This is a genomic window from Megamonas hypermegale, from assembly GCF_900187035.1.
GTDB classification, from domain to species: Bacteria; Bacillota; Negativicutes; order Selenomonadales; family Selenomonadaceae; genus Megamonas; species Megamonas hypermegale.
Genome location: NZ_LT906446.1, coordinates 807,399 through 865,069, shown reverse-complemented (window position 1 = coordinate 865,069; position 57,671 = coordinate 807,399). Strand labels below are relative to the sequence as shown.

Sequence of the window (57,671 nt, the reverse complement as noted above, 5' to 3'; positions counted from 1 at the left end):
GTATTAGAAATTCGCAAACCATCTGCGCCGATTGCTTTAGAGTTTGGTTCTGTTTCAGTGGAAATTGTGCGCGGTTGGCATGAAGCGTATATAGCATTTGGTTCTAATTTGGGAGATAGGGAAAAATATATAGATGATGCACTAGAAGCTATAGGCAATTTACCGCAAATTGAAATAGAAGCGATATCGGATAAAATCGCAACTAAACCTTATGGCGGAGTTGAGCAAGATGATTTTCTAAATGGTGTAATAAAAGTGAAGACGTTGTTACCACCAGAAGAATTGCTGCAGATTTTGCAGCAGATTGAATTGCATGCAGGCAGAACGAGAGAAATTCATTGGGGACCGAGAACGCTTGATTTGGATATTTTATTTTACGATGATGAAATCATAGAGAGTGAGAATTTAATAGTTCCGCATCCTGATATGAAAAATCGCAATTTTGTATTAAAACCATTGATGCAGATTGCACCGTATAAAGTACACCCTGTTTATCATAAGACAATAAAAGATATGTATGAAGAATTACAGTCAAAATAAAAATAAAACGGCATAGTATTTAGCTATGTCGTTTTATTTTGGAATGGGATATTATTTTATAAATTGTTTTATGGTTTCTTCAACTAATTTTAAGTCTACAGTCGTATTATAACATGGGCCATTTGGTCGGATGTTTAAAACACCAGCAGCGGGTAGAGGGTATACATCTTGAATACCGCTGGTTAAATCGCGTTCGCAAGCGATGGCAAGAACCATTTTAGGACGAAGTTCTTTCGCTATTTTGCGAGCAAGCGTGCCACCAGTAGCTACACGAAAATGAAAACCGAGGCGTTCAGACATCGTGATTAAAGGCCCGATAGTACATTGATTACAGCGTTTACAATTGTTTATGTTATGTGTGATTTTATGTGGGCAAGATGCTAATTGCAAACAGTGCGGAGAAATAACAAGCAAATCACTTGCGTTAACTTTTATTTTGCGATGAGTTAAGATATAGTTATTTAGCGCAATAAAAGAACGCTCTATTTCGCGACGGGATATATTGAATATTTTTCCCCAGAGGATAATCAAAGGAAATATAGTATTTATGAAGTTAAATATATATTTATCTAGAAATGAAAATATCGTGATATTTGCCAAGTTAAATAACATATTCATGATGAATAGAAAACTCATCAAAAACAATAGTGTAGCAATAGCTATTAAAACATCTGTTACAATTAGTAGGTTTAATGCAATAAGACGAGGATAACAGAGCCAGATAATAAAGGAAATTAAGATTATTATACTGGCAGTGCTTAAAGCAGATAATTTTATGAAAAGGCTTTTTTTTGTAGTTTTTAAAATATCTGTGTTCATTAGAATACCTCTATATAAATAAAGCGAAAACAGTTTAACCATTTTCGCTAAATAAATTTAAATGAAAGAAACATCAGAAGAGAGTTCTTGACGATGACCGTTTATATAAGAACTTGCTGGCATTTTGGCTTTATTTGGTGGTTGAATTTGTAAAAGTTCAATTGCACCATTACCAGTAGCTACAATTATGCCTTTTTTAGTTAAATCAATAATTTGTCCAGGTGTTTTACCTGTAGTATCAGTATCGATTATTTTTGTCTGCCAGATTTTAAATTTCTTGCCGTTTAAAGTCGTGTAAGCGATTGGCCAAGAATTTAAACCGCGAACAAGGTCATGAATTTCTTGCGCGGATTTTGTCCAATCAATACGGCAGTTATCATTATTGAGCATTTTAGCATAGCAAGATAGGCTATCATCTTGTTTTTCACGAGAAACTGTACCATTTTCAATAGACTGGATTGTTTCAATCAATAAATCTGCACCTTGCATCATCAATGCATCATGTAATTGAGCAGTAGTCATTTCAGGTGTAATGACTGTCTTTGCTTTTAAAATCATGTCGCCTGTGTCGAGTCCAGCGTCCATATACATAGTAGTAACACCAGTTTCTGTATCTCCACCGATGATTGACCAGTGAATAGGTGCGGCACCGCGCCAACGTGGCAATAATGAAGCATGAACATTAATACAGCCAAATTTTGGAATATCAAGTATTTCTTGTGATAATATTTGACCGAAAGCAACAACGATGATTAAATCTGGTTGCATTTGGCGAAGTTTTTCTGTAAATTCAGCTGTTTTTATCTTTTCTGGTTGATAAACAGGCAGATTATGTTCTTCAGCGTAGACTTTTACTGGGGATTTGGCAAGGTGTTGACCGCGTCCTTTTGGTCTATCAGGCTGAGTGATTACAGCTGTTACATTATAGTTTTGATGTAATTTATCAAGGCAAGGTACAGCAAAATCTGGTGTACCCATGAAAATTATATTGTTAATTTGCATAAAGTTTATACCTCACAATATTGTTAAACGAGTTTGTAATTTAAATCAATTAAACTAAAGATATTATTTAGTAACTTTACGTAAGTTTGTAGCAATATCAATAAAAAGACGACCGTGTAAATGGTCAATTTCGTGTTGCAAGCAACGAGCAAGTAAACCTGTTGCTGTAATGCGATGACGTTTGCCTTGGCGGTTTAAATATTTTACGCTCACTTTAGCGGCACGTTTTACATCACCATAGATTTGTGGAACACTGAGGCAACCTTCAGCGTCTGTTTCTTCGCCTTCCATACGAATAATTTCTGGATTTACGAGTTCTAATAACCCTTCGCCAACATCGATTACTACTACTTGAATTGATTCACCAACTTGAGGAGCAGCAAGTCCTACGCCGTCTGCTTTATACATGGTTTCTGCCATATCATCAAGCAATGTACGGATTTTTTTATCAATTCTTTCTACTGGCGCAGCTTCTTGTTTTAATACAACATCGCCAGCTTTTTTTATATCTAAAATAGCCATTAAAAATTACCTCCATTAATTCAATAAATAAATTTTAGCATAATTATTAGTAAAATCAAAGATTTTGTTAAGATGATGTTTTAATGATAATTATTTTGTTGATTTTTTTGTCTATAGATTATTTATAGTTATGAATTTTGATGAATATAGCTAAAATAATATGGTATAATTTTAGTTAAAGATAAAAAGTGAACTGGGGTAGTGGATATATTATGAGAAGCAGAACTTATTTGACACCAAATAGACATGAAAAATACATGATTGTTGATGGTTATAATGTTATAAATGCTTGGGATTTTTTGCAAAAAATAAGTAATGAAGATTTAGAATTTGCTAGAGATAAATTAATTCATTTATTAGTTGAATTTGGACAATATGAAAAATATGATATGACAATAGTGTTTGATGCACAATATACAAATGCGGAAGAAAATGTGGATGAAATAACACCACATTGTAAAGTAGTTTATACAAAGGAAAAAGAAACGGCTGATAGTTATATTGAGCGTAGTGCATATGAAGCTACACGATATTATGGTAAAGAAGTATATGTAGTTACTTCTGATGGTGCAGAGCAGAGTTTAATTTTAGGAGCAGGTGCTTATCGCATCACGGCAAAAGAATTGTTGCGAAGTGTGAAGCATAGTAAAAAGAATATACGTGACGAATATACGGGTAAACATGCATTGCCATTAAAGCGTAGAGAACTTGGTTCACGTATTGATGATGATGTGATAGCTAAGCTTGAACAACTGCGAAAGAAGAAATAATACTTTGATTGTTGCATTGGCAATTTTTATGTGTTATACTGATTTAAGAAATTAATTTGATTATTCCTCAAAGAGTGGGTATCTACCCACTCTTTGCTTTATATTGGGAATATATTAGGAGGTGTTTCAATGGCAAATCGTGTAGAAGAGGCAGTTGAAAAAATTGCTGAAGAAATTTTAGCTGGTACTGATTATGAACTTGTCGATGTTGAATATGTAAAAGAAAGAGATTGGTTTTTACGTATCTACATAGACAAAAAGGGTGGAGTAGGCCTTGATGATTGTCAGGAAGTAAGCGGCCTTTTAGATGAACAAATTGAAAAACTCGGCATTTTAAATGACCGTTTTATTCTTGAAGTTTCTTCACCTGGTCTTGATAGAGCATTGAAGAAAGAAAAAGATTTTAAACGGGAAATGGGTAAAAAAGTAGATATTACTTTATATAAACCTATAAATGGTGAAAAAAATATTACAGGTGTTTTAACAGGTTATGCTGAAAACAGCATAACAATTGATGATACTAGAGAATTTCCTTTAAAGGATGTTGCTTTAGTTCGATTGCATATTGATTTTTAAAAAGATTAAGGAGTAACAAAAATTGGCAACCAAAGATAAAGGTTTTTTAGAAGCTTTGAAAGAAGTTGGGAAGGAAAAAGGCATTGCACCAGAGGTTTTATTTGATGCGGTAGAAGCAGCACTTGTTTCTGCATATAAACGTAATTTTAATACAGCTTCTAATGTGCGTGTTTATTTGGAACGAGCTACAGGTGATTTTCATGTTTATGCTCAGAAAAAAGTAGTAGAAAAAGTAGAAAATAAAGTTATGGAAATTTCATTAGACCAAGCAAAGAAAATTAATGATAATTATGAGCTTGATGATGTTATTGAACTTGAAGTTACACCTGCCAACTTTGGCCGTATTGCTGCACAGACAGCAAAACAGGTTGTAGTACAACGTATTAGAGAAGCAGAACGTGGTATTATTTATGAAGAATATTCCAATCGTTCTAGTGATATTTTAACAGGTATAGTACAACGCATGGAAGGTCATAATGTATTTATCGACCTTGGTAAAACAGAAGCAGTTCTTACTCCTTCTGAACAGATTAGCACAGAAAAATATAAACATAACGATAGAATTAAAGTTTATGTAGTAGAAGTAAAAAGAACTTCTAAAGGTCCACAGATTTTAGTTTCACGTACTCATCCAGGACTTTTAAAACGTTTATTTGAATTAGAAGTTCCAGAAATTCAAGATGGCACAGTAGAAATAAAATCTGTTGCACGTGAACCAGGTATGCGTTCCAAAATTGCAGTATATTCCGCCGATGAAAATATTGATCCAGTAGGTTCTTGTGTAGGTCAAAAAGGTTTACGCGTACAGGCTGTAGTTGATGAACTTCGCGGTGAAAAAATCGATATTGTAAAATGGAATGAAGACCCAGCAAAATATATTGCAAATTCTTTGAGCCCTGCAAAAGTTGTTTCTGTGGCAATCAACGAAGAAAAGAAAATGTCTCGTGTTATTGTTCCAGATTATCAATTATCTTTAGCTATTGGTAAAGAAGGTCAAAATGCACGCCTTGCTGCTAAACTTACTGGTTGGAAGATTGATATTAAGAGTGAATCTCAGGCAAAAGAAGAAGGCGCAGATGCTGATGAATTAAATATGAACATGGTTGATGTAGTCTGTGATGATTCTTTTTCTGTTGATTAATAATGGGAGGTAATTTATGAAAAAACTTCCTGTGCGTTTGTGTGTTGGCTGTCAAGAGCCTCATACTAAGCGAGAAATGATACGTATTGTGAAGAGTCCTGAAGGGGAATTTTCAATCGATACTACTGGTAAAAAATCTGGACGTGGTGCATATATCTGTAAAAATAGTGCTTGTTTAGAAATAGCAATAAAACAGCATCGTTTAGAAAAATCTTTTAAATGCCCTATAGATAATTCAGTATATGAACAGTTAAAAGAGGAATTTGCCAAACTTGATGAATAAAGGAAAAAAATTAATTAATATATTAAGTATTGCTTGTCGTGCGGGTAAGGTTATATCTGGCGAGTTTGTAATAGAAAAAACTTTAGCTGGCAGGCACAATGTTAAATTGATATTATTAGCTGAAGATACGACAGAAGCTACACAGGCTAGATATGAAAAACTAGCAGAGAAAAATAAAATTTTGCTAAGAAAAACACCACTGACAAAGGAAAAATTAGCAAATTGCATTGGAAAGGAAAATCGAGCAGCAGCGGCAGTCTGTGATGAAGGTTTTTGCAATGCTATTTTAAAAATCTTGGATAATTGATTGAGCCTAGGGGGTGAATTAATGTCCAAATACAGGGTATATCAGTTAGCGAAAGAATTTAATCTTGATACAAAAAAAGTTATTGATATATTGAATAAGAATAATTTTAAAATAAACAACAACTTTAATCTTGTTGGAGAGAAAGAACGTGAGGTTATAGCTACTATCGTGAATAATAAAGAAAATAATAATAAAAATACTGTTAAAAAAAATAATCAACAAAACAATCAAAATGCTAATCAGCATAGAAATAATACTTCCGCAAATAATAACGGAAATAAACATAAAAATAACGGCACTAATAACAAAAATAGTAATCATAACAACAATCATAATAAACCTAATAATAATGCGGAACATAAACAAAGAAATAATAAAAATGCCGCAATGAATAATAATTTAGTAAACGATAAAAACGAACGTAGTGAACGCAATAACGAACGTAGTAAAAATCGTAACAATAAAAATAATCGCAATCAAAATCAGAATAATAATCGCAATAATAATCGTCCTAATAACAATAAAAACAATAATAAAAATAATAATCCTTCCAATAAATTCAGTGGTAATAAGAAAAATAAAGGTAAAAATACTAAACAAGTTCAGCCTGAAGTTAAACATCAAGAAATTATTCGTCCAAAACATATAAAAGTTGGGGAAACGATTACTGTAAAAGAATTGGCTAGTAAAATGACATATCCAGTAACAGAAGTAATCAAAAAATTAATGTTACTCGGTACAATGGCTACTATTAACCAGGAACTTGATTTTGAAACAGCTTCTTTAATTGCAGAAGAATTTGGCATTGCAGTAGAAGAATTACCACCAGAAGTTGATTTAACGGAAATTCCAGAAATCGAAGATGACCCAGAAAAATTACAACTTCGCCCACCAGTTGTTACTGTAATGGGACACGTTGACCATGGTAAAACTTCTTTACTTGATGCTATTCGTAAAACATCTGTTACTTCTAGCGAAGCTGGTGGTATCACTCAGCATATCGGTGCTTACCAAGTAATGTGTAATGGTCAAAAAATTGTATTCTTAGATACTCCAGGTCATGAAGCATTTACTGCTATGCGTGCGCGCGGTGCACAAGTTACAGATATTGCAGTACTCGTTGTTGCAGCTGATGATGGTGTTATGCCACAGACTTTAGAAGCAATCAACCATGCTAAAGCAGCAAAAGTACCAATCGTTGTAGCTATCAACAAGATTGATAAACCTGGTGCTAATCCAGAACATGTAAAACAACAACTTGCTGAACATGAACTCATTCCAGAAGAATGGGGCGGACAGACTATCATGGTACCTGTTTCTGCTAAAAAGAAAATGGGTATTAATGATTTGTTGGAAATGATACTTTTAGTAGCAGAAGTACAAGAACTTAAAGCTAATCCAAATCGTGAAGCACGTGGTGTTATCATTGAAGCACGTCTTGATAAAGGTCGTGGCCCTGTAGCATCTGTACTTGTTCAAAATGGTACACTTCGCATTGGTGATTTTATCATCGCTGGTACTGCTTGCGGTAAGGTTCGTGCAATGGTTAATGACCGTGGCGAAAATGTTAAAAAAGCTGGCCCATCTATGCCAGTTGAAGTTTTAGGTTTATCCGATGTTCCAGAAGCTGGGGATGAACTCGCTGTATTAGATGAAAAACTCGCTAAAACAATCGCTGAAAAACGTATTGAAAAACAACGTAACGAACTCATGCGTTCGAAGAAAGTATCCTTAGATGATTTGTTCAATCAAATCAACCAAGGTGATATAAAAGAATTAAACTTGCTTGTTAAAGCAGATGTTCAAGGTTCTGTAGAAGCTGTTTGTTCTTCACTTTTAGCGCTTAATAAAAATGAAAGTGAAGTTCGTGTAAGCATCGTTCACTCTGGTGTAGGTGCTGTAACAGAATCTGACGTAATGCTTGCTTCAGCAGCTAATGCTTTAATCATTGCATTTAATGTACGTCCAGATGCTAATGCTCGTAAACTTGCTGATACAGAAAAAATTGAAATTCATACTTACCGTGTAATCTATGAAGCTATTGATGATATTCAATCAGCAATGAAAGGTATGCTTGCGCCTAAATATAAAGAAGTAATTCAAGGTAAAGTAGAAATTCGTCAAGTTATGAAGTTCTCTAAAGCTCTTGTTGCCGGTTCATATGTATTAGAAGGTAAAGTATGCAATAACTCTAAAATCCGTATTATTCGTGATAATATCGTATTATATGAAGGCCAAATTGAATCCTTACGTCGTTTCAAAGATGATGTAAAAGAAGTTGCTTCTGGTTACGAATGTGGTATCACTATCGATAATTACCGTGATTTCAGAGAAGGAGATATTCTCGAAGTTTATACTATGGAAGAAATTCCGCAGAAATAAGGAGGAAGCGATGGGAAGCGTTCGAGTAGAAAAGATACAGGAACTTATAAAACAGGAAACCAGTGAAATTATTATGCGCGAACTTAAAGACCCACGCATAGGCTTTGTTACTGTAACTGAAGTTGATGTTTCTAGCGATTTACGCAATGCTAAATTATATGTAAGTATTTTGGGCAGTGATAAACAAATCGAAGAAACATGGAAGGGTCTTAACTCCTCTTTGGGTTTTATTCGTAGAGAATTAGCTCATCGTATTCGTTTAAAATTTATCCCAGATATTAAATTTTTGATGGATACTTCATTAGAATATAGTGCACATATTCAAGAACTTTTGATTAAAGTACAAAAAGAAGAGGAAAAAAGTCATGGAAGTAACACTTAAACAAGCTGGAGAAATAATTTTAAAGGCTAAAAATATAGTGTTGTCCTCGCACGTCAATCCAGACGGAGATAATGTTGGTTCTACTTTAGGGTTATATCATGCCCTAAAGGGAACTGGCAAAAATATAAAAATTTTGTTGGACGACGATTTACCAGATAATTTAGGTATGATGAAGGGATTAGACCTTTATCAAAAACCTGATAAAAAACTGGAAGGCATTGACTTGATGGTGATTTTAGATGTGGATATCGACCGTATTGGCAAAGTTCGCGATGTGGTAGATGCGCCTGTACTAAATATTGACCATCATATTTCTAATAGTAAAGTTTGTGATTTTTGTTATGTAGATGCTAATGCAGCTGCTACGGCACAGATTGTATATAGCTTGATAAAAGAAATGGGCATGGATTTTAATGTAGATAGTGCTACTTGTTTATATACGGGACTTGTTTCTGATACAGGCTTTTTCCGTTATAGTAATACAACACCGTATACATTGAGAGCAGCAGCTGAACTTTTAGAAGCTGGTGCTAGACCAGATAAAATATCAGAAATATTCGACCAACGTTCATTTTCTAGTGTAAAAGCAGCTGGAAGAGCTATTGGCACGATTGATTTATATCATGATGGTAAAATAGCATTGATGACAGTCGATAAAGCGTTGAAAGAGTCAGCTGATAATACAGAGGGCTTTGTTAATTTTGCTAGAAATATACGTGGTGTTGATGTAGCAGTCATGATAAAATATGCTGATGAAAATGTTACACGTGTAAGCATGCGTTCAAAGAACACGAATGTCAGTGAAGTTGCACAATCAATTGGCGGTGGCGGTCATATTCGTGCTGCTGGTGCTACTGTGTACAAAAATTTAAGTCAAGCTAAAGAAATTGTACTCAATGCTATTATTGAAGGAATGAAGAAACAAAATGCCTAATGGTTTTGTAAATGTATTAAAAGCACCGGGAATAACATCACATGATATCGTTGCTCATTTGCGTAAAGTATATGGTATGAAAAAAATTGGTCATGCTGGAACTCTTGACCCAGCGGCAGCAGGTGTATTGCCAATCGCTTTGGGAAAAGCAACTCGCATGTTAGAGTATATGGATGATGTAGACAAATCATATACAGCGGAAGTAACATTTGGCTATGCAACAGATAGCGGTGATGATACTGGTAAAGTTATAGAAGAAATGTTTTCTTATGAGTTGCCTACGGAAGATGCAATAAAAGGAGCATTGGAAACTTTTTGCGGTGAAATAAAACAACGCCCACCAATGTATTCAGCAGTGCGCATTAACGGACAGAAAGCTTATAATCTTGCACGTAAAAATATTGAGGTGGAAATGCCAGAGCGAACGGTATTCATTCATGATATTAAATTTCATGAAATGAAAGAAAACGGTTTCGTTTTTTCTGTAAAATGTTCTAAAGGCACATATATTCGTAGTCTTTGTATAGATATCGGTAAAAAACTCGGTATACCGACAGTGATGAGTTTTCTTGTACGTACGCATGTGGGAAAATTTAAATTAGAAAATGCTTGGACTACTGAAGAAATTGGGATGTTACCACATAAAGCATTATATGCAATGGATTTTCCAATAAAACATCTTCCAGAATATAAAATAACAGAAGATGAAGCTTTGATGATAAAGCAGGGCAAGAAAATTGATGTAGCTGAAGGAGTAGAGGTTTCAGAAAAATTTATTCGTTTATATACGGATAAAGAATTTGTTGGAATTGGAAGATATGTGTTCAGCGAACATAAAATTGCTCCGCATAAAGTTTTATTATAAAAAAAGCTGATTTTAATTAATTCTATATATATGTTTTGAATAAAATGAGATATTGAAGACTTTTTCAGTTTGTTATAATACTGGAGAAGTCTTTTTATATTTATTGTTTTGTATGATGTTTTAATTGACACTTTGCTGTATTGACGATAGTATAAAGTAAGTAATTTTTAATAAAGGAGAATTGTTTTGGAGGAAAGATTACAAAAGTTTTTGGCTCGTGCAGGTGTGGCTTCACGTCGCAATGCAGAGAAATTAATTCTTGAAGGTAAAGTTCGTGTTAATGGTATTGTTGTTAAGGAATTAGGGACTAAAATTAACCCTATTAAAGATAAAGTTTTCTATGAAGGAAAAAGATTAAAACCAGAAGATAAAAAGGTTTATTATATATTGAATAAACCAAAAGGATATATTTCCAGCGTAAAAGATGAAAATGGCAGAAAGACAATCGTGGATATCTTATCTGATGTAAAAGAAAGAATTTTTCCGATTGGTAGATTAGATTACAATACTGAAGGTTTAATTTTACTCACAAATGATGGCGATTTCATGAATAAATTGTTACACCCTAAGTATGAAATTGAAAAAACATATGTTGCAAAGATAGATGGTATCATCAATTTAGATGATTTGCATAAATTGGCTGATGGTGTGAAATTAGAAGATGGCAAGACAGCACCAGCAGATGTTTATTTAGATTCTGTTGATAAGCAGACGAAGACTTCACGCGTGGAAATCACTATTCATGAAGGCAGAAATCGTCAAGTACGCCGTATGTTTAAGGCACTTGGTTATGAAGTTAAGGCATTAAAACGCATTGCTTTTGCAGGTCTCACACTGAATAGATTGAAGCGTGGAGAATATCGTCCGCTTACAGAAAGGGAATTGTTGAAGCTGCGTAAATTAATGGGAGATAAATAATGCAGAAAGTTATCGTAATAGGTGGTGGAGCTGCTGGACTTATGGCAGCTGTTACTGCTGCACAAAATGGGGCAGAAGTTCTGCTTTTAGAAAAAAATGACCGTTTAGGCAAAAAGCTTTTGATTACGGGAAAAGGTCGTTGTAATGTTACTAATACAGCACCATTACAGGATTTTGTAAAAAATATTCCCGGCAATGGCAGATTTTTATACAGCGTATTTAGTAAATTTTTTAATTGGGACACATGGTCTTTTTTTGAAGAATTAAATGTGCCATTGAAAGAAGAACGCGGTGGACGTGTTTTTCCTGTTAGTGATAAAGCAATCGATATTGTAAATGCTTTCGTCAATTTATTATACAGTTTAGCTGTACAGATAAAATACAATGAAGATGTAAAAGAAATTAAGGTGGAAAATAATAAGGCTGTTGGTGTAGTTACTTCTAAAGGTGATTTTTATAAGGCAGATAGTGTTATTTTAGCTACAGGAGGCGCTTCTTATCCTGGAACAGGTTCAAACGGTGAAGGATTTAAGATAGCGCAAGCTGTAGGTCATAATATTGTTGATTTGCATCCAGCATTAGTTCCGCTTGAATGTGAAGAGGATTGGGTTAAAAATTGGCAAGGTTTATCGCTTCGTAATATAAATGCTAAGGTAATTGTAGATGGTAAAGAAGAACGCGAAATGTTTGGCGAAATGTTATTCACTCATTTTGGTGTAAGTGGCCCAATTATTTTATCTTTGAGTAGACAGATTGCTTTGGATTTAAAAGCTGGAAAAAATGTGGAATTGTCCATTAATTTAAAACCAGCACTTACGCGTGAACAATTGGATAAACGTATTTGTCGCGATTTTGAAAAATACAGTCGAAAACAGATTAAAAATGCTTTACATGATTTATTACCAAGTAAAATGATTATGGACATCATTGATTTGGCTGTCATTGATGAAGATAAATTTGTAAATCAAATAAGCAAGGAAGAACGTGAGCGTTTGGTGGATTTATTACAAAATTTAACGATTACTATTACGCGCACACGTCCGCTCAGTGAAGCCATTGTAACTGGTGGTGGAATTTCGACAAAAGAAATTAACCCTAAAACTATGGAGTCAAAATTAATTGGTAATTTATATTGTATTGGTGAAGTTGTAGATGTTGATGCATTTACAGGTGGATATAATTTACAAGCGGCATTTTCCATGGGGTATGTTGCTGGAGTGGATTGCGCTAAAGAATGAGTGTAAATTTATAAAATAACTTTTTTCCTGTATAAATTTATGATATACTATAATTATATTTAAATAATTTAGTTTATACATAAATGAGGGATTATGATTTTATGAAAATATCAACAAAAGGAAGATATGCTTTAAGATTGATGCTTGACATAGCTTTGAATGATGCTGATAGTCCTGTACGTATTAAAGACATTGCGGAAAGACAGCAAATATCAGATAAATATTTAGAGCAGATTGTATCTAACTTAAATAAAGCAGGTTTTGTTAAATCTTTACGTGGTCCTCAGGGCGGATATCGCTTAACAAAAAAACCGGAAAATTATACAGTGGGAATGATTTTACGTTTAATTGAAGGGAACTTAGCTCCAGTAGCGTGTTTAGAAGATGAAGTTAATACTTGTAAACGTGTAGATATTTGTCCAACATTAATTCTTTGGCAGAAATTATATGATGCAATTACAGATGTAGTAGATAATATTACGCTTGCAGATTTAATTGAATGGCAACAGAATAAAGTTAAAAATTTATAACATAAAGATTAAAAAATAAAAAACAGTAGCTATATGGCTACTGTTTTTTTATTTGTAATATATTATTTTAGTTTAAGATAAATATCATCAGTTACAGGTTCAAGCCATTCATTAGAAGCACCTTCAGCTGGAACTTCAATAGCTAAATGAGAGAAGAAACTATCTTTTGCGGCGCCGTGCCAATGTTTTATTTCTGGTGGAATGTTTACAACATCACCAGCATGAAGTTTTTGTGCAGGTTTGCCCCATTCTTGATAATAGCCTGTGCCTGCGGTTACAAGTAAAATTTGACCGCCTTTATGATGAATGTGCCAGTTGTTGCGACAGCCTGGTTCAAATGTAACATTGCCAATGGATACGCCTTTTGTCGTTAGCATATTTAAATGAGCTTGGCCAATAAAGTTTTTGCTAAATTCTTCGGGTAATTTATCACCTAAAGGGAAAATTAGAGAATTTTTAAAGTCGTCTATAGTTTGCATGATAATTCCTCCATAATTTATATTTACAGCTTAGTTATACTACTTAGAGTTTACTTCAAGTCAACTATTAATTTTATAATATCTAAATTAATACAAAAATTGACAGATAGTTTGTTTTAATTCATAATTAAAGAAATGTTGTAAAAGGAGTTGTTATTTTGGAAGAAAATCAAATTTATCATGGTTTTAAATTAAAGAAAAGTTCATATATAAAAGAGATTGCTTCAAATGCTTATGAATTTGAACATGTTAAAAGTGGTGCAAAATTATTATTTGTAGCTAATAATGACGATAATAAGGTTTTTTCAATCACTTTCCGCACTACGCCTACTGATGATACGGGGGTTGCTCATATTGTAGAACATTCCACTTTATGTGGTTCACGCAAATTTCCAACGAAAGAACCATTTGTTGAACTTGTAAAAGGTTCACTTAACACATTTTTAAATGCAATGACTTTCCCAGATAAGACTATGTATCCTGTTGCTAGTCGCAATGATAAGGATTTTCGCAATTTAATGGATGTATATCTCGATGCTGTTTTTTATCCAAATATGAGAACTACACCAGAAATTTTAATGCAGGAAGGTTGGCATTATGAAATTGAAAATGCTGATGAACCATTAAAATACAGCGGTGTTGTTTATAATGAAATGAAAGGCGCTCTTTCTTCACCTGATGGTCTTTTGGAACGCAAGATTTTAAATAATCTTTATCCAGATACGACTTATCAATATGAATCTGGCGGGGACCCAGTTGCTATTCCAGATTTAACACAGAAGATGTTCATTGATTTCCACAGTCGTTATTATCACCCATCTAATAGCTATATTTATTTGTATGGCGATATGGATATGATGGATACTTTGGAATTTCTCGATAAAGAATATTTATCTGCTTTTGATAAAATTGAAGTAGACTCTCATGTAGATTTACAGAAACCATTTGAAAAACGCAAAGTTTTAAATGATGTTTATCCTATTGCTCCAAATGAAAGCAAAGAACATAAGACATTTTTAAGCTTGAATTATTCGATTGCTACTTCTTTGGAAAAAGAAAAAATGATAGCATTTTCTATTTTGGAACACGCTTTGTTGAAGAGTGAAGCTGCACCACTTAGAAATGCTTTGATTAAGGCTGGACTTGGCAGTGATGTAATTTCTTCATTCGATAATGGTGTACTTCAACCAATGTTCAGTATAATTGTCAACGGTTCTGAAGCTGATAAGGCTGATAAATTTGAAAAAATTGTAAATGATGTTTTAACAGATATTGTAAATAAAGGTATTGATAAAGAATTATTACAGGCTTCTATCAATGTAATGGAATTTAAATTGCGTGAAGCTGATTTTGGACAATTCCCGAAAGGACTCATTTACAATATCAATTTGATGAATAGCTGGTTATATGATGGCGAACCAACTATGTACTTGTATTATGAAGATTTGCTTACAACTGTAAAACAATGGGCAAATGAAGGTAAATTTGAAGAATTAATCAAGACATATCTTTTAGATAATACACATAGTTTAATGTTGATTTTATCTCCAGATGAAACGATTATTCCAGAAGGAGAACGTGTTTTAGCTGAAAAATTAGCAAAAATAAAAGCTAATATGAGCGATGAACAGTTACAAGAAGTTATTGAAGCTACAAAACGTTTGAAAAAACGTCAGCGCAGTGTGGATACACCAGAAGCTTTAGCTAAAATTCCGCTCTTAGAAATCAGTGATATTAATAAAAATTGTGATAAACTCATAATTGCTGAAGATGAAATTGCAGGAACTACAGCTTTAAAACACGATGTGGCAACAAATGGCATTGTTTATTTGAGAATGTTCTTTGATGTTTCAACAATAGCATATGAAGATATAAATTATTTATTCTTATTAGAAGAATTAATCGGCAGAACAGCTACAAAAAATTATTCATATGAAGCATTGGCTAATGCTATAAATCTTTATACGGGTGGTATGCGCTTTAGCGTGGCTACGTACGATAAAGAAGGCGATGTTAATTCATATATGCCTAAGATGGTATTTAAAGCAAAAGTTTTAGTTGATAAGATGCCAAAATTGATAGAGCTTTTACAGGAAATTATCTTTAATGGTTCATTTGCTGCAAAAGAACGTGTAAAAGATTTAATTCTTCAATGTCGCAGTGATTTTGAAATGTCTATTTTGCGCTCTGGTCATCAATTAGTTTTAGATGAGCTTATGGCATATTTTACACCGAAAGAACGCTATGATAATTATGGTGATTTAAGATTTTATAGTTTCATCAAGAATTTCTTGAATGATTTTGATAATGAATTTGCTAAAATGCAGGTTGCTTTTGCTAAAATAATACCAATGGTATTTAATAAACACAATCTCATTACAAGTATTACTGTAGATGGCGAAGATTATACAAAAGTTGCAGATTGTGTAGCTTTATTTATAAAATCATTGTCAGATGAAGAATATCCTGTGCAGACTATACCGTTTAATGTTGATAAGAAAAATGAAGGCTTTATAACATCAAGCCAAGTTCAGTACGTAGCTAAAGGTGCTAATTTCATGCGTTTGGGCTATAAATACACTGGTGTCATGAAAGTATTAGAAACAATTATGCGCTATGAATATTTATGGACACATATCCGCGTTTTAGGTGGTGCATACGGTGCTTTTGTAAAATTCCGTCGTGATGGAAATATGTATTTCGGTTCTTATCGTGACCCTAATTTGAAAGAAACACTCAATGTATACGATAATACAGGAGCATTTTTACGTAGTTTTGCTGTTAGTGATAGAGAAATGACAAAATACATCATTGGTACTATCAGTGGAATGGATATGCCTCTTACACCTTCATTGAAAGGCGAATTAGCAGCTTCTAGTTATATTGTAGGCATGACTGATGAAATGCGTCAAAAACAGCGTGATGAAGTCTTAGCTACAACACAGGAAGACATTCGCAATTTGGCAGATTTAGTTGATGCATGCATGGAAGAAAATGCTATTTGTGTATTGGGTAGCAGTAGCAAAGTAAATGAAGCACAGGATGTATTTAAAACAGTAAAAACTCTTTTATAAATTATAAAAGATGAGAGAAATCACCGTAGAAAAATATCTGCGGTGATTTTTTTATATTTGATGAATTGTCAATCCAAGTGCGACACTTCTTTTAAAAATAAATTAAATGGATTATCCCAATTTAAACATTTTCTTGGTCTACTATTTAATAATATTAATTTTTTTATTAAATCATCATTAGATATTTGTCCTAAATCTGTTTTCTTTGGATAATATTCTCTTAATAACCCATTTGAATTTTCGTTGCTACCTCTTTGCCATGCTGCATAAGCATCTGTAAAATATACTTTTATATTTAATTTTTCTACTTCTTTGTAACATGCAAATTCTTTTCCTCTATCTGTTGTAAATGTTTTTAATGCCTTTTTTGGTAGTACTTTCACTAACTTTTTTATTGCTTTTAGCATTGATGATGCTGTTCTATCTTTTATTTTTATTGCCACATAAAATCTTGTTTTTCTTTCTACAAATGTTGCTAAACAAGCTTTAGCTTTTCCTCTACTAGATACTATGGTATCTAACTCTCAATGTCCAAAAGTTTTTCTACTTTTTACATCTTTTGGTCTAGTTGTGATACTATTTCCTATTAAGAATTTACCACGTGTTTCCTTTTTTCTACGTTTTCCTTTATGTCGTAAATTCTTAAGTGAAATACCTTTTAATTTACCAATATAAATCCAATTATAAATAGTTTTAAAGGAAAGTTTACCATTTAAAAGTGCATTAGAAATCTGTTCTGGAGACCAGTTTTCATGTAATTTTTCAGAAATAAGATTAGAAAGAACATCATTGTATTTACTAGAGCAAGAAGAATTTTTACGACGTTCAAGATATTTATTGTGAGCAAATGAAGAGATATATTCATTTTCAATTTTATTACGAGATAGTTCTCGAGCAATAGTAGAATGATGACGATGTAAAAATTTAGCAATAAAACGAGTAGAATAACCTAAAATAGAAAGAACCTCTATACGAATACGTTCAGATATGGTAAGATGATGATAGCTCATTATGAATTTTCCTTTCGTGTGGATTTTGTGTGGTAACTTTATTTTACACGAAAATTCATAATGAGTTTTTTATTTTTTTAGATGTTGCACTTCATTATACAATCCATCATTTATTAAAAAAGTAAAAAATAATTAATAAGTTTTTTTATGTAATTTTGTAAAATAGTTGCTAAGCATGGAAAATAACTGTATAATCAAATAATAAGTATGTATAAAGATGTCATAAGGAGGCTTTCTTTATGAAAGATGTAATTTTTAAAGGTGCAGCCGTAGCTATTGCTACACCATTTAATGAAGATGGTATGGGTGTCAATTATGATGAATTGAAAAAACTGATTGATTTTAACATTAATAATGGCACTGATGCTATTGTTATTGCTGGTACAAGTGGCGAATCTGCTACTATGACTGACCAAGAACATGAGGATATTATTAAATTTACAGTTGATTATGTAAATAAACGAGTGCCAGTTATTGCAGGAACGGGTTCTAATGATACAAGATATGCAATAAATTTATCTCAACATGCAGATAAAGCTGGTGCTGATGCTTTGTTAGTAGTAACACCATATTATAATAAATGCACACAAAAAGGTCTTATCAAACATTTTACATCTATTGCTGATAATGTAAATGTTCCAATTATTCTTTATGATGTTCCATCTCGTACAGGCGTAGGTATTAAACCAGAAACTTATGCTGTTTTGGCTGAACATCCACGCATTGCAGCAGTAAAAGAAGCTAGTGGAAATATCAGCCAAGTTGCTGAAACAATGGCTCTTTGTGGCGATAAACTCACTTTCTATTCAGGAAATGATGACCAGATTGTTCCTCTTATGTCTTTAGGTGGACAGGGGGTTATTTCTGTTCTTTCTAATGTTATGCCAAAAGAAACACATGATATGTGTCAATTATTCTTAGATGGAAAAGTAAAAGAAGCTGCTCAAAAACAACTCGAATATTTTCCATTAATTAAAGCTTTGTTCTGTGAAGTAAATCCAATTCCAGTAAAAGTTGCACTTCGTTTGATGGGCTTTAATATGGGTCCTCTTCGCATGCCTCTTTGTGAAATGGAAGAAGCTCATTTAGAACAATTAAAAGCAGCTATGCGTAAATTTAATTTAATTAAATAAGTTATAGAAAAAGTAAAAGCAGATACAATTTAACTGTATCTGCTTTTTTATTTTAATTATATATTTTTTATATTTTATGAGGGCCTTTTGGTCCTGGTGGATTTATTTGTTGCATTGTAGTGCGAATTTGTTCCATCTGTTCATCAGTTATACCGAGTTTTTCCGCTATAGCATCCCAATCATTTGTTGGAGGATTATGCATAGCAATTATATCTTCTGGTGAAGCTGTACAATATTGTGACATCAATACGCCGTGCAGAACTTCTTTCATGCCATAATTTTTTTCTAATAAGTTGGTGATAATTGTTTTATTAACGGACAACTTTTCACTTAAATATTGAGCTGCTAAATTATCATGAGCGGCTTTGATATCATTTGGTGTCAAGTTTAATAAATATTCAACGCGTGGCCAGCTATTAGCATCTTTTAATTTCATGACTTCATCAAAAGGTTTTTGAGAAGCATAAGCTAAAAATGCACCGTGCTGAATTTCTTTAGGGCCCCAGCCTTCATTGTAATAGCTCATAAGTGTTGCTTTATCAATGCCGTACATATCGCTTATCTGTTGCATTTCTGTATCAATGCGAACTTGTGGAGCAACACGTTCCATTGCTGGTGGTGGCAGTGGAGCTGCATTTACTAAAGATGGCATTTCTACACCAAAACCATTTAACAATAGAGCAGTAGACATTACCGTTAAAATTTTAGCAGTTTTTTTCATATTTATCACCTCGAAAAAATATTTATATATTCTATTATAATAGATTTATAGAATATCGTAAATAATAATCGTATTTCCTATTTGAATTTTGTCGCCAGGACACAGACAAAAGCTTGATATTTGAGTATCATTTACGCTAGTACCATTTAAACTATTGGCATCATGTAAAATATGACGACCATTTTCGAATGTGATGTAAGCATGAAGACGAGATACATTGATATCTGTAATGATAAATTCATTGCTATCGCGTCTACCAATATGAATTTGTTTATCGCCGATTTCCATATAAGAGTCTTTATCGGGCCCTTCTGCTATAGTTAAAGAAGCAAATTTTAATTCTTGATTTATTTTTGGTGATTTTGCAAATAGTTCTCTGTCATTAGGTGGAACGACAATAGTACCTTGTGTTCCAGTGTTATCACTGGAGATGGTATTTTGAATTTCAGTTTCTGTACTGAATGTTGTTTTTATATCACATACGCCTAATTTTAATTCAGGTGATTTTAATATAGTTATAACGGGTTTTTTATGCATGAAATAATCTTTCATGATAACTGATTTATAGAGAAATAATTTTAATTTAATTAATACTTCTATGGTATTTAATTCGGTATAATCATTAGGGCTTATTGTAATAACAAAATTATCTGGAACGAATATTGCGCGATTGACACGTTTTTTATGACGGATTAATAAGCGGTCGAGAATTTTTTCAATTTCTGCCAGTTGTAATTTACTAGAAAATTTACGATTAAAGAAGCCTTCAATATTTTTTTCTAAAAAATCTTCCATACGGGAAAAAAACATGATATTCATCTCCGATTAAATTTGTTTTTATAAATGTTTGTTGCGTAATTGACCACAGGCTGCATTGATATCTGTGCCCATTTCCTGTCTGATGGTAGCGGTTATATGGTGGTCGTTTAAATATTTGGCAAATGTTTTTATACGAGATATTGATGGTCGATTAAAATTGCGTTCTTTTACAGGATTGATAGGAATTAGATTAACGTTAGCTAATTGATTTTTTAATAAATGACAAAGCTCTTGGGCTTCGGCAATATTGTCGTTGTATTTATCGATTAAAATGTATTCATAAGTGACACGACGTTTTGTAATATCGGCATAATTTACGGCAGCTTTGATTACTTCTTCTAGTGGATAGCGTTTATTGATTGGCATTAAAGATGTACGCAACTCATTATTCGGTGCGTGTAAGGATATGGAAAGCGTGATAGGAATGTTTTCTTTAGCGAGTTTTTCAATACCTGGAACAATGCCGGAAGTTGATATCGTTATATTGCGATAGCCTAAGTTTAAACAATATGGTTCATGTACAAGGCGAATGAATTTTAAAACGTTGTCATAATTTAACATAGGTTCACCAGAGCCCATGATTACGATATTGTTGATTTGCTCACCCGTTTTATTTAAGAGTTCTTGAATATACATAGCTTGAGCTAAAATTTCACCTGTGGATAAGTTTCTTGCCATGCCGTGCAAAGTGGAAGCGCAAAAAGTGCAACCCATATTACAACCGGCCTGTGAAGATACGCAAATGCTATTGCCGTAGCTTTGGCGCATTAAAACTGTTTCTACGCCAATACCATCACCAAATTGAAGAAGAAATTTAGTAGTTTTTCCATCGGCAGAGTCTAATCTATCCCATGATTTTGCACGATTTATAGTAAATTCTTGAGATAATTTTTCACGTAAATCTTTAGAGAGATTAGTCATTTGCTCAAATGAAATGGCGTGTTTTAAATACATCCATTCAATGATTTGTTTAGCACGAAATTTTGGTAATTTCAATGAGGTTATCAAAGAAGTTAATTCGTCCAAATTAAGTCCAAAAATATTCGTCATGAAAAAGAGTTTCCTTTCTATAGTTTAAATATTAAGCATTGCGTATTAAACGAGCTATAAAGAAGCCGTCTGTATGGTCGATATGTGGCATTAATTGCAATGTCTTAGTTTTGTCTTTATGTTTAAATGGTAAGAATTTGTGTACATCATCAAGTTTAAAATCAGCATGAGTTTTTAAGAATTCATCTATTACATTTTGATTTTCTTCTGGCATAATTGTGCAGGTGCTGTACACTAATACACCGCCTTTTTTTACTGCTAAAGCTGCGGAGTTTAAAATTTCTAATTGAAGAGCGGGAAGTTCGGATAATAAATCTTCTGTTTTGTTCCAGCGTGAATCTGGTTTACGGCGAAGTACACCCAGTCCAGAACATGGAGCATCGACAAGAATTTTATCAGCTTTATTTGGATAAAAATTGCCAACTTCGCGCGCATCTAAAAGTTGCGTCTTAATGATGTTTATACCTAAACGATGGGCATTTTCATTTATAAGTTTTAATTTATGTTCATAAATATCACCAGCGATAATAGTACCTTCGTTGTTCATCAAAGCGGCAATATGTGTAGTTTTTCCACCTGGAGCACTGCAAGTATCGATTATAAAATCGCCTTTTTGCGGATTGAGTACATGAGCGACGAGCATGGAGCTTTCATCTTGTACTTGTGCCATTCCGTTTTGTAGGGGTTTTAATTTATTGAGTGAAGCATGGCTTTGACAAATAATTCCTTCTGGAGCAATTTTTGATGGAATGACTGTGCATTCATTTTGCTCAAGTTCTTTTATAAGTTCTGGTCGAGTAATTTTTAAAGTATTAGTACGCAATACGAGTGGTGCATTTGTATTATTAAATTGGCATAATTTTAATGCAGCTTCACTGCCAAATGTATGAATGAATTTTTTTACAAGCCAGACGGGATGTTGTTCTCGTACAGCAACTTCTATGGCTTTGTTACCCGTTGGCATAGCGTATTTTTCAGGTTGGCGGATTAAATTGCGCAATACGCCATTGACAAATTTTGCAGAACCTTGATTACTGAATTTTTTAGCGAGATTTACCGCTTCATTACAAGCGGCAGAAGCAGGGACTTTATCCATGAATACAATTTGATAAATGCCGAGACGCAAGATATTTATTACTGTTGGTTCAATCTTGTTGAGTGGGCGATTTACAAATTTTTTTAAAATCCAAAGCAATGTATCGCCTGATTTAACTGTACCATAAACGAGTTCAGTTATAAAGCGACGGTCTTGCTCTGTTATTTCATATTTTTGAAAATGGCGAGATAGTGATATATTGGCATAAGCTTTTTGTTGATAAATTTCATTTAAAATATTTAAAGCAATAGCACGAGCGTTCATAAAATCTCCTTTAATATTTGTTTTATTAAACTAAAAGAGACGCTAAAAAGCGTCCCTGAAAAAACCTATTCATTAAAGAAATCTTTAATTCAAATTTATTATAAACCATAATACTATTTATATGCAAGTTATGGATAAAATTTGTCAAATATATTGATTTTATCATTATTTATTTTAAATTTTTATAATAGTATTGTTTCGTGATAAAATACATAATATGTATATGATATAATATAATAAATAGAGGTGGGGTTTTATGGCTAGTATTAGAGATGTAGCTAAGTTGGCACAGGTGGCACCAAGTACAGTATCATTGGTTATAAATAATAAAGGTTATGTTTCGGAAAATGCGCGTAAAAAGGTTTTAGATGCTATAGAAAAATTAAATTATGTGCCGAATGAATTAGCACGTAACTTATTTCGTAATAGTACGAATATAATTGGCATTATTGTGCCAGATGTTGCACATCCTTTTTTTGGCGCTTTTATAAGTGCGTTGGAGATAGCACTTTATAAATATAATTATAAAATAATGGTATGTTCAACAGTTGAAAGAAAGAATGCTGAACATGAAATCGTTGATATGTTACAAAGACAAATGATTGATGGTATTATAATGGGTTGTCATTCTTTAGAGGTTGAATTGTATGATAATGTCAATAAACCCATTGTAGCTTTTGATAGAATAATTAATAATAGAATACCACTTATTCATTCTGACCATAAACAAGGTGGCAAGTTAGCTGCACAAACTTTGATAAAAGCGGGTTGTAGACATCCATTACAGATAACAGGGATAAAAAATGCTTCGATGTCTGCTTATTCACATCATGTTGCTTTTAAAGAAGAATTAGCTAAAAATGGTATTGATGTCATAAATTATGAAATGAAATGGAACCAATTTAGTATGAAATATTTTAAACAAGTAGCAGTTGATGTTTTTGAAAAATATCCTGAAATAGATGGAATTTATGGGTCTGATATGGTGGTATGTGCTTGTTTGGGTGAAGCGCATAAACGTAAATTGAATATACCAGAGAATATAAAATTTATAGCATATGATGGTACATTTATAACAGAGAGCGGTTTTTATAATATAACATCAATTGTTCAACAGATTGATTTATTAGCAGCAGAAACAGCAAAAATGATTGTATCGCTCATAAAAGGGAAAAAAGTTGTCAAAGATAAAATTTTGCCGGTAGTTTTGCGCAAAGGCGATACTTGCTGAAGGGAATTTGTGATGTGAATTCCCTTTTTATTATCAAATAATTGTCAGAATAAACTTTTTTTTAACATAATTTACAAAAGGGTATTGATTTTTAAAATAAAGAGTGTTATTATCTAATCATGAAATATCAAACGGGTTCGATTAAGTGAAAAGTTTTTTGTTATTTATTTTTTTAACATTTTGTCGAACGGGTTCGATTTATTGAGGGGAGATTGTTATGACACATCAAGAAGCTTTAGAAAAGGCAGAATTATTTCAAAAAGAGGCTAGTAAACAGGCTGAAAAAAGTTATTGGAAACCAAAATATCATATTACAGCACCAGCTAATTGGATAAATGACCCAAATGGTTTTTGCTATTTTGATGGTGAATATCACTTGTTTTATCAGTATCATCCATATTCAGCAGAATGGGGTCCTATGCACTGGGGGCATGCATCAAGTAGTGACTTAGTTGAATGGAGAACAAGACCGATTGCTCTCGCTCCAACTGATGAATACGACAAAGGCGGTTGCTTTTCTGGTAGTGCTATTGAAAAAGATGGCAAATTATATGCAATGTATACTGGTCATGTTGATTTAGACAAAAGTCTCGGTGGTAATGACCGTATCGAGAGTCAATGTATCGCTATTAGCGAAGATGGAGATACATTCAAAAAAGTAGAAAATAATCCAGTTATAAAGAAAGTTCCTGAAAATATCGGCATTCGTACAGAACATTTTCGTGACCCAAAAGTTTGGAAACATGGTGATTTATATTATGTAGTAGTTGGTGTTCAAACTTTAGAAGAAAGTGGAGCAGTTGTTGTTTATAAATCAAAAGATTTAATTAATTGGGAATTTTTAAATATAATGGCAAAATCCACGGTAGAAGAAAATCTTGGTTTTATGTGGGAATGTCCTAATTTTGGCGAAGCTGATGGAAGAGATATCTTGATTGTTTCACCGCAAGGGATGAAACCAGAAGCTGAAAAATATTTAAATGTACATCAATCAGGATTTTTCTTAGGAAAAATGAATTATGAAACAGGTGAATTTGACCGTCAAACTGCATTTGATATTTTTGATTATGGTTTTGATTTCTATGCGCCACAGATTATGCAAGATGAAAAAAATAATCGTTGCATTATGATTAGTTGGCTCGATATGTGGGAAAGTAAAATGCCAGAACAAAAAGATGGTTGGTGTGGCATGATGAGCATTCCACGTATTTTAAAAGTAAAAGACAATACAGTGTATAGTCTGCCAGCTCCAGAACTTGTTAAGCTTCGCAAAAGTGAAGTTCATCATGAAGTTACTACAGATAAAACTGTAAGTTTTGATGATGTTGCAGGTGATTGTTATGAATTAAATGCTGTTTTTGATTTAACAGAAGCAAATGGAGTTAATTTAAAATTACGCGTATCCGAAAATGAAGAAACAGATATTGCTTATGATAAAGAGACAAATATTTTACTTTTAGATAGAGATAAATCTGGTAGCGGTATTGAGGGACAAAGACAAATTGAAGTAGCGCCAATAGATAATAAATTATCTTTACGAATTTTCAGCGACCGTTCGTCTTTAGAAATTTTTATAAATGATGGACAGCGTGTACTCAGCAGTAGAGTTTATCCTACAGAAGAAGCGACGGGCATTGTGTTTGTTCCAAATGGCTTGATGAATATTTCCATAGATTTTTATAAAATTTAAACAATAGAGGGGCTTGTTTCGTATGAAAAAGATAATTTATTGGAAATTAAGTGCATTTTTCTTTGTATATTTCTTTTCTTGGTTAGTGTTCTTTGCTTTTTTACCAATATGGTTTGGTCAAAAAATTCAATTGACAGGTATGCAAATAGGTACAATTTATGCAGGAAATGCTATTTTTAGTATGGTATTGCAACCTTTCTATGGATATCTTTCAGATAAGATAGGCATGAAGCGATATTTATTGTTCTTCATTGTCATATTAGTAGCTTTAACTGGTCCATTTTTCGTATTTGTCTATGAACCGTTATTGATAAATAATTTCTATGTTGGTGCTGTTATTGGTTCTTTCGTATTAAGTCTTGCTTATTATGCAGGTGTAGCTGTTATTGAATCCTTCATTGAAAAATGCGGTCGTATCTATGATTTTGAATTTGGTCGCGCTCGTGCTTGGGGTTCTCTTGGTGCTGCTGTTGGTGTATTTTGTGCTGGTCGCGCTTTTAACTACGACCCTGACCTCATTTTCTGGATGGCTTCTGCAGGTGCAATTGTCCTTCTTTTAATCTTATTGACTGTTCGCATTGATGAAAGTAAAGTAGATTTCATAAAATCTGAACCGATTAATTTAACAAATGTTAAGCATTTATTTAGCTTAAAAGATGTTTGGCTTTTCATGATTTTTATTTTAGGTTCTGCTTGTGTATACGGTGTATTTGACCAGCAATTTGCAATTTATTACGCTTCATTGTTCCCAACTGTAGAACAGGGTAATGAAACTTTTGGTTATTTGAACTCTTTACAGATATTTCTTGAAGCTGGCGGTATGTGCTTAGCACCATTTATCGTAAATAAAATTGGACCAAAACACGGTTTGATTTTAGCAGGGGCAATTATGACATTCAGAATGATTGGCTCTGGACTTGCAAATGACCCAATCAGCATTTCAATTATCAAATTGTTGCATGCTATTGAATTGTCTATCTTGTTAGTATCTGTATTTAAATATTTGGCTAAAAACTTTGATACAAGATTGTCTTCTGTATTGTATTTAGTTGGTTATCAATTATCAAACCAATTAGGTTCTGCGATTTTATCTCCAATTGTAGGAAATCTCTATGATACAGTTGGTTTTAAAACAGCTTATTTATTCCTCGGTGCAGTAGTAGGTACATTCACTATTTTCGGTTTATTCGTATTGATTTCTGATAAGCGCATACCAAAAGCAAAACAAGAAGAACTGAAAGAGTATGTTCAAAGTAAATAAAAGCAGGTGAATATCATGAAGGAAAATATTGTTATTACTGTTAGCCGTAAATATGGTTGCGGTGGTCGTGAGCTTGCCAATCTCCTTGCTGAAAAATTGAATTTAAAATTGTACGATAGACAAATCGTGCATATTGCAGCAGCAAAATTGGGCATAGATGACTTAAATGAACAAGATTTGTTGGAATTAGAAAACACAGTTCATCCATTAACTATGGCTTTTATGCCATTCCGTTCCTTCGGTATTCGAATGGGCGAGTCAAGTCGAGGTATGTTCTTATCTGAAGCAACAGCTGTTAGAAAATTAGCAAATAGTGGTAGTTGTGTTATACTCGGTCGTTGTGCAGATTATGTACTAGATGATATGCCAAATGTTTTTTCTATATTTGTGACAGCTGATGATGAATATAGAGAAAAACGTGGCAAGGAAGTTTATGGCGGTAAAACTCTTAAAGAATTAGATGTCGAAGATGGCAAAAGAGCTAGATATTATAATTATTACACTGGTCAACAGTGGGGTAAACCGTCTAATTATGATTTAGTGGTGAATGCAGGAACTGCTTCTTTAGATGAAATTGCAGATGCGATTATAAAATATATAAATGCATTGCAAAAATAAAAATTGTATCAATAAACATTAAACATTTTAAAATTGAAGCCATATAATATTTTATTTGAATAATATAGTAGAGTATTATATGGCTTTATATTACTTAGTTATAAATTTTAAGATTAGGAGTGTTTGTAATGGAAAATAAAGAAAGTTATTTTTTTAGTGATACAGCTAAATTAAATCGTGCATTAGTAGTATATTGTGGCGATTGGGAAAATTGTAATCCATTGCAGATATCTAATCCTGAAAAGCAATATCATTATTTATTTTGTTATATTACAAAAGGTAAAGGAAAATTACAGATTAATAATAAAAAATGTGTTTGTCATGAAATCGGTGAAAACACTATTTTTTTAATAAGACCAGGAATGAATGCTACTTATTTAGCTGATGAAAATAAACTATGCGAATATTGTTGGTTCTGTATAGATGGATATGAAGTAGAAAATATTTTACAAGATTGTGGTTTTTCAAAGGATAATATTTTGTTTTTTGATAAAAGTAAAGGCATTATACGAGAAGCTTTCTTAAAGTTTATCTTTTCGTATAAATCAAGTAATGATAATGAATATATGCTATTAAGTTTGTTATATAATTTTTTTGCACAAATGAAACAACAGTATAAAAATGAGAATGCAAAATCAATCTATGTAGAGCAAGCAATAGATTATATTTATAAAAACTATGATAAGAATATAGCTATTGGTGATATGGCAAATTATTTAAATGTGGATAGAACTTATTTATACAGGTTATTCAAAAAAGAATGTGGATTGTCACCGCAGAAGTATTTGCTTAATTTTCGCTTAAAAGTTGCCATGAATAAGCTAAAAAATACGCAGAATTCTATTAGTGAAATTTCAGAGGCTTGTGGTTTTAATCAGGTTTCATTATTTTGTTATCAATTTAAAAAATTTTACAAGGATACACCGCTTAATTATCGAAAAATTTTTCGCTGTGCAATATAAAAAAAGGCTATTCCAAGTGTTTAAGCTTGGAATAGCTTTTTTAGTTAATAGATTATAGATAAGAAACTGTTTGAGTGAGCTCTTTGCGGTTAAAATGATTTGGCAATGCTTTTGTGCCTTCTGCAGCAAAGCCTAAATTTAAGAGCATTAATACTTCTTCGTTTTCTGGAAGGTTTAATTCTTTTGCTAAAACTTCTGGGTCAAAGAAGTTAATCCAGCAACTGTCTACACCAGCATTATGAGCTGCTAATATCATATGTGTAGCAACGATAGAAGCATCTTCTATACCAGAATCGCGTTTTCCACCTGGATAAGTGAAGACGTTGTTTTTATCAAAGGCAACAACGAGTACAGTAGTCGCACCGTAACGGCAAGGTGTAACTTTATCGATTTTTGCTAAGCCTTCTTCGGATTGAACAACATAAATGTGTTGTTCTTGTAAATTTTTAGCTGTTGGTGCTAATCTGCCAGCTTCTAAAATTTCGTTTAATTGCTGAGCTGTTATTTTACTATCATTAAATTTTTTGCAGGAATAGCGATTTTTTACTACTTCAGTAAATTCCATAATTATTTCCTCCTTGTAGGTAATAGATATTTTATTTAAAGAATAGTATCCAATTCATTGATAGCTTCATCTGTTGTTGCCCAACTTGTAGCAAAACGTACTACAGTATGAGTATCATCATATTTTTCCCAGAAGCCAAAGCTGATTTTTTGTTTAAGTTCTTTAATTTTATCATTGCTCATCACGATAAATTGTTGATTTGTAGGTGTTTCCATATAGAATTTATAATTTTTCTTATGGAAGATTTCTTTCAATCGGTTAGCTTTTTCAATTGCATTGCGGGAAATTTTTAAATATAAGTCATCAGTGAATAATACATCAAATTGAATGCCTAAAATTCTGCCTTTAGCAAGCAATGCACCGTGTTGTTTTATTGTAGTGAAGAAATGAGGTATTAAATTTTCTTTAGTTATTACGACTGCTTCACCGAATAAGGCACCTACTTTTGTACCACCGATATAGAAAACATCGCAATATTTTGCAATGTCTGGAAGTGTTACATCTGTATCATCAGAAGTTAAACCGTAACCTAAGCGTGCACCATCAAGAAAAAGTGGTATATCGTATTTATGACAGATTTCACTTAAATTTTTTAATTCTTCTTTTGTGTATAATGTTCCCCATTCTGTCGGATGAGAGATGTAAACCGCACCAGGAATAACCATATGTTCCCAGTTTTCATCAGCGTAAAATGTTTCTAAGTAATCTTGTACATCAGTAGCATTTAATTTTCCTTGTTGCTGTGGCAATGTGATTACTTTATGACCACAAAACTCTACTGCACCAGCTTCATGTGCTGCAATATGACCTGTTTGAGCAGCTATTACACCTTGATAACTAGCAAGCAATGCATCTACTACTGTTGCATTTGTTTGCGTTCCACCAGAGATAAAATAAATTTGAGCTTGAGGTGCTTTGCAAGCTGCTTTTATTTTTTCTTTTGCGCTGTCGCAATATTTATCGCAACCATAACCTGGAGTTTGTTCAAAATTTGTTTCCATCAATTTTTGTAAAATGGCAGGATGTGCTCCTTCTAAGTAATCACTGTCAAAAAATCTCATTGTATCACCTTTTCTGTGTAATTTGTTTCATATAATATTATATGCCTATTAGTCAAAAATAAAAATGTGTATTTTACGGTAATTAGCTTTAATATATTCGTTAGCTTTGGTATAATTTAATAATTAGTGGTAAAGATTTTTAGAGAGAGTGGGATTGTATATGGCCATAAAACTTTTTGCAACTGATTTAGATGGTACACTTTTAAATGGTAAAAAACAGATTACAGAAGGTAATAAAAAAGCTTTTAAAGATTTAGCAGCTGCTGGCGTTATACCGACAATTGCTACGGGTAGAATGTACGATGCTTCATGCCGTTATGCGCAGCAATTAGAATTAGATGTGCCGATTATAACGTATAATGGAGCATTGATAAAATCTGTATCAGGCAAAGTTTATTATGAAGGCTTTTTAGAACCTGAGCTTGTCAGTGAAATCTATGAATATTGCCATAAACATGGATATTATTTTCAGAGTTACCAAAATGATAAATTATATTTTGAAGTCTACAATGAAAAATCTATTGGATATGAACAATCCATAGGTGTAAAAGGAATTTGTATTGGCAAGGAAATTGAAAAGTTAACTACCGGTATTCCTAAGATTTTAATTGTTACTAATAGTAATGAAGAAAGTGATGCAGTAGCAAAATCTTTCAATGAGGATTTCGCAGGTAGAGCACATGCAGCAAAATCTCAGCCAACATATGTGGAAATAATGGCTCCAAATGTGAATAAAGCGAGCGGACTTAAACGTTTAGCCGAAAAATTGGGGTTTTCTATGGATGAAGTAATGGCTATCGGCGATGCTAATAATGATGTTCCGATGTTAAAAGAAGCTGGTTTTAGTGCAGTTATGGGCAGTGCTAAAGATGATGTAAAAGCATGTGGCGATGTTGTAGTTGGCGATTGTGAACATGATGGTGTTGCAGAAGCTATTTATAAGTATGTATTGAAGACAGATATTTGACATTAATATTATAATTAATATTATAATATATGCGGTGTATCGGAAAAATATCGAAATAAATTAGTTGTAAAATGATTTATATTTTGCAAAAATTAAGAGCAAATATAAATCATTTTATGATTTTATGGTGATGTTATAGCGATATACTGTTTATAGTGGCTATTTTAAAGATTAGAGGTGTTTATTATATGAAAGACTTTAAACTGATAATTGTTACAGGTATGTCTGGAGCAGGAAAAACACTTGCATGTCGTAGTTTGGAGGATTTGGATTATTTTTGTGTAGATAATTTGCCTCCAATGCTTATTCCTAAATTTGTAGAATTATGCAGTCATTCTTCAGACCATATGCAAAAATTTGTATTGGTAGTTGATGCACGAAGCAAGGATTTTTTTGAAACTTTTATGCAAGTGCTTGATGAAATTGATGAACAGAATGTACCATATCAATTATTATTTATGGATGCATCAGATGCGGTTATCATCAGACGATATAAAGAAACTCGTCGCCGTCATCCAATGGACCCTAATGCACTTGTCAGTGATGCTATAAAACAAGAACGCAAAGCACTTGATAAAATTAAACAAAGGGCAACACATATTATTGATACAAGTAATTTAAAAAGTGGCGAATTAAAAGAACGTATTACAAAGATGTTTAAGACAAATGACAGTGGCAGAATGAATATAAATATATTATCTTTTGGTTTTAAGTTTGGCGTGCCATTGGAGTCTGATTTAATTTTTGATGTACGTTTTTTACCTAATCCATTTTATGATGAAAAATTACGTTATAAAAGTGGTAATGTAGCAGATGTAGCTAAATATATAGATAGTTTTGATATTACAAGGCAATTTAAAGAAAAACTGGATGATTTTATTGATTTTCTTGTTCCACAATATATAAATGAAGGAAAAAGTCAACTTGTCATTTCTGTAGGCTGTACAGGTGGTATGCATCGTTCTGTATTTATTGCACATCATATATATAAATTGCTTAAAGATAAAGATTATCTTGTTAATATTGAACATCGTGATTTGATGAAGAATAAAGTAGAAGAACATATAGCTGATGAGGACATAGCTGATTAATGAAAGGATAGATTTTAAATGCACTTATTAAAATGGCTTTATCCTGGATTAAAGTTTAAACGCTGGTTGTTTTTATTTGCTATCGGTGTACTTTTAACTGGTATGGGATTGGCGGTAGTATTTAATTATAAATATCTTGATAGCTTTGAAGAATTAGTGTTCTATGTAACATATACGTGGACGGGAACATATAATTATACAGTTACTGCTCTAGTAGGTAGTATTGTCATATTGCTAGGCGTGGTTATCATGCTTTTAGCAACGCGTATGATAATTCGTTCTCTTATAACAGTACTTGTTCCAGATAAATCAAGTCGTTTGGTAGATATGATTTATGAACATCGTCGTTTAGATAAAGGCCCTAATATCACAGTAGTAGGTGGTGGTACAGGTCTTTCTGTACTGCTTCGTGGTATGAAAGAGGCAACTCGCAATGTGACAGCTGTAGTAACAGTAGCAGATGATGGTGGTTCTTCAGGTAGATTACGTGAAGAATTCAATGTTATTCCACCTGGTGATTTGCGAAATTGTTTAGTGGCTCTTGCTGATACTGAACCTATGATGGAAAAATTATTTCAATATCGTTTTAGTGGTAATAGTGATTTAGCCGGTCATAGTTTTGGTAATTTATTTATTACGGCAATGACAGAAGTTACAGGGGATATTGAACAAGCTTTGAAGGAATCAAGTCGTGTTTTAGCTGTTAAAGGTAGAGTATTTCCAGCTACAACGTCTAAAGTGCGTTTAAATGCTACTATGGAAGATGGTACATTTGTAGAGGGTGAATCGCAAATTCCATTGGTACACAAACGTATAAAACGTGTGCATATTTTTCCACATCATGTTGAAGCTGTTCCATCTGCACTTAAAGCAATTTATGAAGCTAAGGTTATCGTTTTAGGACCAGGTAGTTTATATACAAGTGTTATTCCAAATTTGTTGGTTGATGATATTGCAAAAGCTATTAGAGAAAGCAATGCTGTAAAAATCTATATTTGTAATGTAATGACACAACCAGGTGAAACAGATGATTATACGGCTTCTATGCATGTTAAAGCTTTAATAGAACATGGCGGTAATGGTATTGTTGATTATGTATTAGTCAATAATAAACCTATATCACAGGAAATGCAGGAACATTATGCACAAGAAGGACAATATCCTGTACTTGTAGATGAAAATGCCATTGAAAGCTTAGGTGTTAAATGTTTTAAAGCGGATATTATTGATGATTCACAAATGATACATCACGATTCGCAAAAACTTGCTCATCAAGTAATGGAAATTTATCACACATTACAACAAGATAATTAAAAAAATAGATAAAGGAGAGTACTGATGTCATCGTTTGCCAGTCAAGTAAAAAATGAATTGGTACATGTATTAGGCTCGCAAACATGTTGCAAAATGGCAGAGCTTGCTGCTTTGCTTCGCATGGGTGCCACAATTTCCTTTAATAGTAAACATGATTTTGGTATTAATTTTGTCACTGAGAATGCGGCAGTAGCTCGTAAAATATTATCATTATTTAAGACCAGTGTGCCGAAAATTCACACTGAAGTTACAGTAAGACGTTCGCGTAGATTACGCAAACATAATAATTATTCTGTAAGAGCAATTCCTTCACCTGAAACGAGTAGTATTTTACAAAAATTAGGTTTTTTAACAGCAAAGAATTTATTAGATGCTGGTACAGACCGTAATTTTTTAAAAAAAGATTGTTGTAAAATTTCTTATTTAAGAGGTGCTTTTTTAGGTGGTGGCTCGGTAAATCGTCCTGAAGGTCAATATCATTTAGAATTTGTTACGGATAATTATAATTTTGTTAAGTTAATTTATGATTTATGCCGTGAATTATATTTACCAGTAGGGCTTACTGATAGGAAAAATGTTTATATTGTTTATTTAAAGGAAAGTGAAGCAATTTTGGAGCTTTTGGGACTGATTGGTGTTGAAGATGATTTATTGCGTGATTTTGAATCGGCGCGCAATTTAAAAGAAATCAGGAACCAAGTAAATCGTTTAATAAATTGTGAAACTGCTAATTTACAGCGAACAATTAATGCTGCGGTAAGACAAATTAATAATATAAAGTTGATTAAACGATATGATAAATTTGAAGATTTACCAAAAGTTGTAAAACAAACAGCAAATTTACGTATTAAAAATCCAGAAGCTTCACTTACAGAACTGGCTGATATTTTAAAATGTAGTCGTTCAGCAATAAATCATCGCATGAGAAAACTAGATGTATTAGCAGAACAACTGAGGAAAGGTGATATGGCTAAATAATGAATATAAAAAAATGGATAGTAGCTGTAGTCGCTTTATTTTGTGTCTTTATGATAGGTACAGTAGCTTCTGTATATATTTATCCACCACAAGGTGTATTGATTTTTGAATATCATCGTGTAAATGATGATAGTGTTGATACAGATGACTACTCATTATCAAGACAACAATTTCAAGAACAACTAGATTATTTTAAGGATAATGGCTATAACACTATATCACTTATGGATTATATTCGCGCTAAAAAATACGGCGAAGAATTGCCACCTAATCCAATAATTTTGACATTTGATGATGGATATGAAGATAATTATATAAATATGATGCCAATGGTGCAGGCTATGGGTATGAAAGCAACTATGTTCATGGCTACTAATTACATTGGTAAGGAAGGCTATGTAAATTGGCAACAATTAAAAGAAATGCAAGATAATGGCATTGAAATTGGTAGTCATACAGCTAATCATATACCGCTTAATGAAGTTCCTGTAGAAAATCTTGATAATGAAATAAAATTATCAAAACTTTTAATGGAATGGAATGGCATGAAAACGATATATTTCTTTTCTTATCCTAATGGTGTTTATACAGATGAAAGTATTAAGTGTTTAAAAGATAATGATTATTTAGCAGCTGTAACAGGCAATGCTGGTTATAATCAATCAAATACGGATAATTTTTTGTTGCAAAGAACAAATGTATCAAATTATCGCTTTGGTAGTTTAGGCTTTAAATGGCGTTTGCTTAAGACAAAAATTTTGTATAGATTAGGGATTAATCAACATATAGATTAAAATATTATATATTTGAGGATGTTTGATGAGTTTAAAAAAATTATTTAATTTAATTGCGTTTATGATGGTATTTACTGTCTTTTTCATGAATAACGTTCAAGCAAAAAGTAGTGATGAAAGTAAAAAGGGGAATGAACAAGATACAATTATCTTGTCTAAGAAAGATAGTGATGTAAAAAAATATGAAGCTGATAAACTTTTGTTTATGACTTCAAATGATGATGATAATATAACGTTATTATTTTCTGATTCACCTGAAACAGTTGAAAAAGATGGTATTTTATATCAAGACACTGTTAAAGGCGATGCTAGATTATTATATTATCATGTAAACGGCACTGAGCAAGATAAAAAAGTGGCAGTAGTCATTAAAAATATGTCAGATAAGCCAAATAAAATCACAATAACAAGAGAAGCTGTAGGCGGTCCTAGTGCAGATTATCTTTATGTAGGTAAAGTCACTATGCAGCGCTATTTTGGTCAGCAACAAACACGTGAAATAAACTTGCCTCCATATGGTAAAACATTACTTCGCTTGGAAGATGGAGAAAGAATTATACAAAATGAAGCTTTAGTGTATGGTATATTTGATTTTAATGCACAAGAAGATTTACAAGTAACAGTGGTATTTGCACCAGCAAATGTCGATTTATACGATTTTGCTAAATCTGCAAAGGTACTTCCAAGAGACCAGCATATGTTGCGTGGTACATTTGAAGGTGCCGACCGTTATGTAACTAATCGTGTTCCATACAATCCAGAGCAAGGCGGAAAAGCTTATTTTTATTTAGGTGATAATAAAACCGATTTATATAAATACGGTTTAGATAAAACTGATTTTGTGCAGACACAAAACTTTGGTAATTATGGCGTGAATTATAAAATTCATCTCAATCTTGAAGGTAATGGCAAAACTAGCTATTATTTAAAACCAATTGGGGGAGTTTATGCTGGAGCTATGACTGTACAAATTGGAAAAGATGGTGAAAAAAGATTAATTAATACACCAGAAAATATACCATTTTACGGTCATGAAGAAAAAACAAATTATTATTCATATTTAGGAACATATGATAATACGGATGATGTTTATTTTGAATATACGCCTCCAGGAGCTTCTAATTTACCAGTTCAAATAATAATGATTCCAAAAAAATAGTAAAAAACTTGCTTAATTCATTAAAAGAATATAAAATATTAATGTATTAAATAAAAAAGGAGCGATATAGATGAAACATATTAAAACTGTAAACAAACCTTATTTACAAGCTAGTGTTAAAACTGGCGGTTGTGGCGAATGCCAAGCTTCTTGTCAATCCGCTTGCAAAACTTCTTGCACAGTTGGCAATCAGGTTTGTGAAAAACACTAATATTTTTAAGAAAAGGGGCTGTTATTGCAGTCCCTTTCTTACTGTTAATTAGGGTGGTACAAATTATTTGTTTTAAAATAAATTATAAATTATATTTATTTATAGAGGTGTAATTTTTAAATAATGGCTATGAGTAACAAGATACACAAATTTTATCAAAATGGTATGTATATCTTATTAGATGTAAATAGTTCTACAGTACATTTAATTGATAAAACAGTTTATGATGTAATGGACTATTTTGATGGCACTAATGATGCTGAAGTAATTGAAAAACTTTCTGGAACATATGACAAAAAAGATTTAGAAGAAATCTTAGTAGAATTGCATGAACTCATGGATAAAGGAGAGTTATTTGCTCCTGATATTGATGTTCCTCCATATTTTGGTGAAACTGGTTTAGTAAAATCCATGTGTTTATTAGTTGCAGAAGATTGTAATTTGCGTTGTCGTTATTGCTTTGCTGGTACAGGTGATATGGGTCATGACCGTCGCTTGATGACAAAAGAAGTAGGTAAAGCAGCAGTTGATTATATCATTGCACATAGTGGAAAACGTAAACATTGTGAAATTGACTTTTTCGGTGGCGAACCACTTGTTAATATGCCAGTAGTAAAATACGTAACTGAATATGTTCGTCAAAAAGAAAAAGAAACAGGCAAAATCTTTAAATTAACACTTACAACAAATGGTGTATTGTTAAATGATGATAATATAAAATGGTTAAATGATAATAATATCAGTTTAGTATTAAGTCTTGATGGTCGTAAAGAAGTACATGATTATATGCGTCCTGATGTTGGTGGTAATGGCACATACGATAAAGTCGTTAAGAACTTTAAAAAATTAGTAGATTCCCGTAATGGAGAAAACTACTATTTGCGTGGAACATTCACAAACCGCAATATGGACTTTTCTAAAGATGTACTCAGTATGGCTGATGAAGGTTTTGATATTTTATCAGTAGAACCAGTTGTATTAAAAGATTCTCCATACGGTTTTACTGAAAAAGATTTACCTACAATTTTTGCTGAATACGATAAACTCACAGAAATTTATTTAAAACGTCAAAAAGAAGGTAAAGGCTTCTTCTTCTTCCATTTCAATATAGACCTTGAACATGGCCCATGTGTAGCAAAACGTCTCAGTGGCTGTGGTGCTGGTCATGAATACTTTGCTGTAGCTGCTGATGGAAATATGTATCCATGTCATCAATTTGCTGGTCGTGAAAATTATATGCTTGGTAACGTATTTGAAGGCGTTAAGAATAAAGAATTGCCAAAAGAATTCAGAAGTACACATGTTTTAAGCAAAGAAAAATGTCGTAATTGCTGGGCAAAATTTTTCTGTAGTGGTGGTTGTCATGCTAATGCTGATTTATTCCATGGCAATATTCATGAACCATATGAACTTGGTTGTGAATTACAGAAGAAACGCTGTGAATGTGCTATTGTAGTACAAACAGCTAAAAAATTCGGCTTATAATTCATAGTTGATTTACCTTTTGTAAAAAATTAGTAAAAAATCTGCTTTATATTAAAAAAAATATAATATAAAGCAGGTTTTTTTTATTTAATGGAGAATATGTAATAATATAGAGTAAATAAAATAGAAGACTTAAATAAATTTATTTTATGGACATGTTTTATAAATATACCATAAAAAAATAGTTGAAATGATTGACAATTTGATGTTATTTATTGTATTATAAGTTTAGTGAAAAACTTGTATGTATATATTATGTATATATTTAGTTAAATGTTGCGTGATATATTTAATTTATGTAGTAGGTAAGTTTTTTCATTGTTATCAACTAGAATTTGCATATGTACAAATTTTAGTTAAATATTATTCCAGTTTAGCTGGAAAAACTTTTTTTACTTTTTAGGGGGTATTTTTAAAATGGCAGTTAAAGTTGCTATTAATGGTTTCGGCCGTATTGGTCGTCTCGCTTTCAGACAAATGTTCGATGCAGAAGGTTATGAAGTTGTTGCAATCAACGACTTAACAAGTCCTAAAATGCTTGCACACCTTCTCAAATACGATTCTACTCAGGGCAGATATAAATATGCTGACAGCGTTGTAGCTGGTGAAAATTCTATTACTGTAAACGGTAAAGAAATCACTATTTATGCTAAACCAAATCCTGAAGAATTACCTTGGGGCGAACTTGATGTGGACGTTGTTTTGGAATGCACTGGTTTCTTCGCTTCCAAAGCTAAAGCAGAAGCTCATATCAAAGCTGGCGCTAAAAAAGTTGTTATCTCCGCTCCTGCTGGTAACGATCTTCCTACAATTGTTTACAATGTAAACCATGAAACTTTAAAAGCTAGCGACACAGTTATTTCCGCTGCTTCTTGCACAACTAACTGCTTAGCTCCAATGGCTAACGCTCTTAACAAATTTGCTCCTATCCAGAGCGGTATCATGACTACAGTTCATGCTTACACTGGTGACCAGATGACTCTTGATGGCCCACAGCGTAAAGGTGACTTACGTCGTTCCCGTGCTGCAGCTGTTAACATCGTTCCTAACTCCACTGGTGCTGCAAAAGCTATCGGTCTTGTTATTCCTGAATTGAACGGTAAATTAATCGGTTCTGCACAGCGTGTTCCTACCCCTACAGGTTCCACTACTATTTTAGTAGCAGTTGTAAAAGGCCATGTAACTGTTGAAGGTATCAACGAAGCTATGAAAGCTGCTCAGACTGAATCCTTCGGTTATACTGAAGAACAACTCGTTTCCAGCGATATCGTTGGCATGAGATATGGTTCTTTATTCGATGCAACTCAGACTATGGTTTCCCAGATGGAAGATGGCAACTCCTTAGTTCAAGTTGTTTCTTGGTATGATAACGAAAACAGCTACACTAGCCAGATGGTTCGTACAATTAAATACTTCGCTGAACTTAAGTAATTTGATTTGTGCAGCCTTTTATGGACCGGTCTTAAAAAGGCCGGTCCTATTTTGAATTTACGGAGGGTTTTATTAATGAATAAGAAATCTATCAGAGATATTGATGTAAACGGTAAAAAAGTATTTATTCGCGTTGATTTTAACGTACCTATGGATGAAAACCAAAATATTACTAACGATAAACGTATTCGTGCTACATTACCTACTTTAAATTATCTGTTAGAACATAATGCTGCATTAATTCTTGCTTGCCACGTTGGTCGTCCAAAAGGACAGAGAGTTCCAGAATTGTCTGTTAAACCTATCGTAAAAAGACTTTCTGAACTTTTAGGTAAAGAAGTTAAATATGCAGAAGATTGCGTTGGTGAAGCTGCTGAAAAAGCTGCTGCTGATTTAAAACCAGGTGAAGTATTATTACTTGAAAACCTCCGTTATCACAACGAAGAAACTAAAAATAACCCAGAATTTGCAAAACAACTTGCATCTTTAGCTGATGTTGCTGTTGATGATGCTTTTGGTGTATCTCACAGAGCTCATGCTTCCAATGCTGGTATCGCTCAGTATGTTGAAGTTGTTGCTGGTTTCTTAATTGAAAAAGAAATCCAGTTCATCGGTACAGCATTATCTAATCCACAACGTCCATTCGTTGCTATCATCGGTGGCGCTAAAGTTTCCGATAAAATCGGCGTTATTTCTAACTTGTTAGAAAAAGCTGATGCAGTAGTAATCGGTGGTGGTATGGCTAATACATTCCTCGCAGCTCAGGGCAAAGGCATTGGTTCTTCTTTATTCGAAGAAGAAAAATTACCACTTGCTAAAGAATTACTTGCTAAAGCTGAAGAAAAAGGCGTAAAAGTATTCCTTCCTGCTGAAGTTGTAGTAGCTGATAAATTCGCAGCTGATGCAAACCATAAAACTGTATCCGTTGATGAAGTTCCAGCTGACTGGATGATTTTAGATAACAAATTCAGCAAAGAATGCGAAGATGCAGTTAAAAATGCAAAAACAATTGTTTGGAACGGACCTATGGGTGTATTTGAATTTGATGCATTCGCAAAAGGAACAGAAGAAATCGCTCATGCTGTTGCTGAATCAGAAGGTACTAGCATTGTTGGTGGCGGTGACTCTATCGCAGCTCTCAAGAAAACTGGTCTTTCTGATAAAATTTCTCATATTTCTACTGGCGGCGGTGCAACTTTGGAATTCCTCGAAGGTAAACCAATGCCTGGTATCGCAGCTATTGCTGACAAATAATAAAAAAATTATATATAATAATTTAAGAAGAGGTTGATTTTGTAATGCGTAAACCTATTATTGCTGGTAACTGGAAAATGAATAATACTGCAGCTGCAGGTGTTGCTCTCGTTAAAGATTTAGCTCCACTTGTTAAAGATAACAATGCAGTTGATATCGTTGTTTGCCCTACTTTCACAGCTCTTTCCGCTGTTTGTGAAGCTGTAAAAGGCACTAATATCCATGTTGGTGCACAGAACGTTCATTGGGAAAAAAGCGGTGCTTTCACTGGTGAAATTTCCGCTGAAATGCTCACTGAACTCGGTGTTGAATATGTTGTAATCGGTCATTCCGAACGCCGTGAAATGTTTGGTGAAACTGATGAATATGTAAACAAACGCGCTAAAGCTGCTCTTGCTGCTGGTATTACTCCAATTATCTGCTGCGGTGAAACTTTAGAAACTCGTGAAGCTGGTACAACTAATGATTTCGTTAGTGGTCAAATTAAAGCTGCTCTTGCTGGCTTAACTGCTGAACAAGTTGCTGGTCTTGTTATCGCTTATGAACCAATCTGGGCTATTGGTACAGGTAAAACTGCTACATTTGAACAAGCTGAAGAAGTTTGCGCTTGCATTCGTGAAACTGTAAAAGCTATGTTCGATGAAACAACTGCTGATGCAGTTCGTATTCAATATGGCGGAAGCGTAAAACCTGCAACAATTGATGGTTTAATGAAAAAACCTAACGTTGATGGTGCACTCGTTGGCGGTGCTTCTTTGAAAGCTGCTGATTTCAGTGCTATTGTTAACTTTAAATAAGATTTTATCCCTAAAAAAAGTAAAAGAAACCGCGTGGCACGTGGGGTTAGCTCGTCTGTAACGAGAAGCACTCAATTATTTTTATGATTGAGTGCTATGCCGTTAATAATTTTACTAAATGAGGTAATGAAATAATGTCTAAACTTAATGCTCCTGTTGCACTGATTATCATGGACGGTTGGGGAATGGGTGTAGCTGGCAGTGATACAAACGCTGTAAGCGTAGGTAACACACCTGTTATTGATGGTTTAACTGCTAAATATCCTCATGCACAACTAGCTTGCTCTGGTGAAGCTGTTGGTCTTCCAGATGGTCAAATGGGTAACTCCGAAGTTGGTCATACTAATATCGGTGCTGGTCGTATTGTTTATCAGGAATTGACTCGTATCACAAAAGCTATTCGTGAAGGTTCATTCTTTAAAAATCCTGCATTTTTAGATGTTATTAATGCAATAAAGAAAAATAATGGTGCTCTTCATTTAATGGGTCTATTATCTGATGGTGGTGTTCATAGTCATAACACTCATCTTTATGCTTTATTACAATTAGCTAAACAAGAAGGAATAGAAAAGGTTTACGTTCATGCATTTCTTGATGGCCGTGACGTTCCACCTTCTAGTGCTGCTGAATATTTAGAACAGCTCGAAGCTAAACTTAAAGAAATCGGTGTAGGTAAAATTGCTACTATTTCCGGTCGTTATTATGCTATGGACCGTGATAAACGTTGGGACCGTGTACAAAAAGCATATGAAGCAATTGCAATGGCTAAAGGTGTAAATCAGCCTACAGCAGCTGCTGCAATTAAAAATTCTTATGAAGAAGATACAACTGATGAATTTGTTGTACCAGTTGTAGTTGGTGATTATGCTGGTATGAAAAATGGCGATGGAGCTATTTTCTATAACTTCCGTCCTGACCGTGCTCGTGAGCTTACTCATGCTTTTACTGATACAACTTTTGACGGATTTGCTCGCAATGAAGATTTAAAAGTTCCATTCGTTACAATGACTCAGTATGAAAAAGGTATGAATGTAGAAATCGCTTACAAACCAGAAGCTTTAACTAATACTTTAGGTGAATATGTAAGTAAACTTGGCTATACTCAACTTCGCATTGCTGAAACTGAAAAATACGCTCATGTAACATTCTTCTTCAATGGTGGTGTAGAACAACCATATGAAGGTGAAGACCGTATCTTAGTACCTTCTCCAAAAGTTGCTACTTACGATTTACAGCCTGAAATGAGTGCTATTGAAGTTACAGATAAAGTTGTTGAAGCTATTTTATCTAAAAAATATGATTTTATTATCTTAAACTATGCTAATGGTGATATGGTTGGTCATACAGGTGTAATGGAAGCAGCTGTTAAAGCTGTTGAAACTGTTGATACTTGTGTTGGTCGTTTTGTAGATGCTATTAGACAAGTTGGCGGTAGCGTATGCATCACAGCTGACCATGGTAATGCTGAAAAAATGGTTGATGAAGAAACAAAAGAACCATTTACAGCACATACTACAAACCCAGTACCATTTATCGTAGTATCTGATAAAGTTAAAGAAGTTAAAAACGGTGCATTATGCGATATAGCACCAACATTACTTACTTTAGCAGGTCTTGAAGTTCCAGCTGAAATGACTGGTAAATCTTTAATTGACTAAAATTTAAATTGAATTATTCAATTTAGCGTCATAAACTTGAATAATGATATGATATAATGTTATAATGTATATCGTTTAAAAAATGTGTATATTATATATAAGGAGAGGAAAAAAAGATGATCTATTCACAAGAAGTGTCTAACATGACATGTGTGGCAAAAGGCATTGAAAAACATGGCCCAGCTCCAATTCCTGAAGAAGGTAAATGGGTACAGGCTAAAGAAATCAAAGATATCAGTGGTTTAACTCATGGTGTTGGCTGGTGTGCTCCTCAACAGGGTGCTTGCAAATTAACACTCAATGTTAAAGATGGCGTTATCCAAGAAGCATTAGTTGAAACTATTGGTTGCTCCGGTATGACTCATTCCGCAGCTATGGCTTCCGAAATTCTTCCTGGTAAAACTATTCTTGAAGCATTAAACACTGACCTTGTTTGTGATGCTATCAATACTGCTATGAGAGAATTATTCCTCCAGATCGTATATGGTAGAACTCAGACTGCATTCTCCGAAGGCGGTCTTCCAATCGGTGCTGGCCTTGAAGACCTTGGTAAAGGTTTAAGAAGCCAGGTTGGTACTATGTATGGTACACTTGCAAAAGGTTCCCGTTATCTTGAACTTGCTGAAGGTTATGTAACAAGAATTGCTCTTGATGCAGAAGACCGTATCATCGGTTATGAATTCGTTCACCTCGGCAAAATGATGGAAATGATTACTAAAAAAGGTATTCCTGCTCAAGAAGCTTTAGAAAAAGCAAAAGGTACTTATGGTCGTTTTGCTGAAGCTGCAAGATACGTAGACCCTCGTAAAGAATAATAAATTTAGGAAGGAATGAAATTAAATGGCATTGTTTGAAAGTTACGAACGTCGTATTGATAAAATTAACAAAGCTTTAGACGGCTATGGTATTTCTTCTCTTGAAGAAGCTAAAAAAATCTGTGACGATAAAGGCATTGATGTAGCTGCTATCGTTAGAGGTATTCAGCCAATTTGCTTTGAAAACGCTTGCTGGGCTTACACTGTAGGTGCAGCTATGGCAATTAAAAAAGGTTGCACAAAAGCTGTAGATGCTGCTAAAGTTATTGGTGAAGGTCTTCAAGCTTTCTGTATTCCTGGTTCTGTTGCTGAAAACAGAAAAGTAGGTTTAGGTCATGGTAACCTTGCTTCCATGCTTTTAAGTGAAGATGCAAAATGCTTTGCATTCCTCGCAGGTCATGAATCTTTTGCTGCAGCTGAAGGTGCTATTGGTATCGCTAGAACTGCAAATAAAGTTAGAACTACTCCTTTGAAAGTTATCTTAAATGGTCTTGGCAAAGATGCTGCTCAGATTATTTCTCGTATAAATGGTTTCACTTATGTTCAAACTCAGTATGATTATGCAACTGGTGACCTCAATGTAGTTAAGGAAACTCCTTATTCTACTGGTGAACGTGCTGCTATTAAATGCTATGGTGCAGATAGCGTTCAAGAAGGTGTTGCCATCATGCATAAAGAAGATGTTGACATCTCTATTACTGGTAACTCTACAAACCCAACCCGTTTCCAGCATCCAGTAGCAGGCTGCTACAAAAAAGAATGCATTGAAAAGGGTAAAAAATACTTCTCCGTTGCATCCGGCGGCGGTACTGGTAGAACACTTCATCCAGATAACATGGCAGCAGGTCCTGCTTCCTATGGTATGACTGATACTATGGGTCGTATGCATTCTGATGCTCAGTTTGCTGGTTCTTCTTCCGTACCTGCTCATGTTGAAATGATGGGTCTCATCGGCATGGGTAACAATCCTATGGTTGGTGCTAGCGTAGCCGTAGCTGTAGCTGTACAGGAAGCAATGAGTAAATAAAAAATTTTATTTAGGTGGGGATTTTAAAAATGTTAAAGAAAACAAAAGTCGTTTGCACAATGGGTCCTAACTATGATAAAGGCGATGGCCTTTTAGAAAAAGTTATTGAAAATGGCATGAACGTTGCTCGTTTCAATTTCTCTCATGGTGACTATGCAGAACATGAAACTCGCATTAATCAAGTAAAAGAAACTGCTAAAAAACTTGGCGTAACTGTTTCTTTAATGCTTGATACAAAAGGACCTGAAATGCGTCTTGGCGATTTTGCTGAAGGTAAAGTATTCCTTAAAGCAGGCAACAAATTCACTTTAACTAATGAAGACATTCCAGGTGATGAAACACATGTTTCCATCAATCATAAAAAACTTTACACTGAAGTAAAACCTGGTAATACTTTGTTATTATCCGATGGTCTCGTTGGTCTTCATGTTGACGAAATCGTAGGTAAAGACATTGTTACTACTATTTTGAATGATGGACCTATGAGCACTCGTAAACGTGCTGCTGCTCCTGGCGTATCTTTAGGTCTTCCAGCTATTTCCGAACAAGACAGAAACGATATCATCTTCGGTATCGAACATGACATGGACTTTGTCGCTGCTTCTTTCATTCAGCGTGCTGAAGACGTAGAAGCTATTCGTTCTTTAATTAAAGAACATGGTGGACACATGGAAATTATTTCCAAAATCGAATGTGTTGAAGCTGTTAAAAATATCGATGCTATCATCGCTGCATCTGATGGTATCATGGTTGCTCGTGGTGACCTCGGTGTTGAAATGCCAGCTGAAGAAGTTCCTCTTATTCAGAAAGATATCATCAAAAAATGTAACAAACTCGGTAAACCAGTTATCGTTGCAACTCAGATGCTTGAATCCATGACTGCTAACCCACGTCCAACTCGTGCAGAAGCTTCCGACGTTGCTAATGCAATCTTCGACGGTGCAGATGCTATCATGCTTTCCGGTGAATCCGCAAATGGTGATTATCCATTAGAAGCTGTTTCCACTATGAACACTATTGCTAAACGTGTTGAACAAGCTCTTGAATACAAAGAAATCTTTATTTCTAAAGGCTTCACTCATCACAATATCACTACTACAGACGTTATCGCTCATGCTACAGTTCAGATGGCTTATGAACTCAGTGCAGAAGCTATCATCACTCCAACTGAAAGCGGTTACACTTCTAAAGTAGTTTCCAAATATCGTCCAAAAGCTACAATCGTTGCTTACACTCCTAGCGAACGCGTTGCTCGTCATCTCAACTTACGTTGGGGCGTTATCCCTGTTGAAGGTAAAGCATGGGATGATGTTGATGAAATGATCGCAACTGCAACTGCTGCTGCTGTTCGCAAAGGCATTGTAAAACAAGGCGATAAAACAATCATCACTTCTGGTATGAAATTTGGCGAAGGTAGCACAAGCACAATTCGCGTTCATACTATCTGATTTTGATTTTGTAATTTAATACGCGCGTATAAAACGTATGAAACAGCCTTTTAGCTTTATGCTTTAAGGCTGTTTTTTACTACATTTATATTGTTAGTTATTGTATGTTTTCATTTAAATGTAAGTTTATTGTGTATAATATAAATATGATTATATTTTATAGATATTAAAATATAAAAGTTCTATTTACATAAATATTTATTTTTTACATAGATTTATCTATTAATTTATTAAGACAGGTTATAATATAAATATATATGATTTGAGTAGGGGAAATTTATGATAGATAAAAAATATATAGAACTTAATGCTAAGGCACAGCTTATTTTAAGAGTTGGGCAACTTTTAATGGAAAACTCTGCTGATACGAATAGAATTGTACGCTCTATGAAGAGAACAGCAGCATTTGCTAATATATTCGATGAGCAAATACAGATACACATAACGTATACAACGATAATGATTACTGTTAGTGAGAATAACTACCATTTAACGAAGTTGCAAAAGTGCCAACAACATAATGTTGATATGCATGTAATATCTGAAGTCAGTAAGTTGACATGGGAAGCAATTGAAAAAGATTTCTCATTAGAACAATTTCGTTATCAACTCGAACAAATTGTTAAAAAGAAAAATAAATATACTTCATTTATCATAAACTTAGGTGCTGCACTTGCCTGCGGTGGAGTTGGCAAAATGTTTGGCTGTGATTTAGTAGCTGCACTGTATACGGCATTTGCTGCTTTTATTGGTTTTTTTGTTAGAAAAGTATGTGTTAAAAGCAAAATCAATCCATATGTAGCAATACAGATTTCTTCTTTTGTTGCGACAACAGTTGCCTATTTCATGCATTTTTTGCCATTTAGTTCTACGCCTTGGTATCCTATGCTTGCATGTGCTATTTTTATAGTTCCTGGTGTTCCTATGATAAATGCCTTAGAGGATATGCTTGATGGATATATCACAGCGGGTATGACGCGTGCCATGAATACGCTTTTAATGGTAGGAGCTATGACCTTTGGTATATTATTTGCAATTAAAATTTTTAATGTTACAGATTTTACGCATATAGAGATGATAAGTCATCAGTCTTATATTATTTATGTATTTTCAGCATTTATCGCTTCAGCTGGTTTTTCCACCATGTTCGATGTGCCGCCGCGCCTTTTGTTAATTGTCGGTATCGGCGGCATAATCTGTGTCTGTGTCCGTACCGTATCCATGGATTTACTGGGAGTCGGCATGCCGATAGGAACTTTTTTAGGGGCACTGGCTATCAGCATTATTGCATTGAAGGCAGTACACTGGTTTCATGTACCCACGCACGTATTGGTTATTCCGTCTGCGATTGCCTTAATGCCGGGAATTTTCATGTACCGCCTGTTGTTTAATATCATAGATATAGATGCCTTAAATGCAAGCGAGTTACTGTCGGCCGTACAAAGCGGCGTAAATGCCACATTGGTCATATTGGCCATTACAGTCGGCGTCGCTCTGCCCAACATTGTGGCCAGAAAATATTTTGATACGCTTAATTGCAAGCGGCTGCGGCATGCTCTATCGGAAAGAAAATACAGACAGCGTACATTGCATCAATTACAGCAGAAATAAAAGCATAAACTGTTTTGCTTTTTTTAGATTTTAAGTAGTGCCTCATTATAGCCGATATGAATGAAAAATATTATTCTTGTTATTTGGCGAGAATTTTATTATACTGATTATGTATTTCAACGAAAGTAGGCTGATAATTATATGGTAAAAGCGATTTTTTTCGATATAGACGGAACATTAATCAGTTTTAAAACGCATAAAATTCCGCAATCGACAATAAAAGCACTGAACGAGCTTCATAATAAAGGTATTAAATTATTCATCTGCACGGGTCGTCCTCCTGCGGATATCAAATTTTTGACGAAGGAACTGCATGATTTATTTGACGGATACATCACGTTGAACGGGCAGTACTGTTATGATAAAAATGACAATATTATTCACGAACAGACACTTGATAAAAACGATTTGACCGTTTTAACGGATTATTTCAAGGATAAGGATATTGCCTGCGGTTTCATTGAGCTTGATTATTTCTATTACAATCTGCGCAATCAGTATCTGGATGATTTTGATAAAGCTCTTGGGGGTACTGCACCGAAAAGATTTGTCGACAGTATGCAACGTATATATACGCACAAAACATATCAACTGAATTTATTCTTACCGGAAGAAGACGAAGCTCCTATTTTAAAGATGATGCCGAACTGCCGCTCGGTCAGATGGTGCCCTTTCGTCGGTGATATAATTCCGAAGGACGGCGGAAAGGCGACGGGCATTAAATACGTTTTGGATTATTACGGCATAGATATTGATGAATGCATGGCATTCGGCGATGGCGGTAATGATAAGGAAATGTTGGAATTTGCTAAAATTGGTGTAGCTATGGGAAATGCTTCTGATGATGTAAAATCTATTGCTGATTATGTGACGACCGATGTAGATAATGATGGCATTTTAAATGCATTGAAACATTTTAATGTACTATAATTTTTTGATTTTGTAATGAATATGGTATATAATATATTAATAGACACTGTTTTTTATTTTAAAGCAGTGCCTTTTTTGTTGAGTTTATTTGTCGTATATATAAATTTTATAAGGAGGTTTGAATATGGACGATTTAGGAACACTTGCGCAACTTAACTGGTATCCTGGTCATATGGCTAAGGCAAAGCGTATCATCATAGAAAATTTAAAGTTGGTTGATGTAGTCATAGAACTTTTAGATGCTCGTATTCCGCGTAGCAGTGCCAATCCAATTTTAAAAGATTTAATAGGAAGTAAACCTCATCTCATTGCTTTGAATAAAATTGATTTAGCAGATAATGCTATTAATAATGAATGGGAAGAATATTTTACTTCATTAGGTAAATCCGTTGTAAAAATAAATTCATTAAATGGTAAAGGCATTCGCCAACTCGTTACTAAAGCAGATGAACTTGCAAAAAGTAAAACTGCTAAATTTGCTAGTAAAGGTGCTAAACCGCGCAATGCTCGTGTTATGATTGTAGGAATACCGAATGTTGGTAAATCTTCACTAATAAATCGCCTATCAGGTAGTGCTTCACTTAAAACGGCCGATAAACCAGGTGTTACACGTGCTAAACAATGGATTAAAATTAAAAATAATCTTGACTTGTTGGATACACCAGGTATTTTATGGCCTAAATTTGAAGACCCAGAAGTAGGTTTAAATTTAGCTTTTACAGGAGCTATTAGCGATGAAGTCTATGATATTGAACATGCGGCACAACTTTTGATTTGGCGTTTAAAAGACCGCTATGGACAAAATATAATGGAGCGTTATAAAATAACTGAATTGCCACAGACAAGTGAAGAGTTATTTGCACTTGTTGGTAAAAAACGAGGCTTTTTACAAAAAGGCGGCGTGATTGATACAGAAAAAACAGCAATTGCTATTTTAAAAGATTTTCGCGCTGGTAAACTCGGTAATATTTCACTTGAAGAACCATAATTATCGCAATAAATACTATTACAAAGTAAATTAATATTTGACATAAATATATGGATATACTACACTAATAAAAAGATACTTTTAAAATATAACTATATCATTGATACATTAGGAGGAATTTTTTTTGTATACTAACAACAAATTGAGAAATGTCGCTATCATAGCTCATGTTGACCACGGTAAAACTACTCTTGTTGATGCTATGCTTAAACAAAGTCATATTTTCCGTGCTAATGAACAAGTAGCAGAACGTGTAATGGATTCTAATGCGCTTGAACGTGAACGCGGTATTACCATTTTGTCCAAAAATACAGCTGTAATGTATAAAGATATTAAAATCAATATTGTTGATACACCGGGCCATGCCGATTTTGGTGGCGAAGTTGAACGTGTACTCAACATGGTTGATGGTGTCCTTTTGCTTGTTGATGCTTCTGAAGGTCCTATGCCTCAGACTAAATATGTTTTACGTAAAGCTTTAGAACAAGGTTTAAAACCTATTGTTGTCATCAATAAAATCGACCGTCCTGACCAGCGTATCGATGATGTTTATGATGAAATTCTGGAATTATTCATGGAACTCGGTGCTGATGATGATCAGCTTGATTTCCCTGTTGTATATGCTATTGCTCGTGATGGTATTGCAAAACTTAACCTTGAAGATGAAAGTGATAGCCTTGAACCATTAATGGATTTATTAGTAAAAGAAATCCCAGCTCCACAGGGCGATATTGATGGTCCTCTTCAATTAATGGTTACAACACTTGACTCTGATGAATATGTTGGCCGCGTAGCTATCGGTAGAGTAATGCGTGGTAAAATAAGAGAAGGTCAAAACGTTGTCGTTATCAGTGGCGATGGTGAACAGAAAGAACGTATTGGTAAAGTATATGTTTACCAAGGTTTAAAACGTGTTGAAGTTCCAGAAGCTCCACTCGGTGAAATCGTAGCTCTTACTGGTCTTGCAAGTGCAAGTATTGGTCATACTGTAGCAGATGCTGAAAATCCAGAAGCTCTTCCAACAATCAACATTGATGAACCAACACTTTCCATGACATTTGGTGTTAATACTAGCCCATTCGCTGGTCGTGAAGGTCAATTTGTAACATCTCGTCATTTACGCGAACGTTTATTTAAAGAAACTGAAACAAATGTAAGTCTTCGTGTTGAAGAAACAGATAGTCCTGATACATTTAAAGTTTCTGGCCGTGGCGAATTGCATCTTTCTATCTTGATTGAAACAATGCGCCGTGAAGGTTATGAACTTCAAATCGGTAAACCAGAAGTTATTTATAAAGAAATTAATGGTCAACTCTGCGAACCAATGGAAAACCTCACTATTGAAGTTCCACAGGAATTCATGGGTACTGTTATGGAATCCCTTGGTACACGTAAAGCAGAACTTTCCAATATGACAGAACTCAAAGGTTATTTACGTCTTGAATTCACAATTCCAGCTCGTGGTCTTATCGGTTTCCGTTCTGAATTCTTAACTAATACTAAAGGTAATGGTATTATGAACCATGTATTCCGCGGATATGCTCCATATAAAGGAGATATTCCAGGACGTAGTCGTGGCTCTCTCGTTGCTTTTGAACAAGGCGAAACTACTCCATACGGTATTTATACACTTCAAGACCGTGGTACAATGTTCATCTCTCCAAACCAAATGGTTTATGAAGGTATGATTATTGGTGAAAATAGCCGTGAACTTGATATGGATGTTAACCCATGCAAAAAGAAAAACGTATCCAATATGCGTTCTTCTTCTTCTGATGAAGCTATTCGCTTAACACCTCCACGTATTTTAAGCTTGGAACAGGCTTTAGAATATATTAATAAAGATGAAATGGTAGAAGTTACACCAGAAAGCATTCGTTTAAGAAAAACAATTCTTGATAAAGCACAGCGCGGTCGTATGCGTAAAACTGCAAAATAATTTATGATATAAGCGAAAAGGAAACGATATATTTAAATATCGTTTCCTTTTACTTAAATGATAAATTGTAAGAATATATTTTTTATTGCAGGATTTTTCAAATTTAAATAGAAAAGAATGTATATCTTTTATTTTATATTTTATTTATTTTGTATTATAATTAAATATGTGATTGAGGTGATATTATGTCAGATTTTTTATCTAAATTATCAAAGATATTAATTCCTGAAGAAGAAGTTGAAGTTGTTGAAACTCCAGCACAGAAAGCTCAAGAAAAAGAAAAATCAATTAAAACTAGAGTTAGAGTTGCTTCTGAGGGAAAAAAAGTAGTAAATGGCGCTCCTTTATACACTGAAGCTGCACCTGCAAAACCTGTTCAAAAAGAAGAAGGTCGTCCTAGTTTGAAGGTTTATGAACATGCTAATATAAAAATTCTTGTATTTGAACCTACTAATTTTAATGACACTAGATTTGTAGCTGATGCTTTAAAAGATGGCAAAACTGTACTTATTAATTTTGAAAAAATCGAATCAAGCGAACAAGTTCGTATCTGTGATTTTATGAATGGTGCTTGTTATGTACTTGATGGTTCTGTAAAACAGATTACTAATAAAATGGTATTATATGTTCCAAAAGGAATTGCCATTGAAAAAATTGAATCTAACAAAGCATAATGAAAAAACATCTATGATAATTAATTCATAGATGTTTTTTTATACCATTTATTTAGTTAGTGTTTCTTGACAAAAATTTATAAATGATTGAGCTGCTTTAGAAATATAGCGGTCTTTTTTCCACGCAAGACCTACATCTACAAAAATAGGTTTTTCAAGTGGTAAAGTTTTAATATGTGGAGAATCTTGAACTATAAAATCAAGTAAGAATGCCATACCGACATTACTGGAAATTAATCCTTTGATTGTTTCTATCTGATTTGATTCAAGGACGATATTTGGCTTAATATTATTTTCTTTCAATTTATTTGAAATCATATTACGAATGAAAGAGCCTTCTTTTAACATGATTAAATCAATGTTATTTATATCGCTCCAAGAAAATTTATTTTTTCTAGCCAAAGGATGTGAATCAGGAACACATGCTACAACTTGATTTGTAGACATTGGAAGAAGTTGCAAACTTGGTGATGCATTAGAAATAATCACAATACCAAAATCAAGTTCATCTCGTTCAAGTGATTCACGAATAGACATAGAACCTTTTTCATATAAATAAACATCTAAATGAGAAAATTTTTTTTGAAAGCCGGAAAAGATTTTGGGAAATAAGTATGCACCAATCATAGATGGAATACCTATTTTTATTGTGCCTTTTTGCAATTGTTTATAATCATTTACTTCTAAAACGGCATCTTGAATATTGCGTAGTGCTTGTTCTATACGATTTAAAAAAACAGCTCCTTCTGGTGTTAAGGAAAGTTGTTTTTGGCTACGTTCAAATAATTGTATACCTAATTCAGCTTCTAATTTTTTTATGGCTACTGTGATATTTGGTTGAGAAACTGAAAGTCTTTTAGCAGCGCGTGTAATATTCTTCAATCGACTAGTCATTTGAAAATATTCTAACTGTTTTAGTTCCATTGTTATCCTCCTTAAATGATTATATATAAATAATATTAATTAAAGTATATATATATTATAGCATAACATATGCAAATATTAAATAAATATTTATTAATACATAATTAAAATATAAATATCTTTTATATAGCTAATGTTGCTTCTATTAGTTCAAAAATTTCTAATTATCTATAAGGTATTTAATAATTTATAGTAATTAAAAGAAATACTTTATAAGATGAATCTTTTCTATCTATTAATGCATTTTTGTTATAAATTAAATAACAAACCTGTATTTGAATTTTATTTGTATTTGCATGATAATATTAAATATATTTTAATAAGAAATCAATTATATTATAAAATGATTTATGCTATTAAGTAATAAAAAGAAATATTTTAATATTGGAGTTGAAAAGATGACTGATTATCTGGAGCAAAATAATTTAAAGAATTTAAAAAATGATGATGAAGTTGAACGAAAAATACAATTAATTTTGCGTGTAGGAAAAGTTTTAATGGAAAGTGGAGCAGATACAAACCGTATTGTGCGTAATATGAAAAGAGTTGGAGTTTTTATGAAAATTCCTGAAAGAAGATTACAAATTCATATTACATTTACCACGATAATGGTGAATATCAATACTGGAGATAAATCTATTACTAATTTTCAGAAATGCTATCGACATGGTGTAGATATGACAGCTATTTCAGGGATAAGCAAATTATCATGGCGAGCTATTGAACAAGATTATTCTTTAAATGAATTTGAAAAAGAATTGAGATTTATTTGTTTACGCAGAAGATATTATAAAAAGCCACTCGTTATGATTAGTGCAGGGTTAGCTTGTGGCGGCTTTAGTTTATTATTTGGTGGAGATTTATTAGCATTTGTTTATACATCTATTTGTGCCATGATAGGTTATTGGACGCGAATGAAATGTAATTTACTGAACTTTAATTCGTATGCCTCTATAGCTATTTCCGCTTTTGTAGCAACTATTTGTGCATACTTTATACATTTTTTACCTACTCAAACGCCATGGCATCCACTTATTGCTTGTAGTTTGTTTATTGTTCCTGGAATTCCACTTATTAATGCTATAGATGATTTAGTAGATAATTTCATCACAGCAGGAATGACAAGGGCAATGAATACTTTATTGATGATAGGTAGCATGACTTTTGGTATAGCTTTTGCCATAAAATTATGTCATGTTCAAGATTTTATTAGTCTAAGCATCATTTCTTCAAATTCTTTTTTAGTATGTGCTATAGCTTCAGCAGTAGCAGCAATCGGTTTCGCTACTATATTTAATATGCCACCTAGATTATTAATTGTAGTAGCTTGTGGTGCAGTGATTTCAGTAGGTGTGCGTAATTTTTTAATGTTGAAATGTGATTATTCTCAAGCAACAGCTTCACTTATAGGAGCTGTAATAGTTAGTTTATTATCTTTAAAAGCAGTGCATATAGTACATGCTCCAAGTCATGTATTGACTATTCCATCAGTAATTCCATTAATTCCCGGTGTATTTATGTATCGTTTATTATTTAGTATTATCAATTTAGAAAATGTAAATAATATGAGTTATCATCATGTTTTGAATAATGGAGTAAATACAACATTGATATTATTGGCTATAGCTGTTGGTGTAGCAATACCTAATATATTTTTTCGTAACTATATCAACAAGTTGAAAGAAGATAAGTTGATATTTTTAGTAAAAGCCAAGTCAAAAAAGGCATAGTATGATAAATAGAACTGTATTGAGAAACTTTTTTATAAAGCTCAGTACAGTTTTATTTTTAATAAAATAGATATCAAAGAAAAAAGTTAATATAAATATTTATTAACTAGGAAATAATTTTAAAAAATTTTTAAAAATTGCAGGAAAATAATTTTATTTAAAGAATTATATATACAAAAGAAAAAAATAATAATATTATGTAAATAATAAAAATGTATATAAAGTGAGGTTAGTAAAATGGTTAACAACTATTCTTGTCAAGACTTTTTATCTGTTGCTAGAAGAATTACTTATGATGCAACAATTCCTGAACTTCTTGAAGAAGCTATTAGAAACCATGAAGGTCGTTTATCTAATAATGGTGCTCTTTGTGTTACTACTGGTAAACATACAGGTCGTTCTCCAAAAGATAGATTTATCGTAGATACACCAGATGTTCATGATATTGTTCATTGGTCAAATACAAATCAACCATGCTCTGAAAATACTTTTAATCGTCTTTATGATAAGATGAAAGAATATGCAAAAGACCATCAACTTTTTGTAACAGATGCACTTGTTGGTGCTGACCCAGATTATCGCCTACAAGTAAAATGTATCAATGAGTATGCTTGGCATCACCTCTTTTTAAAACAATTATTTATTAGACCAGAAAAAAAATTAACAACTCCAGCAGGCTTTACTTTAATTTGTATGCCTAGCGTAAAAGCTAACCCAATCGAAGATGGTACACATTCTGAAACATTTATCATCGTAAACTTCAGCAAACGCATGGTACTCATTGGCGGTGGTGCATATGCTGGTGAAATGAAAAAATCCATTTTCTCCGTAATGAACTTTATTTTACCACAGAAAAATATCTTCTCCATGCATTGCTCTGCTAACGTTGGTAAAGATGGTAAAACAGCTTTATTCTTTGGCCTCAGTGGTACTGGTAAAACTACTTTGTCTGCTGACCCTAACCGTAAACTCATCGGCGATGATGAACACGGCTGGAGCGAAAATGGTATCTTCAATCTTGAAGGTGGCTGCTATGCAAAAACTATAAACATTACTCCAGAAACAGAACCACAGATTTATAACGCAATTCAATATGGTACTATTTTGGAAAATGTTTATATCAATCCATATACTCGTGAACCTGATTTCTTTGATGCTCGTTTTACTCAAAATACTCGTACTGCATATCCAGTTGAAAATATCCCTGATGCACTCGTTCCTAGTATTGGCGGTCATCCAAATGCTATTATTTTCTTAACAGCTGATGCATTTGGTGTTTTACCTCCAATTTCTAAACTTTCTAAAGAACAAGCTATGTATCATTTCTTATCTGGTTATACAAGTAAAGTTGCAGGTACTGAACGTGGCATTACTGAACCACAGGCTACATTCTCCATTGGTTTTGGTGAACCATTCTTCCCATTATCTCCACTTAAATATGCTCATTTACTTGGCGAAAAAATTAATCAATATAATACAAGCGTATACCTTGTTAATACTGGTTGGACTGGTGGTCCATATGGTGTTGGTAGTCGTATGAAACTCAAATATACAAGAGCTATGATTACTGCTGCTTTAGATGGTAAACTCGATGATGTTGAATGGAAAGATTATGGATACTTCCAGCTTTGTATTCCTGATTCTTGTCCAGGTGTACCAACAGAAGTATTAAATCCTGAAAATACATGGGCTGATAAAAAAGCTTATCATACACAAGCTGCTAAATTAGTTCGTAAATTCGCTGAAAATGTTCAGCGTTTCAAGGGTGAAATACCAGATGAGATTTTAAATGCAGGACCTAGACTTGAAGAATGAAAAATATGTTGATTTTACTGGGGTTTCGGGATTTCATGAAAATAGAACAAAATCATTTTTTGTATGATTTTCATATAGTTTTAAAAAAATGGCAACAAAAAAATAGTCCACGAAGCCAGTAAAATCAAGGATTTTCGGCAAAATAGCGTTCAAACAAAAAAAGAGAGGATTTTTTACGTCCTCTCTTTTCTCTATTTTATGTAAGTTTCTATAAATAAAATGGCAACAGAAACTATTATTGTACTGATTAAATTTATTTGAGTATTTAATTATAAAAAACTGCACTTCAAAAGTTATTTTTGTGTTCAACTTTTGGGATGCAGTTTATTTTGTATTTTATTATAATTCATCAATATAATCGAATATATCTTCTATTTTTACTACTAAA

At 33.3% G+C, this 57,671-nt stretch carries 54 protein-coding genes and 1 pseudogene (2 of these 55 cut by a window edge); 42 read left to right on the top strand and 13 right to left on the bottom strand.

The window, feature by feature from the left end; genetic code table 11:
- On the top strand, positions 1 to 540 hold the 3' portion of the coding sequence (gene folK, locus CKV65_RS04060; protein WP_036254831.1) for a 2-amino-4-hydroxy-6-hydroxymethyldihydropteridine diphosphokinase. 282 nt of this gene lie to the left of the window's left edge; 540 of the gene's 822 nt are visible here — the last part of the coding sequence; its start codon lies off the left edge, out of view; it ends in the stop codon at positions 538 to 540.
- A 51-nt stretch (positions 541 to 591) separates the two neighbouring features.
- Here the strand turns inward: folK and CKV65_RS04055 are convergent, their stop codons facing one another.
- The 3 genes from CKV65_RS04055 to def all read right to left on the bottom strand — a co-directional run bounded on the left by CKV65_RS04055 (position 592) and on the right by def (position 2,883).
- Complete coding sequence (locus CKV65_RS04055) at positions 592 to 1,359, bottom strand: DUF116 domain-containing protein (protein WP_027890452.1); 768 nt, start codon at positions 1,357 to 1,359, stop codon at positions 592 to 594.
- A gap of 57 nt (positions 1,360 to 1,416) precedes the next feature.
- Positions 1,417 to 2,361, bottom strand: coding sequence for a methionyl-tRNA formyltransferase (gene fmt, locus CKV65_RS04050; RefSeq protein WP_027890453.1), 945 nt, complete (start codon positions 2,359 to 2,361; stop codon positions 1,417 to 1,419).
- 63 nt (positions 2,362 to 2,424) lie between these two features.
- The gene (gene def, locus CKV65_RS04045; protein ID WP_027890454.1) at positions 2,425 to 2,883 is read right to left on the bottom strand and encodes a peptide deformylase; all 459 of its coding nucleotides are present in this window, start codon (positions 2,881 to 2,883) and stop codon (positions 2,425 to 2,427) included.
- A 212-nt stretch (positions 2,884 to 3,095) separates the two neighbouring features.
- Between def and CKV65_RS04040 the strand changes: the two genes are divergently transcribed.
- From CKV65_RS04040 to CKV65_RS03985, 12 genes are all read left to right on the top strand, one after another.
- Entirely contained in the window at positions 3,096 to 3,653 is a 558-nt protein-coding gene (locus CKV65_RS04040) for an NYN domain-containing protein (protein ID WP_051177636.1), read from the top strand.
- 129 nt (positions 3,654 to 3,782) lie between these two features.
- Entirely contained in the window at positions 3,783 to 4,229 is a 447-nt protein-coding gene (locus tag CKV65_RS04035; RefSeq protein WP_027890456.1) for a ribosome maturation factor RimP, read from the top strand.
- 22 nt (positions 4,230 to 4,251) lie between these two features.
- Positions 4,252 to 5,370 (top strand): transcription termination factor NusA, encoded by a 1,119-nt coding sequence (nusA, locus tag CKV65_RS04030; protein ID WP_027890457.1) that lies wholly within the window; start codon positions 4,252 to 4,254, stop codon positions 5,368 to 5,370.
- Between the two features lie 16 nt (positions 5,371 to 5,386).
- Complete coding sequence (gene rnpM, locus CKV65_RS04025; protein WP_027890458.1) at positions 5,387 to 5,653, top strand: RNase P modulator RnpM; 267 nt, start codon at positions 5,387 to 5,389, stop codon at positions 5,651 to 5,653.
- Positions 5,646 to 5,960, top strand: a complete 315-nt coding sequence (locus CKV65_RS04020; protein WP_027890459.1) for a L7Ae/L30e/S12e/Gadd45 family ribosomal protein — start codon at positions 5,646 to 5,648, stop codon at positions 5,958 to 5,960. Before rnpM ends, CKV65_RS04020 begins: the two co-directional genes overlap by 8 nt.
- Before the next feature lie 21 nt (positions 5,961 to 5,981).
- The gene (gene infB, locus CKV65_RS04015) at positions 5,982 to 8,342 is read left to right on the top strand and encodes a translation initiation factor IF-2 (RefSeq protein WP_027890460.1); all 2,361 of its coding nucleotides are present in this window, start codon (positions 5,982 to 5,984) and stop codon (positions 8,340 to 8,342) included.
- Between the two features lie 10 nt (positions 8,343 to 8,352).
- A complete protein-coding gene (gene rbfA / locus CKV65_RS04010; protein ID WP_027890461.1) occupies positions 8,353 to 8,724 on the top strand; it encodes a 30S ribosome-binding factor RbfA in 372 nt (123 codons plus the stop codon).
- Entirely contained in the window at positions 8,708 to 9,658 is a 951-nt protein-coding gene (locus CKV65_RS04005) for a DHH family phosphoesterase (protein ID WP_027890462.1), read from the top strand. The genes rbfA and CKV65_RS04005 overlap by 17 nt, the downstream gene beginning before the upstream one ends.
- Positions 9,651 to 10,523 (top strand): tRNA pseudouridine(55) synthase TruB, encoded by an 873-nt coding sequence (gene truB / locus CKV65_RS04000; RefSeq protein WP_027890463.1) that lies wholly within the window; start codon positions 9,651 to 9,653, stop codon positions 10,521 to 10,523. The genes CKV65_RS04005 and truB overlap by 8 nt, the downstream gene beginning before the upstream one ends.
- A gap of 186 nt (positions 10,524 to 10,709) precedes the next feature.
- On the top strand, positions 10,710 to 11,441 hold the full coding sequence (locus CKV65_RS03995; RefSeq protein ID WP_027890464.1) for a pseudouridine synthase: 732 nt from the start codon (positions 10,710 to 10,712) through the stop codon (positions 11,439 to 11,441).
- Positions 11,441 to 12,679: a BaiN/RdsA family NAD(P)/FAD-dependent oxidoreductase gene (locus tag CKV65_RS03990; protein WP_027890465.1), complete on the top strand. Its 1,239-nt coding sequence runs from the start codon at positions 11,441 to 11,443 to the stop codon at positions 12,677 to 12,679. Before CKV65_RS03995 ends, CKV65_RS03990 begins: the two co-directional genes overlap by 1 nt.
- A 101-nt stretch (positions 12,680 to 12,780) precedes the next feature.
- The gene (locus tag CKV65_RS03985; RefSeq protein WP_027890466.1) at positions 12,781 to 13,209 is read left to right on the top strand and encodes an RrF2 family transcriptional regulator; all 429 of its coding nucleotides are present in this window, start codon (positions 12,781 to 12,783) and stop codon (positions 13,207 to 13,209) included.
- Between the two features lie 62 nt (positions 13,210 to 13,271).
- On the opposite strand, the gene CKV65_RS03980 is transcribed toward CKV65_RS03985, so the two are convergent.
- On the bottom strand, positions 13,272 to 13,688 hold the full coding sequence (locus CKV65_RS03980) for a cupin domain-containing protein (RefSeq protein ID WP_027890467.1): 417 nt from the start codon (positions 13,686 to 13,688) through the stop codon (positions 13,272 to 13,274).
- Between the two features lie 158 nt (positions 13,689 to 13,846).
- Between CKV65_RS03980 and CKV65_RS03975 the strand changes: the two genes are divergently transcribed.
- Positions 13,847 to 16,762 (top strand): insulinase family protein, encoded by a 2,916-nt coding sequence (locus CKV65_RS03975; protein WP_027890468.1) that lies wholly within the window; start codon positions 13,847 to 13,849, stop codon positions 16,760 to 16,762.
- A 68-nt stretch (positions 16,763 to 16,830) separates the two neighbouring features.
- Here the strand turns inward: CKV65_RS03975 and CKV65_RS03970 are convergent.
- Positions 16,831 to 17,772, bottom strand: a pseudogene (locus tag CKV65_RS03970) (IS30 family transposase).
- 239 nt (positions 17,773 to 18,011) lie between these two features.
- On the opposite strand from CKV65_RS03970, the gene dapA reads away from it, so the two are divergent.
- A complete protein-coding gene (dapA, locus tag CKV65_RS03965; RefSeq protein ID WP_027889554.1) occupies positions 18,012 to 18,905 on the top strand; it encodes a 4-hydroxy-tetrahydrodipicolinate synthase in 894 nt (297 codons plus the stop codon).
- 67 nt (positions 18,906 to 18,972) lie between these two features.
- Here dapA and CKV65_RS03960 read toward each other — a convergent pair whose 3' ends face one another.
- The 4 genes from CKV65_RS03960 to rsmB are packed head-to-tail and all read right to left on the bottom strand — an operon-like array spanning position 18,973 to position 22,855.
- Positions 18,973 to 19,626: an SIR2 family protein gene (locus CKV65_RS03960; RefSeq protein ID WP_027889555.1), complete on the bottom strand. Its 654-nt coding sequence runs from the start codon at positions 19,624 to 19,626 to the stop codon at positions 18,973 to 18,975.
- 45 nt (positions 19,627 to 19,671) lie between these two features.
- Entirely contained in the window at positions 19,672 to 20,421 is a 750-nt protein-coding gene (locus CKV65_RS03955; protein WP_231922712.1) for an FhaA domain-containing protein, read from the bottom strand.
- A 42-nt stretch (positions 20,422 to 20,463) separates the two neighbouring features.
- A complete protein-coding gene (gene rlmN, locus CKV65_RS03950) occupies positions 20,464 to 21,495 on the bottom strand; it encodes a dual-specificity RNA methyltransferase RlmN (RefSeq protein ID WP_027889557.1) in 1,032 nt (343 codons plus the stop codon).
- 31 nt (positions 21,496 to 21,526) lie between these two features.
- The gene (gene rsmB, locus CKV65_RS03945; protein ID WP_027889558.1) at positions 21,527 to 22,855 is read right to left on the bottom strand and encodes a 16S rRNA (cytosine(967)-C(5))-methyltransferase RsmB; all 1,329 of its coding nucleotides are present in this window, start codon (positions 22,853 to 22,855) and stop codon (positions 21,527 to 21,529) included.
- Between the two features lie 256 nt (positions 22,856 to 23,111).
- On the opposite strand from rsmB, the gene CKV65_RS03940 reads away from it, so the two are divergent.
- The 5 genes from CKV65_RS03940 to CKV65_RS03920 all read left to right on the top strand — a co-directional run bounded on the left by CKV65_RS03940 (position 23,112) and on the right by CKV65_RS03920 (position 28,617).
- Complete coding sequence (locus CKV65_RS03940) at positions 23,112 to 24,086, top strand: LacI family DNA-binding transcriptional regulator (RefSeq protein WP_027889559.1); 975 nt, start codon at positions 23,112 to 23,114, stop codon at positions 24,084 to 24,086.
- A 217-nt stretch (positions 24,087 to 24,303) separates the two neighbouring features.
- Positions 24,304 to 25,776, top strand: a complete 1,473-nt coding sequence (locus tag CKV65_RS03935; RefSeq protein ID WP_027889560.1) for a glycoside hydrolase family 32 protein — start codon at positions 24,304 to 24,306, stop codon at positions 25,774 to 25,776.
- A gap of 22 nt (positions 25,777 to 25,798) precedes the next feature.
- The gene (locus CKV65_RS03930) at positions 25,799 to 27,037 is read left to right on the top strand and encodes an oligosaccharide MFS transporter (protein WP_027889561.1); all 1,239 of its coding nucleotides are present in this window, start codon (positions 25,799 to 25,801) and stop codon (positions 27,035 to 27,037) included.
- Between the two features lie 15 nt (positions 27,038 to 27,052).
- Positions 27,053 to 27,655, top strand: coding sequence for a cytidylate kinase-like family protein (locus CKV65_RS03925; RefSeq protein ID WP_027889562.1), 603 nt, complete (start codon positions 27,053 to 27,055; stop codon positions 27,653 to 27,655).
- A 128-nt stretch (positions 27,656 to 27,783) separates the two neighbouring features.
- On the top strand, positions 27,784 to 28,617 hold the full coding sequence (locus tag CKV65_RS03920; protein ID WP_027889563.1) for an AraC family transcriptional regulator: 834 nt from the start codon (positions 27,784 to 27,786) through the stop codon (positions 28,615 to 28,617).
- A gap of 52 nt (positions 28,618 to 28,669) precedes the next feature.
- On the opposite strand, the gene CKV65_RS03915 is transcribed toward CKV65_RS03920, so the two are convergent.
- Both CKV65_RS03915 and CKV65_RS03910 read right to left on the bottom strand, forming a co-directional pair.
- Complete coding sequence (locus tag CKV65_RS03915; RefSeq protein WP_027889564.1) at positions 28,670 to 29,182, bottom strand: nitroreductase family protein; 513 nt, start codon at positions 29,180 to 29,182, stop codon at positions 28,670 to 28,672.
- Between the two features lie 35 nt (positions 29,183 to 29,217).
- Complete coding sequence (locus CKV65_RS03910) at positions 29,218 to 30,243, bottom strand: threonine aldolase family protein (RefSeq protein WP_027889565.1); 1,026 nt, start codon at positions 30,241 to 30,243, stop codon at positions 29,218 to 29,220.
- Between the two features lie 160 nt (positions 30,244 to 30,403).
- Between CKV65_RS03910 and CKV65_RS03905 the strand changes: the two genes are divergently transcribed.
- The 20 genes from CKV65_RS03905 (at position 30,404) to CKV65_RS03810 (ending at position 52,814) form a co-directional block, all read left to right on the top strand.
- Positions 30,404 to 31,210, top strand: coding sequence for a Cof-type HAD-IIB family hydrolase (locus CKV65_RS03905; protein ID WP_027889566.1), 807 nt, complete (start codon positions 30,404 to 30,406; stop codon positions 31,208 to 31,210).
- Between the two features lie 188 nt (positions 31,211 to 31,398).
- The gene (gene rapZ, locus CKV65_RS03900; RefSeq protein WP_027889567.1) at positions 31,399 to 32,301 is read left to right on the top strand and encodes an RNase adapter RapZ; all 903 of its coding nucleotides are present in this window, start codon (positions 31,399 to 31,401) and stop codon (positions 32,299 to 32,301) included.
- Positions 32,302 to 32,319: 18 nt separating this feature from the next.
- Positions 32,320 to 33,615 (top strand): gluconeogenesis factor YvcK family protein, encoded by a 1,296-nt coding sequence (locus CKV65_RS03895; protein WP_027889568.1) that lies wholly within the window; start codon positions 32,320 to 32,322, stop codon positions 33,613 to 33,615.
- A gap of 24 nt (positions 33,616 to 33,639) precedes the next feature.
- A complete protein-coding gene (whiA, locus tag CKV65_RS03890) occupies positions 33,640 to 34,593 on the top strand; it encodes a DNA-binding protein WhiA (protein WP_027889569.1) in 954 nt (317 codons plus the stop codon).
- The gene (locus CKV65_RS03885; RefSeq protein ID WP_027889570.1) at positions 34,593 to 35,387 is read left to right on the top strand and encodes a polysaccharide deacetylase family protein; all 795 of its coding nucleotides are present in this window, start codon (positions 34,593 to 34,595) and stop codon (positions 35,385 to 35,387) included. Before whiA ends, CKV65_RS03885 begins: the two co-directional genes overlap by 1 nt.
- 25 nt (positions 35,388 to 35,412) lie before the next feature.
- Entirely contained in the window at positions 35,413 to 36,546 is a 1,134-nt protein-coding gene (locus CKV65_RS03880) for a hypothetical protein (protein ID WP_027889571.1), read from the top strand.
- Positions 36,547 to 36,616: 70 nt separating this feature from the next.
- A complete protein-coding gene (gene scfA / locus CKV65_RS03875; protein ID WP_071601700.1) occupies positions 36,617 to 36,757 on the top strand; it encodes a six-cysteine ranthipeptide SCIFF in 141 nt (46 codons plus the stop codon).
- A gap of 129 nt (positions 36,758 to 36,886) precedes the next feature.
- Positions 36,887 to 38,242 (top strand): thioether cross-link-forming SCIFF peptide maturase, encoded by a 1,356-nt coding sequence (gene scfB / locus CKV65_RS03870; RefSeq protein WP_027889572.1) that lies wholly within the window; start codon positions 36,887 to 36,889, stop codon positions 38,240 to 38,242.
- A gap of 417 nt (positions 38,243 to 38,659) precedes the next feature.
- The gene (gap, locus tag CKV65_RS03865) at positions 38,660 to 39,673 is read left to right on the top strand and encodes a type I glyceraldehyde-3-phosphate dehydrogenase (RefSeq protein ID WP_027889573.1); all 1,014 of its coding nucleotides are present in this window, start codon (positions 38,660 to 38,662) and stop codon (positions 39,671 to 39,673) included.
- Positions 39,674 to 39,748: 75 nt separating this feature from the next.
- Positions 39,749 to 40,927: a phosphoglycerate kinase gene (locus CKV65_RS03860; RefSeq protein WP_027889574.1), complete on the top strand. Its 1,179-nt coding sequence runs from the start codon at positions 39,749 to 39,751 to the stop codon at positions 40,925 to 40,927.
- A 44-nt stretch (positions 40,928 to 40,971) separates the two neighbouring features.
- Complete coding sequence (tpiA, locus tag CKV65_RS03855; protein WP_027889575.1) at positions 40,972 to 41,724, top strand: triose-phosphate isomerase; 753 nt, start codon at positions 40,972 to 40,974, stop codon at positions 41,722 to 41,724.
- 134 nt (positions 41,725 to 41,858) lie between these two features.
- A complete protein-coding gene (gene gpmI / locus CKV65_RS03850; protein ID WP_027889576.1) occupies positions 41,859 to 43,382 on the top strand; it encodes a 2,3-bisphosphoglycerate-independent phosphoglycerate mutase in 1,524 nt (507 codons plus the stop codon).
- 116 nt (positions 43,383 to 43,498) lie between these two features.
- Positions 43,499 to 44,197 carry an iron-sulfur cluster assembly scaffold protein gene (locus tag CKV65_RS03845; protein ID WP_027889577.1) on the top strand — a complete coding sequence of 233 codons (699 nt, stop codon included), beginning with the start codon at positions 43,499 to 43,501 and terminating at the stop codon, positions 44,195 to 44,197.
- 25 nt (positions 44,198 to 44,222) lie between these two features.
- Positions 44,223 to 45,224 (top strand): GGGtGRT protein, encoded by a 1,002-nt coding sequence (locus CKV65_RS03840; protein ID WP_027889578.1) that lies wholly within the window; start codon positions 44,223 to 44,225, stop codon positions 45,222 to 45,224.
- 29 nt (positions 45,225 to 45,253) lie between these two features.
- Complete coding sequence (gene pyk, locus CKV65_RS03835; RefSeq protein ID WP_027889579.1) at positions 45,254 to 46,672, top strand: pyruvate kinase; 1,419 nt, start codon at positions 45,254 to 45,256, stop codon at positions 46,670 to 46,672.
- Between the two features lie 279 nt (positions 46,673 to 46,951).
- A complete protein-coding gene (locus CKV65_RS03830) occupies positions 46,952 to 48,283 on the top strand; it encodes a threonine/serine exporter family protein (protein WP_027889580.1) in 1,332 nt (443 codons plus the stop codon).
- 141 nt (positions 48,284 to 48,424) lie between these two features.
- Positions 48,425 to 49,213, top strand: coding sequence for a Cof-type HAD-IIB family hydrolase (locus CKV65_RS03825; RefSeq protein ID WP_027889581.1), 789 nt, complete (start codon positions 48,425 to 48,427; stop codon positions 49,211 to 49,213).
- A 124-nt stretch (positions 49,214 to 49,337) separates the two neighbouring features.
- Positions 49,338 to 50,201 carry a ribosome biogenesis GTPase YlqF gene (gene ylqF / locus CKV65_RS03820; RefSeq protein WP_027889582.1) on the top strand — a complete coding sequence of 288 codons (864 nt, stop codon included), beginning with the start codon at positions 49,338 to 49,340 and terminating at the stop codon, positions 50,199 to 50,201.
- 124 nt (positions 50,202 to 50,325) lie between these two features.
- Entirely contained in the window at positions 50,326 to 52,140 is a 1,815-nt protein-coding gene (typA, locus tag CKV65_RS03815; protein ID WP_027889583.1) for a translational GTPase TypA, read from the top strand.
- Between the two features lie 185 nt (positions 52,141 to 52,325).
- Positions 52,326 to 52,814, top strand: a complete 489-nt coding sequence (locus CKV65_RS03810) for a cell division protein SepF (protein WP_027889584.1) — start codon at positions 52,326 to 52,328, stop codon at positions 52,812 to 52,814.
- Between the two features lie 48 nt (positions 52,815 to 52,862).
- Here the strand turns inward: CKV65_RS03810 and CKV65_RS03805 are convergent, their stop codons facing one another.
- Positions 52,863 to 53,738: a LysR family transcriptional regulator gene (locus CKV65_RS03805; RefSeq protein ID WP_027889585.1), complete on the bottom strand. Its 876-nt coding sequence runs from the start codon at positions 53,736 to 53,738 to the stop codon at positions 52,863 to 52,865.
- A 398-nt stretch (positions 53,739 to 54,136) separates the two neighbouring features.
- On the opposite strand from CKV65_RS03805, the gene CKV65_RS03800 reads away from it, so the two are divergent.
- Together CKV65_RS03800 and pckA are read left to right on the top strand one after the other, a co-directional pair.
- Positions 54,137 to 55,468 carry a threonine/serine exporter family protein gene (locus CKV65_RS03800; RefSeq protein ID WP_036254416.1) on the top strand — a complete coding sequence of 444 codons (1,332 nt, stop codon included), beginning with the start codon at positions 54,137 to 54,139 and terminating at the stop codon, positions 55,466 to 55,468.
- 237 nt (positions 55,469 to 55,705) lie between these two features.
- Positions 55,706 to 57,283, top strand: coding sequence for a phosphoenolpyruvate carboxykinase (ATP) (pckA, locus tag CKV65_RS03795; protein WP_027889587.1), 1,578 nt, complete (start codon positions 55,706 to 55,708; stop codon positions 57,281 to 57,283).
- A 339-nt stretch (positions 57,284 to 57,622) separates the two neighbouring features.
- On the opposite strand, the gene CKV65_RS03790 is transcribed toward pckA, so the two are convergent.
- Positions 57,623 to 57,671 carry the 3' end of a Uma2 family endonuclease gene (locus CKV65_RS03790; protein WP_036254418.1) on the bottom strand. It continues 491 nt past the right edge of the window, so 49 of the gene's 540 nt are visible here — the last part of the coding sequence; its start codon lies off the right edge, out of view; the stop codon is at positions 57,623 to 57,625.

Bases quoted from the DNA above. Each gene is read 5' to 3' on its own strand.
- CKV65_RS03910 (WP_027889565.1), bottom strand. From the start codon at position 30,243: ATGAGATTTTTTGACAGTGATTACTTAGAAGGAGCACATCCTGCCATT.
- CKV65_RS04020 (WP_027890459.1), top strand. From the start codon at position 5,646: ATGAATAAAGGAAAAAAATTAATTAATATATTAAGTATTGCTTGTCGT.
- CKV65_RS04055 (WP_027890452.1), bottom strand. From the start codon at position 1,359: ATGAACACAGATATTTTAAAAACTACAAAAAAAAGCCTTTTCATAAAA.
- CKV65_RS03880 (WP_027889571.1), top strand. From the start codon at position 35,413: ATGAGTTTAAAAAAATTATTTAATTTAATTGCGTTTATGATGGTATTT.
- CKV65_RS03960 (WP_027889555.1), bottom strand. From the start codon at position 19,626: ATGAAAAAAACTGCTAAAATTTTAACGGTAATGTCTACTGCTCTATTG.
- CKV65_RS03830 (WP_027889580.1), top strand. From the start codon at position 46,952: ATGATAGATAAAAAATATATAGAACTTAATGCTAAGGCACAGCTTATT.
- CKV65_RS03940 (WP_027889559.1), top strand. From the start codon at position 23,112: ATGGCTAGTATTAGAGATGTAGCTAAGTTGGCACAGGTGGCACCAAGT.
- CKV65_RS04005 (WP_027890462.1), top strand. From the start codon at position 8,708: ATGGAAGTAACACTTAAACAAGCTGGAGAAATAATTTTAAAGGCTAAA.
- CKV65_RS03985 (WP_027890466.1), top strand. From the start codon at position 12,781: ATGAAAATATCAACAAAAGGAAGATATGCTTTAAGATTGATGCTTGAC.
- rlmN (WP_027889557.1), bottom strand. From the start codon at position 21,495: ATGACGAATATTTTTGGACTTAATTTGGACGAATTAACTTCTTTGATA.
- dapA (WP_027889554.1), top strand. From the start codon at position 18,012: ATGAAAGATGTAATTTTTAAAGGTGCAGCCGTAGCTATTGCTACACCA.
- rapZ (WP_027889567.1), top strand. From the start codon at position 31,399: ATGAAAGACTTTAAACTGATAATTGTTACAGGTATGTCTGGAGCAGGA.
- CKV65_RS03905 (WP_027889566.1), top strand. From the start codon at position 30,404: ATGGCCATAAAACTTTTTGCAACTGATTTAGATGGTACACTTTTAAAT.
- CKV65_RS03925 (WP_027889562.1), top strand. From the start codon at position 27,053: ATGAAGGAAAATATTGTTATTACTGTTAGCCGTAAATATGGTTGCGGT.
- CKV65_RS03805 (WP_027889585.1), bottom strand. From the start codon at position 53,738: ATGGAACTAAAACAGTTAGAATATTTTCAAATGACTAGTCGATTGAAG.
- gpmI (WP_027889576.1), top strand. From the start codon at position 41,859: ATGTCTAAACTTAATGCTCCTGTTGCACTGATTATCATGGACGGTTGG.
- CKV65_RS04040 (WP_051177636.1), top strand. From the start codon at position 3,096: ATGAGAAGCAGAACTTATTTGACACCAAATAGACATGAAAAATACATG.
- tpiA (WP_027889575.1), top strand. From the start codon at position 40,972: ATGCGTAAACCTATTATTGCTGGTAACTGGAAAATGAATAATACTGCA.
- CKV65_RS03930 (WP_027889561.1), top strand. From the start codon at position 25,799: ATGAAAAAGATAATTTATTGGAAATTAAGTGCATTTTTCTTTGTATAT.
- pyk (WP_027889579.1), top strand. From the start codon at position 45,254: ATGTTAAAGAAAACAAAAGTCGTTTGCACAATGGGTCCTAACTATGAT.
- CKV65_RS03860 (WP_027889574.1), top strand. From the start codon at position 39,749: ATGAATAAGAAATCTATCAGAGATATTGATGTAAACGGTAAAAAAGTA.
- CKV65_RS03990 (WP_027890465.1), top strand. From the start codon at position 11,441: ATGCAGAAAGTTATCGTAATAGGTGGTGGAGCTGCTGGACTTATGGCA.
- rbfA (WP_027890461.1), top strand. From the start codon at position 8,353: ATGGGAAGCGTTCGAGTAGAAAAGATACAGGAACTTATAAAACAGGAA.
- truB (WP_027890463.1), top strand. From the start codon at position 9,651: ATGCCTAATGGTTTTGTAAATGTATTAAAAGCACCGGGAATAACATCA.
- CKV65_RS04035 (WP_027890456.1), top strand. From the start codon at position 3,783: ATGGCAAATCGTGTAGAAGAGGCAGTTGAAAAAATTGCTGAAGAAATT.
- CKV65_RS03800 (WP_036254416.1), top strand. From the start codon at position 54,137: ATGACTGATTATCTGGAGCAAAATAATTTAAAGAATTTAAAAAATGAT.
- scfB (WP_027889572.1), top strand. From the start codon at position 36,887: ATGAGTAACAAGATACACAAATTTTATCAAAATGGTATGTATATCTTA.
- CKV65_RS03980 (WP_027890467.1), bottom strand. From the start codon at position 13,688: ATGCAAACTATAGACGACTTTAAAAATTCTCTAATTTTCCCTTTAGGT.
- CKV65_RS03810 (WP_027889584.1), top strand. From the start codon at position 52,326: ATGTCAGATTTTTTATCTAAATTATCAAAGATATTAATTCCTGAAGAA.
- CKV65_RS03920 (WP_027889563.1), top strand. From the start codon at position 27,784: ATGGAAAATAAAGAAAGTTATTTTTTTAGTGATACAGCTAAATTAAAT.
- pckA (WP_027889587.1), top strand. From the start codon at position 55,706: ATGGTTAACAACTATTCTTGTCAAGACTTTTTATCTGTTGCTAGAAGA.
- CKV65_RS03895 (WP_027889568.1), top strand. From the start codon at position 32,320: ATGCACTTATTAAAATGGCTTTATCCTGGATTAAAGTTTAAACGCTGG.
- def (WP_027890454.1), bottom strand. From the start codon at position 2,883: ATGGCTATTTTAGATATAAAAAAAGCTGGCGATGTTGTATTAAAACAA.
- CKV65_RS03840 (WP_027889578.1), top strand. From the start codon at position 44,223: ATGGCATTGTTTGAAAGTTACGAACGTCGTATTGATAAAATTAACAAA.
- infB (WP_027890460.1), top strand. From the start codon at position 5,982: ATGTCCAAATACAGGGTATATCAGTTAGCGAAAGAATTTAATCTTGAT.
- rsmB (WP_027889558.1), bottom strand. From the start codon at position 22,855: ATGAACGCTCGTGCTATTGCTTTAAATATTTTAAATGAAATTTATCAA.
- scfA (WP_071601700.1), top strand. From the start codon at position 36,617: ATGAAACATATTAAAACTGTAAACAAACCTTATTTACAAGCTAGTGTT.
- CKV65_RS03825 (WP_027889581.1), top strand. From the start codon at position 48,425: ATGGTAAAAGCGATTTTTTTCGATATAGACGGAACATTAATCAGTTTT.
- CKV65_RS03915 (WP_027889564.1), bottom strand. From the start codon at position 29,182: ATGGAATTTACTGAAGTAGTAAAAAATCGCTATTCCTGCAAAAAATTT.
- ylqF (WP_027889582.1), top strand. From the start codon at position 49,338: ATGGACGATTTAGGAACACTTGCGCAACTTAACTGGTATCCTGGTCAT.
- gap (WP_027889573.1), top strand. From the start codon at position 38,660: ATGGCAGTTAAAGTTGCTATTAATGGTTTCGGCCGTATTGGTCGTCTC.
- CKV65_RS03935 (WP_027889560.1), top strand. From the start codon at position 24,304: ATGACACATCAAGAAGCTTTAGAAAAGGCAGAATTATTTCAAAAAGAG.
- CKV65_RS03885 (WP_027889570.1), top strand. From the start codon at position 34,593: ATGAATATAAAAAAATGGATAGTAGCTGTAGTCGCTTTATTTTGTGTC.
- CKV65_RS03955 (WP_231922712.1), bottom strand. From the start codon at position 20,421: ATGGAAGATTTTTTAGAAAAAAATATTGAAGGCTTCTTTAATCGTAAA.
- whiA (WP_027889569.1), top strand. From the start codon at position 33,640: ATGTCATCGTTTGCCAGTCAAGTAAAAAATGAATTGGTACATGTATTA.
- CKV65_RS03845 (WP_027889577.1), top strand. From the start codon at position 43,499: ATGATCTATTCACAAGAAGTGTCTAACATGACATGTGTGGCAAAAGGC.
- rnpM (WP_027890458.1), top strand. From the start codon at position 5,387: ATGAAAAAACTTCCTGTGCGTTTGTGTGTTGGCTGTCAAGAGCCTCAT.
- fmt (WP_027890453.1), bottom strand. From the start codon at position 2,361: ATGCAAATTAACAATATAATTTTCATGGGTACACCAGATTTTGCTGTA.